The following is a 57,671-nucleotide window of genomic DNA, read 5'->3' on the forward strand; positions in this document are numbered from 1 at the left end:
AAGGATTTTTAAAATGAGTCCATTACATCACCATTATGAATTGAGTGGCTGGTCTGAATGGAGAGTGGTCGTTACCTTCTGGAGTGTAGGTTTATTATTTGCGATTCTTGGAATCTATATTGAGGTGTGGATGTAATTGAAACAGATTAATTCGTATGTTCATAAAAAGATTCTTGTGCTGGGGTTAGCGAAAAGCGGGGTTACGGCAGCCTCTTTATTACATAAGTTAGGAGCATTCGTTACCGTCAATGATAAAAAGCCATTTTCTGAGAATCCGGAAGCTCAGGGACTGCTTGAGCAAGGGATAAAAGTAATTTGTGGAGAGCATCCAGTCGAACTTCTTGATGAAGGTTTTGAACTCATTGTAAAAAATCCAGGTATTCCTTATAGCAATCCAATGATTCAAGGTGCTATTGAAAGGGGAATTCCTGTTATAACTGAGGTGGAGTTGGCTTACGAAATTTCAGAAGCTCCATTTATCGGCATTACAGGAACAAATGGCAAAACTACGACAACGACACTAGTTTTTGAAATGTTAAAGCGAGGAAATAAAAATCCATTAATAGCTGGAAATATCGGGACAGTTGCCTCTGGTGTAGCACAGGAAGCAACAAATGATAATTGGATTGTTATTGAATTATCCTCCTTTCAATTAATGGGGATTAACACATTTAATCCAAAGATTGCCATTATCACAAATATTTATGATGCCCATCTAGATTATCATGGTACTAAAAAAGAATATATAGAAGCCAAGGCAAACATCACTAAAAATCAAACGGATTGTGAATATTTGATTTATAATGCAGATCAGCATGAAACAAGAGAAATTGCCCGAAGATCCAAAGCTATTACGATCCCTTTTTCTACAACAAATGAATTAGAAAAAGGTGCCTACATAAAAAATGGATGGATTTACTTTAATGAAGAACAGATAATAGAGATTGAGAAAATAGCATTACCTGGCCGCCACAACCTAGAAAATATCCTTTCAGCCATGGCTGCAGCAAAACTTTCTGGTGTAGAAAATGAGGCGATACAGGAAGTACTTCAAACATTTAGTGGTGTAAGACACCGTTTACAATATGTAGCCGAAGTAAACGGAAGGAAATTTTATAATGACTCGAAAGCCACTAATACTTTAGCAACGATAAATGCACTTCAAGCTTTTAACAGACCTGTTATTTTACTAGCAGGTGGTTTAGATCGTGGAAATGATTTTGATGAGCTTATACCATATTTAAAGAATGTAAAGGCGTTAGTTACTTTTGGCCAAACCGCTAATAAATTAAAATCTGTAGGGGAACAAGCAGGAATAAAAATGATTAGGCATGTCGATAATGTTGACATGGCTGTACCTGTTGCATATAGTTTCTCTGAACCAGGAGATGTTATTTTGTTATCTCCTGCATGCGCAAGCTGGGATCAATACAAATCTTTTGAAGTCAGAGGAGACATTTTTATCGATGCGGTGCATAAGCTTAATTAGGGGCTTGTACATGAAAAGCGGAAGCACCCAAACAAGGGAGCAGAAGCCGGCGATTAAACTAATTTCACCTTAGCCCCAAAACTCGTAGTTGAGGTGTATAGTGGTGCCGACAAAGAGAACGACTCCTGATTTTATTCTAATGATTGTAACATTCACACTGCTGGCTGTAGGATTAATCATGGTGTATAGTGCAAGTGCAATATGGGCTGAATATAAATTTTCGGATTCATTTTTCTTCGCCAAAAGACAGACTCTGTTTGCAGGAGTCGGTATAGTAGCTATGTTTTTTATTATGAATATTAACTATTGGACCTGGCGTAGATGGTCAAAAGTCCTTTTAATTGTTTGTTTTGTGTTGTTAATTTTGGTATTAATACCTGGTATTGGAAATGTCAGAAACGGTTCTCGGAGCTGGATTGGAGTGGGAGCCTTTTCTATTCAGCCTTCTGAATTTATGAAACTTGCAATGATTGCTTTCTTGGCTAAGTTTCTCTCAGAACGACAAAAACTGATTACATCCTTTACAAAGGGACTTGTTCCATCTTTAGGTCTTGCCTTTTTGGCATTTGCAATGATTATGTTGCAGCCTGACCTCGGTACGGGTACGGTAATGATGGGAACTTGTGTTGTGATGATTTTCATTGCTGGTGCACGAGTAAGTCATTTTGTGTTTTTAGGATTATTGGGTGTAGCCGGGTTTATCGGGCTAATTGCTTCTGCTCCATATCGAATCAAACGTATCACATCGTTTTTGGATCCTTGGTCAGATCCGCTAGGAAGTGGATTTCAAATTATTCAATCATTATATGCCATTGGACCTGGTGGTTTATTTGGACTAGGACTCGGTGAAAGCAGACAAAAGTTTTTCTATTTACCTGAACCACAAACTGATTTTATTTTTGCAATTCTCTCTGAAGAGCTTGGATTTATTGGTGGCTCATTTATCATTCTATTGTTTGCATTGTTGCTATGGCGGGGAATTCGCATTGCCTTAGGGGCACCTGATTTATTTGGCAGTTTTCTAGCAGTAGGAATCATCGCCATGGTAGCGATCCAGGTAATGATTAATATCGGAGTAGTAACAGGGCTAATGCCTGTTACGGGAATTACCCTTCCATTCCTAAGTTATGGTGGATCCTCTTTAACATTAATGTTAATGGCGATTGGCGTTCTCCTCAACATTAGTCGTTATTCAAGATATTGATGTAAGCCCTGTTTTCTAACAGGGTCTTTTTGTAAGATAAGAAAGTATAAATGACTTTAAAAAGAGTCTATCGTAAGCGCCCTAACGGCGAGATGCCTTAAGATAAGTCAACATTGAATTGCCTTCTACTCTTCATATTATTCCATTTTCTGATATGAAGAGTTACTTAAGGAAGGTTGAGGCAGCAATTGTATTCACACCAAAAGTGATCGCTTTTGGGAGAAGGCCTTAAGCCGCTGAGTATGGTGCTTGCGATTTTTTGATAGAGGAGAAGTAAAACACTCGTCATCAACTATAATGATTACAAATACATAACATTCTTTTATCATTAGCTTACTTCATAACATTTTTGTAGTAGAATGTGTGTAGCAACTTTAATGAGGTGAAAAGAATGAGGATCGTTGTTAGCGGCGGAGGGACAGGCGGGCATATATATCCGGCACTTGCACTGATACGAGAAATATATAAAAAAAATAAAAATGCCTCTTTTTTATACATAGGAACAAAAAATGGTTTAGAAAGTAATATTGTCCCACGTGAAAATATTTCGTTTCAATCCATTCATATTACAGGATTTAAAAGAAAATTTACTTTAGATAATTTTAAAACGATCTTTCGCTTCATCAAAGGTGTAAGGGATAGCAAAAGAATTCTAAAAGACTTCAAACCTGATATTGTCATCGGAACTGGAGGTTATGTTTGCGGTCCTGTTGTTTATGCTGCTTCAAAACTAGGAATTCCCACCATTATTCATGAACAAAACAGTATACCAGGACTTACCAATAAATTTTTAAGCCGTTATGTGAATAAGATTGCGATTTGTTTTCCAGAGGCGAAAGAGTTTTTTCCGAAAGAAAAAGTAGTTTTTACAGGGAATCCAAGAGCCTCAGAGGTAGCAGAAAAAGATGGTATAAAAGGAAGGCTTTCGGTGGGACTGAGTACAGTTATGCCCGCCGTTTTAATCTTTGGTGGCAGCCGTGGTGCAAGACCAATCAATGAAGCAGTTGTTAAATCACTTTCCGAGTTGGCAGGGAAACCATACCAAGTCCTGTACGTTACAGGTGATATACATTATGAAGATGTCAAGAAAGAAGCAGAACTAATCGGCAGTCCTAAAAATGTAATTATAAAGCCATTTATTCATAATATGCCCGAGGTTCTTGCTGGGGTTGATTTAGTTGTTTCCAGAGCGGGAGCGACGACACTAGCGGAGATTACTTCCTTAGGGATACCAAGTATATTAATTCCTAGTCCTTATGTAACTAATAATCATCAAGAAAAAAATGCAAAATCACTTAGTGAACATGGAGCTGCTCATGTTTTATTAGAAAAAGATTTGACTAGTATAAGTTTAATCTCCAATATTGACCGAATTCTATTAAACAAAGAAACATTAAAAGACATGAAAGAAAAATCGTTAAAAATTGGTGTTCCTGACGCAGCTGAACGTTTTTATAAATTGGTTTGCGAACTAATTCGGGAAAATCAAAGGTAGCCCAAATAAATATTTTGCATAAACTAAATTATGTATGTTTGAAAGTTAGGTGGAGTATATGAAAGAATTATTGACAAATCTTCAAGAATTAAACATTGGAAAAATAAAAGAAAATGAATTGCTTGCCCATCATACCACAATCAAAATTGGTGGGCCGGCAGATATATTTATCGAGCCATCATCCATTGAAAATTTAATAAAACTAATGGATTTTATAAATAAACATAAGCTCAAATGGCGGGCAATCGGTAGAGGCTCCAATTTATTAGTATCCGATAAAGGGATTGAAGGAATTGTTATTAAGCTAGGAAAAGGACTTGATCATCTTGAGATAAACGGATCAGAAATTAGAGTAGGTGGCGGGCATTCGCTTGTGAGCTTATCTACATTAATAAGTAAAAAGGGTCTCTCTGGTCTTGAATTTGCTAGCGGAATACCAGGATCAGTGGGTGGCGCTGTTTATATGAATGCTGGAGCACATGGTTCTGACATCAGTAAAATTTTGAAAAAAGCTCATATTCTTTTTGAGGATGGGACAATGGAGTGGTTATCAAATGAAGAAATGGAATTTTCTTATCGAACATCCATCCTTCAAAACAAACGTCCGGGTATTGTTGTTGAAGCCATCTTCCAATTAACTGAGGGAGATAGAACAACAATTGTAAATCAAATGCAAAAAAATAAGGACTATCGTAAAGAAACGCAGCCTTGGAATTATCCATGTGCCGGAAGTATTTTTAGAAACCCATTGCCAAATTATGCAGGTAAATTAATTGAAAATGCTGGACTAAAGGGTTTTAGTATTGGAGGAGCAAAAATTTCAGAAATGCACGGGAATTTTATTGTTAACGCAGGTAATGCTACTGCAGAAGATGTATTAGCTTTAATCCAGCATGTGAAAGACACCATCTACAATTTGTACCAGATTAAAATGGAAACCGAGGTCGAAATAATCGGGAGAAAATAAAATAAACGGCTCACTGTGCATGGAACGAGAGAAAGTATAATTCTGTAATACTTTACCTTGAATTTCTATTAATAAATGTCTTACGAATGTCAAATATTGTGTTATAATTTTTTTAACTTAAACTTGGAAAGTCTCAAGAAGGAGAATGACGGCATGATTTTTCGTGCCGTTGTTTCTCTTTTCATGGTCGAGAGAATAATTATTTTGGACAAATTATAGATTGGTATATTTTGCACCACTTTACTTAGGTGGAGGAATTTGTAATGGATAAAGGGAAAATTGTAGCATTAGAGGACCGTATTCCTAAGTTAAAGGAGCAAAGAAGGAAGAAAGCAAATAAACGGCTTATCATCCTATTATCCTTATTTTTTACTATGATTGCTGCAGTAGCATATACTCAATCTCCGTTAAGCCATATTAAAACTATTTCAATAAAAGGGAATGTTGTCTATACGACTGATGAAATTATTAAAGCAAGTGGGCTTTCAATTGGGTCGAATATATGGGATGTGAGAAAAAAGAAAGTTTCATCCAAGCTTAAGAAATTATCTGAGATTAAAGATGCAAATGTAAAGATCAAATGGCCAAACACAGTGGCCATCGAAGTAAAAGAGCATCGAAGAATTGCTTATTTAAAGAGGGAAAATAAATATATTCCTGTGATGGAGAATGGAAAAATTTTATCGAATAAAAAAACGGAAATAATTCCTAATACTTCCCCGATTTTAATTCAATTTAAAGAGGGAAAGGTTCTCGATGAAATGATAAAAGGATTAGATACCCTCCCTACTGAAATCCTTAACTCCATCTCTGAAATTCATTATACTCCGAAAAAAACCGATAAATATCATATATCCCTATACATGAATGATGGTTTTGAGGTGAGTGCTACGTTAAGATCTTTTTCTGAAAAAATGATTCACTATCCTTCTATTGTCAGCCAATTAGATCCAAATAAAAAAGGCATTATTGATTTGGAAGTAGGCTCATTTTTTAAGGCTTTTGAAAAGGAAGTGGAGGATCAAGAAGTTGAAAATAATAAAGGTGAAGGGTAGCCACGTTATTTTATCACTTGTTTGCCTAGTTCTTGGGTTTATTATTTCTTTTTCCTTTCATATAACTCAGTTGAAAATGAATAATGAAAAACCAAACCTTTCTGATACTCAATATGAAAAAACTCTTTCTTTACGTAATCAGTTAATTGCTCAAGAAGAAATTAACTTAAAACTCCAAAAAGAATTAAAGAAAAAACAAGAAATGGTTCAAGAAAATGAAAGAGAACTTGCGAAACAAGCCCAAATCTATTCAAATATTGCTGAGGATACAGAAAAATTGCGGATGTTCTTAGGAAAGGTAAAGGTAAAAGGAAAAGGGATAAAAATCACACTTTCTGATGGTGCCTATGATCCGAATGAAGAAAATATTAATAATTATCTTGTTCACGAGCATCATGTATTTAAAGTCATCAATGAGTTGTACATATCTGGAGCAGCCGCAGTTGCGATAAATGGGCAGAGGTTAACAAGTCAATCCTACATTGTATGTAATGGACCAGTGATAACAGTTGATGGAGTTCAGCACCCTGCCCCATTTGTGATAACTGCTATTGGGGATCAAGAAGTACTGGAATCAGCTATTAATCTAACAGGTGGAGTGAAGGACCAGTTGGTTAACGATAATCTCATTTTCACAATGGAAAAGGAAAATGAGATTATACTACCCCCTGTTTTGGGAAGCTAATGACTAGTTTAATGTCCACATCTTGATGAATGGATAAGGTTAGGTGATAAAGTGGACAGGCTAAAATCAAGACTAAGTTTTACTTTGATTGCAGTGATCTTAGGTTTTATGCTTGCAATTCAATTCCAAACCGTAAAAAAGCCTGAAGAAAGAGACACAAGAGATATTTGGCAGTTGCGAGAAGCATTATTAAAAGAAAAAGAGATACAAGCCAACTTAATTGCGGAAATCCGTTCAAATGAAGAAAAATTAGCTGCCTATGAATCTAGTCGTGAGCAAAGTAAAGAAAAGACCTTAAGAGATACCCTTCAGGAATTGAAGATTGAAGTGGGGTTGACCGAAATTACAGGAGCAGGAATAACGCTAGTCATTGAACCAGTTTTGGAGGACCCTGGGATTGGAAGTGAAACAAAACATACGGTGCCGTCAGAATTGCTGAGACGTTTATTGAATGAATTAAACATGTATCAAGCAAAGTATGTATCCATTGATGGACAAAGAATCATTAATACAACAGTAATAAGGGAGATACAATCTGAAACGAAAATTGATGGGCACTCAATCAAAAGTCTCCCTATTGAAGTAAAAGTTGTTGTTAATGATATGGAAGGTGCAGAAAAGTTATATAATAATTTGCAAGTTTCAAAATCAAGGGATGAGTTCTTTATTGAGGGTTTTAGATTAAATGTTTTAACACCATCTCCTTCTATAACTGTGCCTGCCTATGAAAATCCAATAAGAATTCGGTTTATGGAGCCGGTGAAAGAAGGGGGAGGTTCATAGTGTGGCTACCAATATTAGGACTCATTGTTGGTATAATTATAGGACTATTGACAGAAATTCGAATTCCTGCCGAATATTCTAATTATTTGTCAATTGCTGTACTAGCAGCCCTTGATACATTATTCGGGGGAATTAGGGCTAATTTGCAAAATATTTATGATGAAAAAGTATTTGTTTCTGGATTCTTTTTTAATATAATTCTAGCTGCAAGTTTAGCTTTTCTCGGTGTACATATTGGTGTAGACTTGTACTTAGCGGCAGTTTTTGCATTTGGTGTAAGGTTGTTTCAAAATATTGCTGTAATACGGCGAATATTATTGACAAAATGGGCATCAAACAAAGAAAAATTAGAAAAAAGTTGAAAATTTTTAAAGGGAATCATTTAGTTATGACGAATAATTTTATAAGATATTAATAGGGATATTTTAATTGAACAAAAATCAATTGTTGTTCGACATATAGGAAAACTAAAGGAGGTGCCAAAGAATGAACAGCAATGAAATATTTGTTAGCCTTGACATCGGTACATCCAGTGTAAAAGTAATCATTGGTGAAATGGTCAATGACTCGGGAAAAGGCACATTAAATATAATTGGAGTAGGTAATGTAAAATCTGAAGGTTTACGTAAAGGGTCGATTGTCGATATGGACGACACCGTTCATTCTATTAAAAGGGCGATTGAACAGGCAGAGAGAATGGTAGGGATGGAGATACGTGAAGTAGTAGTTGGAATCCCTGGCCATAATATTATGCTACAGCCATGCCATGGAATTGTGGCCGTATCTGGTCACAATCGGGAGATAACAAATGAAGATGTGACCCGAGTGATTGAGGCCGCTTATGCGGGTTCGATTCCGCCAGAACGAGTAAATATGGGTGTGATCCAAAAACAATTTATTTTGGATGGTAAAGATGAAATCAATGATCCTCGTGGAATGATTGGTGTCCGTTTAGAAATGGATGGCACACTTGTAACAGGATCAAATACAGTGTTGGCTAATATTATTCGTTGTGTAGAACGCGCCGGATTAAATTTCTCCGATATTATTCTTCAGCCATTGGCAGCTGGAGATTATGCTCTCTCAAAGGATGAAAAGAATTTAGGAGTTGCATTAGTTGATATCGGTGGAGGATCTACAACTGTTGCAGTATTTGAAGAGGGATATTTAAAGGCAACGAGTGTGATCCCTGTTGGCGGCGATCTTATTACGAACGACTTATCGAAAGTCCTGCATACTTCTACTGAGGATGCTGAACATATTAAATTGAAATATGGACATGCTTTCTATGATCATGCTTCAGAGGATGAATATTTCAGTGTTCCGATTATTGGAAGCGACCAGCATCAACAATTCAATCAGTTATATGTATCAGAAATAATAGAAGCTAGAATGGAAGAAATATTTGAATTAATAGCGAAGGAATTAAAACGTTTAGGCGTGATTGACCTCCCAGGCGGCTTCGTTTTGACAGGTGGAACTGCCAACATGCAAGGTGTTTTGGAGCTTGCACAGGATTTATTTAAAAACCCCGTACGTATTGCCCGTCCGGATTATATTGGTGTAAGAGAACCTCAATATACAACAGCGGTTGGCTTGATTAAATATGCATATAAGAATGCTAGATTACCAGGTGGTATTCCAAAATCCCAATCAGCTGTTTCTGAGCCAATCGAAAAGAAAGTTCCAAAACAACAGCAGCAAAAAACAAAAGTAGAAAAGAATCCAGAAGAAAAAATGTCATCAAAGGTAAAAAAATTCCTTGGATACTTTTTCGAATAAGCGGCAGGGCCGAATAGGAATATCGACGAATTAGGAGGATTTTTCATGTTAGAATTTGATACAAATTTAGATTCTCTTGCAACCATTAAAGTAATCGGGGTTGGCGGAGGCGGCAATAACGCAGTAAACCGAATGATCGAGCATGGGGTTCAAGGTGTTGAATTTATCGCTGTAAATACAGATGCACAAGCATTAAACCTTTCAAAAGCTGAAGTCAAAATGCAAATTGGAGCTAAGCTTACTAGAGGGTTAGGAGCGGGTGCGAATCCAGAAGTAGGTAAAAAAGCAGCGGAAGAAAGCAAGGAACAAATAGAGGAAGCATTACGTGGGGCGGACATGGTATTTGTAACAGCCGGAATGGGCGGTGGTACAGGTACTGGAGCTGCACCAGTCATTGCACAAATTGCACGGGATTTGGGTGCCTTAACTGTTGGTGTGGTGACACGTCCATTTACATTTGAGGGAAAAAAACGTTCCACTCAAGCTTCCGGTGGAATCAGTGCAATGAAAGAAGCTGTTGATACACTCATCGTAATCCCTAATGATCGACTTCTTGAAATTGTAGACAAGAGTACTCCTATGCTTGAGGCGTTCCGTGAAGCGGATAATGTGCTGCGTCAAGGTGTTCAGGGTATTTCAGACTTAATTGCTACCCCAGGTTTAATTAACTTAGACTTTGCTGACGTAAAAACGATTATGTCAAATAAAGGATCAGCATTAATGGGAATTGGTGTTGCATCTGGTGAAAATCGTGCTGCTGAAGCGGCAAAGAAAGCTATTAATTCACCACTATTAGAAACTTCTATTGATGGTGCTCAAGGGGTTCTAATGAATATTACTGGCGGCTCCAACTTGAGTTTATATGAGGTACAAGAAGCTGCCGATATTGTGGCAACTGCAACCGATCAGGAAGTAAATATGATTTTTGGTTCTGTTATCAATGAAAATCTAAAAGATGAGATTATCGTAACAGTTATTGCTACGGGCTTTAATGAGGATGTCATTCAGCCGAAAACAACTCGCCCGACATTTGGACAAATTAAATCTCCAATTGGAAATGTCAAGAGAGAAGTGAAGCGGGAAGAGACTCCTCAAGTACAACAAGAACCGGTTCGAAACAATACTAGCACCACTTTCCAAGAGGATACATTAGATATCCCTACGTTCCTACGCAACCGAAATAGAAGACGATAAAATAATATAAAAGCGAATTACATAAAACATGGTCAAAATAGACCATGTTTTTTTATTTATAAGAATAGAAAGGATATTTACCTTTAAAGAAGGGGAAAGATCAAGCGCCCCGATAAGGAGTCAATTTCACACCTTTTCCATTAATGCATCGTTCCTATTTCTCAGTTAGAGCGCATTACAAAAGAGTTACGGTAGATTAAATACGTTGGACCAAAAGTTGGAAGGATGTGATACGAGGGGAGGCCATTATACTAACGCAATATTAGAATGGAAAATTTTTGACAAATTCTATTGTAAATAGAGAAAATTTCTGTTTTTTTGATTACAGAAAGTGACACACTTCAGCCGATCAACTAAGGTATACTTTTCCGTAACAGAAAGTAGAACCATGAAGAGCCTTATTATAAAGGGGGAAACTAGTTGACGGTTTATTTAGATGTAATTTGGGCTCTAAATTTTTTATTTGATAGTCTACTTCTCTACTTAACCGGTATATTTCTAAAAAGGGACATACGGATTTGGCGTATTCTAATAGGGGGATTTATTGGTTCGCTAATTATTTTATTATCATTTACTTCATTTCAAGTTTATTTTGGGCATCCGATTTCAAAGCTATTATTTTCCGTGTTAATGATATTAACTGTTTTCGGATTTAAGCGAGTTTCGTTTTTTATCAAAGCTTTAATGACTTTTTATGTCTCGACTTTCATCATTGGTGGTGCATTAATCGGTATTCACTATTTTATTCAATATGACTCTGTTTTAACGACAAAAGTACTTATGGCAAGTGTAAGAGGATTTGGTGATCCAATTAGTTGGGGGTTCGTACTGATCGGATTTCCAATTGCATGGCATTTTTCTAGGAAAAATATAGAAAGTATGGAAATGACAAAGATTAAGTATGACCAGTTAGTAGAAGTAAGTATTGAAATTGAAAATGAACTTCTTACATTTAAGGGCTTAATTGATAGCGGAAATCAGTTATATGATCCAATTTCAAAGCTTCCAGTTATGATTGTTTCTATAAAAAATCAAATAGATGCTGTTTCTGAACCTATACAAAAATTGGCATCTTCTCCTGAACCTCTTATTAATGGAAACATCCAATTTCCTAATGAATGGGAATCCAGGATGAGGGTTATTCCTTATAAAGTTGTTGGTCATAATCACCAGCTGATCATCGCGATAAAACCAGACCGTATCATCATTAAACATGATGGAATTGGGTATCTGTGTGAAAAAGGGCTTATATCCTTCACTATGCAACAGCTCTCTGCTGATGATACATATGAGTGTATTGTTCATCCGAAGATGTTGACAGGACAAAGGTTGCAAGGAGAATCAGTGAAGGTAAGCTAATAATACTATACTCATAAAAGCAAAATTTTAGAAGGAGGAATACAAATGAAAAAATGGAAACTTCGCTTATCCTACTATTGGTATAAACTATTAATGAAGTTAGGTCTTAAAACCGATGAAGTATTTTATATTGGTGGAAGCGAAGCCCTGCCACCTCCTTTAAGCAAAGAAGAAGAAGAAATGCTCCTACAAAAACTTCCTGCTGGTGATAAAGCGGCAAGATCAATATTAATTGAAAGAAACTTGCGGCTTGTCGTGTATATTGCACGTAAGTTTGAGAATACAGGAATCAATATTGAGGATTTAATTAGCATTGGCACTATTGGTTTAATTAAGGCTGTTAACACCTTTAATCCCGAAAAAAAGATCAAATTGGCTACATATGCATCTAGATGTATTGAAAATGAGATACTTATGTACTTAAGGCGAAATAATAAAATTAGATCAGAAGTCTCATTTGATGAGCCGCTAAACATTGATTGGGATGGAAATGAACTTTTGCTGTCTGATGTGTTAGGGACAGAAGATGATATTATTACAAAGGATTTAGAAGCCAATGTAGATCGGAAGCTATTAACAAAAGCACTCCATCAGCTTACGGATCGAGAGAAACAAATTATGGAGCTACGTTTCGGTCTATCAAACGGTGAGGAAAAAACGCAAAAGGATGTTGCTGATATGCTAGGGATATCACAGTCCTATATTTCTAGATTAGAAAAACGAATAATCAAAAGATTAAGAAAAGAGTTTAATAAAATGGTTTAGAAGAAAAAAGAAAATTTTTTCCACAAAAAAACCATTGATTTTATTGTTATCATCGCATTTCTGATAATATGCACCTATCTCTGAAAAAAAGGATAGGTGCATATTTTTCCTTCCCAAGGAGATACTGTTTTTTGTACAGCAGCTCTCTCGAGGAGGGAAAAGAATTGACTCGAAATAAAGTTGAAATATGCGGTGTAGACACATCAAAACTTCCTGTTCTTAAGAACGAAGAAATGAGAGTACTTTTTAAGCAAATGCAAGAAGGAGACCTTAATGCAAGAGAAAAGTTGGTAAATGGGAATTTACGCCTTGTATTGAGTGTCATTCAACGGTTTAATAACAGGGGCGAGTTTGTTGATGACTTGTTTCAGGTTGGCTGTATTGGACTGATGAAATCGATTGATAATTTTGATTTAAGTCAGAATGTAAAGTTTTCAACTTATGCGGTGCCTATGATTATAGGTGAAATTAGAAGGTATTTACGTGACAATAATCCTATTCGTGTATCCCGCTCCCTAAGAGACATTGCTTATAAAGCTTTGCAAGTAAGGGAAAAATTGATGAGTGAAACTTCACGTGAACCTACTGCTGAGGAAATTGCCAAAGTTTTGGAAGTACCTCATGAAGAAATTGTGTTTGCGCTGGATGCCATACAAGATCCTGTATCCCTATTTGAGCCTATTTATAATGATGGTGGAGATCCTATTTATGTAATGGATCAATTGAGCGATGAAAAAAATAAAGATGTACATTGGATCGAAGAAATCGCTTTAAAAGAGGGGATGCGAAGATTGAATGAGCGCGAAAAATTAATTTTAAGGAAACGGTTTTTCCAAGGGAAAACCCAAATGGAGGTTGCCGATGAAATTGGTATCTCCCAAGCACAAGTTTCCCGACTCGAAAAAGCAGCAATTAGACAAATGAATAAAAATATACAAAGTTAACAGCTGTCCAATTGGACAGCTTATTTTTATTTCAAGGATGTAACTAAGGTAAATACACAACATCGCTAACTAGCGCTTGCTTTTTTCTAATGGATTTCCCCTTATACTATTTAGTTGGATACGTACATATATTTTTTATAGAACATGTTACAGGGAGTGGTATCTGTGGTCACAATCTCTGAGTTTCAAATTAAAGATGTCGTTAATGTATTTGATGGAAAAAGGTTAGGTAACATTGGGGATATTGAGATTAATTTAACAACTGGAAAAATCGAAGCAATCGTCATTTCAGGAACCAGTAAAGTTCTTGGCTTTTTTGGGAAAGATGAAGAGATTATCATTCCATGGAAAAACATCATCAAAATTGGGCAAGATGTTATTTTGGTTAGATACAAAGGCGTGGAAGATCAACATATAGAAGAGTGATAAAATGTTCTAAATTCAATTCTTCCGATGAACATTTTATTTTTTCATGGTAAACTAAAGAAAAAAATAAGAGGTAGAGTAATGGAACCTTTTGTAAAGAAAAATCAATCTTATTTTTCTATTGAAAGCTGGATGAGCCAATTCCCTGGACTGATTGCCGGTATGACTACCAAATTAGGAGGTGTTAGTAAAGCGGAGTTGGCATCTTTAAATATGGGCTTTCATGTTGGGGATGATATGGAAGCAGTATGTACAAATCGCGAAAGAGTTTCAACGCTTCTGCAATTCCCATTAAATCATTGGGTAGGAGCTGAGCAAACACACGATACAGTGATTAGAAAAATATCTAAACATGAACGTGGTAGAGGAGCCAGTTCATATGAAACTTCCTTTAAAGGTACTGATGGGTTTTATACAAGTGAAACGGGAATTCTTTTAACGCTTTGCTATGCTGACTGTGTTCCTCTTTATTTTATCGCACCTGAAAATAACATGATTGGAGTGGCACATGCTGGCTGGAAAGGAACGGTTTCCCAAATAGGCAGAAAAATGATTGACTTGTGGGTAGAAGAGGGAATACGACCTGATCAGATTTTTGTCGTAATAGGACCATCAATCTGCGAAAAATGTTATATTGTGGATAATCTTGTCATAAAGTTAGTTGAAAATATACTAGAAGATGTCGACGTAAAACCATATAATTTAATTAATGAGAATCAATATTCATTGGATTTACGCATGTTAAACCGACTGATACTTCTAAAGGCTGGTGTACCTGATAAAAATATAAGTGTAACTAATTTTTGTACCAGCTGTCATCACGATGTATTTTTTTCTCATCGTCGGGATCAGGGGAAGACTGGAAGAATGTTAAGTTATATTGGCTGGAAGGAGTATTAGATTCTGTTATGAAAGTTGCAACAAAGTTTGAACAGATAAAAAAGCAGATAAATGAGGCATGCCGGAAAGTTGGAAGAGATCCGCATGATATTACAGTTATAGCAGTTACGAAATATGTAAGTACAGAAAGGGCAATAGAAGCGTTAGAAGCCGGAATAGAACATCTTGGGGAAAATAGGGACACTGGTCTCATAGAGAAGTGGAATATTTTAAAAGACAAGCCTTGCTGGCATTTTATCGGAACACTTCAAACACGAAAGGTGAAAAATATTATTGATAAAGTGGATTATATTCATTCACTTGATCGCCTTTCATTGGCTGAAGAAATCAACAAAAGAGCTAATCATAAAATAAAATGTTTCGTACAAGTGAATGTTTCAAAAGAGGAGTCCAAACACGGATTAGATCCTGAAAATGTAGTGGATTTCATTCAATCTCTTCGTCCGTTTGAAAACATTATTGTTGAAGGATTGATGACTATGGCTCCGTTTACGGATGATGAGAAGGTTCTTCGAAAATGCTTTAAAGAATTAAGAGAACTTCGCAATCAAGTTCAAGCTTGTCAGTTGGATTTCGCTCCATGTACAGAACTATCGATGGGAATGTCCAATGATTTTATGATAGCCATCGAGGAAGGAGCCACGATGGTAAGAATAGGAACAGCACTTGTTGGTGAAGATGGTTAGGAGAGAGTAAAATGACGATCAAATCTAAAATAAAAACGTTTTTCATGTTAGAAGATGAATATGAAGATAATGAAGCTGAAAAAGAGCCTGTAGAATTGGTAAAACCCAAAAAAACACCTGTAAAGCCTCAAAATGTAGTTAATTTGCAAACTGTGCAAAGGGTTTCAAACACCAATAAGCCTTCTAAAGTTGTGTTAGTAGAACCACATTCAACTTCAGAGGCTACTGAAATTGCTGATCATATAAAAAATCGTCGAGCTGTTGTAGTAAATTTACAGAGGATTGATAGTGAATCAGGCAGGCAAATCGTTGATTTTTTAGGCGGGGTTGTTTATGCACTTAATGGTGAAATTTCAAAAATAGGGACAAGTACTTTTTTATGCACCCCGGATAATGTTGAGATTTCAGGCAATATCTCGGACATGTTTCCTGAGCGGGAACAATTAAACACGAGGTGGTAGTAGAAATGGGCTTTGTTATTGGTATCTTACAGCAATTATTATATATTTATTCTTGGGCATTAATTATTTATATTTTAATGTCCTGGTTTCCAAATGCTAGAGAATCGACGGTTGGACAGTTTTTGGCAAGGATTTGCGAACCATATTTAGAACCATTTAGAAGATTTATACCTCCAATTGGAATGATTGATATTTCACCAATTGTAGCTTTTCTTGTGCTCAATTTCGCTAGCAGAGGGCTTGGTAGCTTGGCCGTTTGGCTTTCATAAAAATTGATTAGATAGGAACATCTTTATGAATATTTATCAACATTTCCGCCCAGAAGAGCGAGAGTTTATAGACTTAGTATTACAATGGAAAAGTTTTGTCGAATTCAATTATGCACCAAAATTAACCGATTTTTTGGATCCTAGAGAGCAACATATTTTAAAATTAATTATTGGTGAACATGGTGAAGTAAAATATCATTTTTTTGGCGGATACGATCAAGCGGAGAGAAAGAGAGCTTTATTATATCCAGAATATTTCACACCAACTGAAGATGAATTTCAAATCAGTTTATTTGAAATTCATTATCCAAAGAAATTTGTAAAAATTGAACACCCACAAGTGTTAGGTACACTCATGTCATTAGGATTGAAACGTGGGAAATTTGGCGACATCTTGATTAATGATGAACAAATTCAATTTTTTACAGCTAAAGAAGTGAGCTTCTATGTTAGTAGTAATATCGAAACAATTGGACGCACTGGCGTAAAATTATCCGAGCAGCCATTTGAAAATGTGATTGCGTCAAATGAGAAATGGGAGGAAAATGATTTAACAGTATCTTCTTTACGTTTGGATACTGTTATTTCAGGTGTTTATCATATATCTCGTCAAAAAGCACAGGATTTAATTCAACATCATCTTGTTAAGGTAAATTGGACCTTGACAGAAAACACTTCTTTTCTTTGTGAAATAGGTGATATGATTTCTGTTCGAGGATTTGGTAGAGTCAAATTAATTAGAATTGACGGAAAAACAAAAAAAGAGAAGTGGCGAATAATCGTAGCGAAACAAAAATGATTGAAATTTTTGCAGGAAATTTGATGAACTTGTCGAATTATACCTAATACATATTGCAGTACAGTTTGTATGGAGGTGGCTTTATGCCGTTAACGCCGTTAGATATTCATAATAAAGAATTTAATAAAGGTTTTAGAGGATATGATGAGGATGAAGTAAATGAATTTCTTGATCAGGTAATCAAGGACTATGAATTAGTACTTCGCGAAAAAAAAGAATTAGAAGAACGTTTAGAAGAAATGCAAGAACGTTTAAATCACTTTTCAAATATCGAAGAGACATTAAACAAATCAATCGTCATTGCCCAAGAAGCTGGTGAAGAAGTAAAGCGTAATGCACAGAAAGAAGCAAAATTAATCATTAAAGAAGCGGAAAAAAATGCTGATCGAATTGTGAATGAATCTTTATCAAAAGCTAGAAAAATTGCTTTGGAAATTGAAGATTTAAAGAAACAATCAAAGATTTTTCGCACTCGTTTTAAAATGTTAATTGAAGCTCAGCTCGATATGTTAAATACCGATGATTGGGATCACTTATTAGAATATGAAGTAGATGCAAGTGATTTAATATTGCAGAAAGAAGAAGATTCACTAGCTTGACGAATTGAGTCTAGTAGCATATAATTTCATAACAAGTTATATAGAGCGGAATTGACGATGAAAGGGACAGTACAATTTTCAAAAGAGTTTTAAGCAGCGAGCCAGGGATGGTGGAAGCCTGGTAAAGCTCGAAAATTGGAAAATCACCCTTGAGTTCTGAGGTCGAACTTCTAAAGAAAAGTAGACTGATGCGTGTAATTCACGTTACGAATGATAAAGAGGATGGAATGAAGTTCCATCTATCAGGGTGGTACCGCGGGAAAAACCTTCTCGTCCCTATATTGGGATGAGAAGGTTTTTAATTTGAATGAAAGTCATTCTGTTCAATAAAGATAATGGAGGAAAAGAAGAAAATGGAATACAAGGACACACTATTGATGCCGCAGACAGATTTTCCGATGCGCGGCAATCTTCCAAAAAGAGAACCAGAAATCCAGGCAAAATGGGATGAAATGAACATTTATCAAAAAGTACAGGAGCGGACAAAACAGCGTCCTATTTTCGTCCTTCACGATGGACCACCTTATGCCAATGGTGATATCCATATTGGGCATGCTTTAAATAAAATTTTAAAAGATTTTATTGTTCGCTATAAATCCATGAGTGGCTATCATGCACCTTATGTACCCGGCTGGGATACTCACGGACTACCAATTGAACAAGCGCTAACCAACAAGGGAGTCAAACGTAAAGAAATGTCTGTTGCTGAATTCCGTAAGCTTTGTGCGGAATATGCTCTTGAACAAATTGATAACCAAAGAACCCAATTTAAGCGACTTGGTGTTCGTGGAGATTGGCAAAACCCTTATATTACACTTAAGTCAGAGTATGAGGCACAGCAGATTAAGGTCTTCGGAGAAATGGCGAAGAAAGGTTATATTTACAAAGGACTTAAACCCGTTTATTGGTCTCCATCTAGTGAATCTGCACTTGCGGAAGCTGAAATTGAATATAAAGATAAACGCTCACCATCTATTTATGTTGGTTTTAAAGTGAAAGATGGAAAAAATGTACTAGATCAAGATACTCAAATTGTAATCTGGACAACGACTCCTTGGACCATTCCGGCAAACCTTGGTATCTCTGTACATCCAGACCTTACTTATGTGGTTGTTTCAACCAATAATCAAAAATATGTTGTAGCCGAAGCTTTACTAGAAGCAGTGAAAAAAGAAGTCGGCTGGGAAGAAACAACGATTGTTAAAAAACTTAAAGGTACTGATTTAGAGTATGTGGTTGCGGCTCATCCTTTATATGACCGTGATTCTCTTGTAATGCTGGGAGAACATGTAACGACTGATGCCGGTACTGGATGTGTTCATACAGCTCCTGGTCACGGGGAGGATGACTTCCTTGTAGGTCAAAAATATGGTTTAGATGTCTTAAATCCAGTGGATGATAAAGGATATATGACAAGTGAAGCACCAGGGTTTGAAGGGTTATTCTATGATGATGCAAATAAACCTATTACACAGGCATTGGAAGAAGCAGGTGCACTGCTAAAGTTATCCTTTATTACCCACTCCTATCCACATGACTGGAGAACAAAAAAACCGGTTATTTTTAGAGCAACAGCTCAATGGTTTGCATCGATTAAAGACTTCAGAAATGAACTGTTAGATGCTATTAAGGAAACAAAATTTGTACCTGCATGGGGAGAAACCCGCCTGTATAACATGGTTCGTGATCGCGGGGATTGGTGTATTTCTCGCCAGCGTGTTTGGGGAGTTCCGATTCCTGTATTTTATGCGGAAAATGGAGAAGCAATTATTACTGATGAAACAATTAACCATGTTTCTGACCTATTCCGTCAATATGGTTCAAATGTATGGTTTGAACGGGAAGCTAAGGAACTATTACCGGAAGGCTTTACCCATCCTGGAAGTCCGAATGGAATATTTACAAAAGAAACAGATATTATGGATGTATGGTTTGATTCTGGTTCCTCTCATCAAGCTGTTTTACATGAAAGAAGCGATCTTGTCCGACCTGCCGATCTTTACTTGGAAGGTTCTGACCAATACCGCGGCTGGTTTAACTCTTCACTTTCAACAGCTGTAGCAGTGACTGGAAAGGCACCGTACAAAGGTGTTTTAAGTCATGGTTTTGTTCTTGATGGCGAGGGTCGAAAAATGAGTAAATCTTTAGGTAATGTCGTCGTCCCTGCAAAGGTTATGAATCAATTAGGAGCAGATATTTTACGCCTATGGGTTGCATCAGTTGATTATCAAGCAGATGTTCGTGTTTCTGATGCCATTCTTAAACAAGTGGCTGAAGTATATCGGAAAATCCGTAATACCTTCCGTTTCTTATTAGGTAACTTGGCAGACTTTGATCCAACTAAAGATAAGGTCTCTTACGAAAATTTACGTGAAGTCGATCAATTCATGCTTGTTAAACTGAACAAACTTATCAAAACTGTACGTAATGCTTATGAAAAATATGAGTTTGCCGGCATTTATCATGCAGTAAATAATTTCTGTACTTTGGATTTAAGTGCATTCTATTTAGATTTTGCAAAAGATGTTCTATATATTGAAGCTGTTGACCATCCGGAACGCCGTGCAATTCAAACAGTTTTATACGAATCTTTACTTGCACTGACAAAATTAGTTTCACCTATTCTTCCTCATACAGCTGATGAGGTATGGAACTATATTCCTCATGTGGAAGAAGAAAGTGTGCAATTAACCGATTTCCCTGAATACAAAGAGCTTGAAGGTGCTCAGCATTTAGAAGAAAAATGGACAGCATTTATGAAACTTCGGGATGATGTGTTAAAAGCTCTTGAAGAAGCAAGAAATGCGAAATTAATCGGAAAATCTTTAACTGCAAAGGTAACACTATATGTGAATGAAAATACGAAAGCACTTTTAGATTCCATTAAAGAGAATTTACAACAACTCTTTATCGTTTCTGGCTTTGAAGTAGCAGGATTTTATAATGAAGCACCTGAAAATGCGACTAAATTAGATACAGCTGCGATTGTAGTTACGAAAGCCGAAGGGGAAACTTGCGAACGATGCTGGGTAGTTACTCCAGATGTTGGCCATGATAAAGATCATCCAACACTTTGTCCTCGCTGTGCCAGTGTGGTAAAAGAAAATTATAGTCATTTAGCTTAATTTCAAGCCCTGTACCTATGTACAGGGCTATGATATTTTTCGCATGGCAATAGTTGAGATTGATGTAAAATGTTGACCTGAGTCACCTACAGGGCTAAGGGCATAATAAAATCAATATCTCTAGCGGAGGGAGTAACACTATGAATGCCATGCAGGAAAAGCTGTTTCTTGAACTCCGTCAAAACAAAAAAGAAATTGAACAATCATTGGCAAATAAAAACGAAAAGGACTGGTTGACTGATATATTAAAGGAGGAGTTACGGGATATAGAAGTAGCATTGAGAAAGCTTAAAGAAGGAAATTTTGGTCAATGTGAAATTTCTGGAGAATTACTTCCCGAAAAATTATTAACCATGATTCCTACACTAAGGTCGAAGAGAGATTTTGCTTTCTTAGAGCACTTTTGGAAAAAGTCGATACCACTATCTTAAATAATTGTTCGTTGTCGCATAGCGGTTAAGTATGCTAAAATGCTAGGAGTAAATAATGACTTATGTGGGGGTATTTTTTAGTGTTTTATTACTTAACCGCGCTTTTCATTATCATTTTAGATCAACTTACAAAATGGTTTATTGTTAATAATATGTATATTGGTGAAAGTATTCCAGTCATTGAAGATTTTTTATACATAACATCTCATCGGAATCGTGGTGCTGCGTGGGGTATCCTCCAGGGTCAAATGTGGTTCTTTTATGTGATAACAGTCATTGTCATAATTGGTCTTATTTATTATCTTCATAGAGCAGCGAAGGGTAAAATGCTGTTGGGTATTTCATTAGCTTTCATGCTTGGAGGAGCCATAGGTAATTTTATTGATCGTGTTTTTCGTAAAGAAGTCGTGGATTTTATACATACGTATATTTTTAGCTATAATTTCCCGGTATTTAATATTGCCGATTCTGCATTAGTAATAGGAGTTGGCTTATTGATGATTCAAATGATACGTGAAGAAAGACAATCGAAGGAGAAAACATATGGAGAAAATGGAACACACCATTCTTGAGACACAAAAAGGAGATCGAATAGATAAAGTTATATCCGGGTTAAATAATGAATGGTCTAGAACTCAAGTTCAACAATGGATTAAAAATGGACAAGTTCTTGTGAATGGACAAGAGGTAAAGACAAATTATAAATGCAATGTAGGAGATCAAATTGAGATTCAAATTCCTGAACCAGTAGAACTTGAAGTGGTTCCGGAAGAAATGGATTTAGATATATATTATGAGGATAAAGATGTCCTTGTTGTAAATAAGCCAAAGGGGATGGTAGTTCACCCGGCCCCTGGTCACATGACAGGAACCCTTGTGAATGGATTAATGGCTCATTGCAAGGATTTATCCGGCATAAATGGGGTACTTCGACCGGGCATCGTGCACCGGATAGATAAGGATACATCTGGTCTTTTGATGGTAGCAAAAAACGATTTAGCACATGAAAGTCTTGTTAATCAATTAGTGGAAAAATCGGTAACAAGAAAATATAAAGCCATTGTTCATGGTGTAATTCCCCATGATTTTGGAACGATTGATGCTCCTCTCGGAAGAGATCCAAAGGATCGACAAAGTATGGCCGTAGTGGATAATGGAAAACATGCGGTAACCCATTTTCAAGTGCTGGAACGTTTCAAAAACTTTACGTTTGTTGAGTGTCAATTAGAAACAGGTAGAACTCATCAAATTCGTGTCCATATGAAATACATTGGTTATCCGCTTGCGGGGGATCCAAAATATGGACCGAAAAAAACTTTAGATCTAAACGGCCAGGCATTACATGCGGGTGTTCTTGGATTTACACATCCGAGAACTGGTGAATATCTGGAATTTGAGGCACCTCTCCCAAAATATTTTGAGCAGCTAATTATTCAACTACGAAATAATCATTGACATGGTGAAGAAATTAATGTATGCTAACAATAGTTAAATAAGCCTTTAATTCAGTCCCGTGAGGCTGAGAAGGAACGGTTAATAATTTATTGTATATTTAAAATACAATTTTGTTACTATGAACTGTTACCCTCTCGCCAATATCGGTGAGAGGTTTTTTATTACTAAGAAGCAGGTGAAGAGGATGAACCAAAAAGCACTTGTTCTTGATGAGCAGGCCATTAACAGGGCATTGACAAGGATTGCTCATCAAATTATTGAGAAAAATAAAGGAATTGAGGATTGCGTATTGGTGGGTATCCGTACAAGAGGCATTCATATTGCCAAACGGTTAGCTACCAAGATTGAACAAATAGAAGGAAGCCCCATTCCTGTAGGGGAATTAGATATAACACTTTACCGAGATGATTTAACAAAGAAAACAGATAATCAAGAACCTCTTGTTAAAGGATCGGATATATCATTTAACATAAGTAATAAGAAAGTTATTCTTGTTGACGATGTATTATATACAGGAAGAACAGTTAGAGCAGGACTTGATGCATTAATGGATTTAGGTCGTCCATCCGCTATTCAGCTGGCAGTATTAGTTGACAGAGGACATCGCGAACTTCCAATTAGAGCAGATTACGTTGGAAAAAATATTCCGACTTCAAGTTCGGAAAAAATTGTGGTCGAATTAGTGGAAGTTGACCAAGTTGATCAAGTTAGCATTTATGAAAAATAAATACCAGCCCTTTTAAATGCAGTCCAGTGAGGCTGACAAAGGGGAATTGAGCCGATTGCTATTTTATCGGTATTTCCATACCCTCTTTGTACCATCATGGACAAAAGAGGGTTTTTTATTTAGAAAATGAAAAAAATACAAATACATTTCTACCAGGAGAGAGAGCAATGAATACCAAACCTATCCTAGCTGTTAATGAGACACCTAAATTTTCACAATGGCTTACTTTAAGTATACAACATCTTTTTGCAATGTTTGGCGCTACCATCCTTGTACCATATCTCGTTGGTTTGGATCCGGCAATCGCTTTAATTTCAAGTGGACTTGGAACATTAGCCTTTTTACTCATATGCAAATGGCAAGTTCCAGCGTATCTAGGCTCTTCATTTGCCTTTATTGCTCCAGTTATTGCTGCAAAAACGGCAGGTGGGCCTGGTGCAGCAATGGTTGGAACATTTTTGGCAGGACTTGTCTACGGGACCGTTGCATTAGTTATTAGTAAAGTAGGACATCGCTGGATAATGAATTTACTTCCTCCCGTGGTTGTTGGACCAGTCATCATCGTAATTGGCTTAGCAATTGCTCCAACCGCGGTTGGAATGGCTATGAATAATCCAGATGGACAATATAGTACGCTTCATTTTTCTGTTGCATTGGTTACACTAGCCGCTACAATCCTTTTCTCGATTTATGCCAAAAAAATTCTTAGCATTATTCCGATTCTCGCTGGTATAGTAGTCGGGTATATTTACGCCTTAGTCATCGGGATCATTGATTTTAAACCAGTCCTAGAAGCCCAATGGTTTGAAATGCCGAAATTTATCATTCCATTTGTCAGCTATGAAGTAAAATTCACATGGAATATTTTTTGGTTAATGGTTCCGGTCGCAGTGGTAACACTTTCCGAGCATATCGGGCACCAGCTTGTTTTAAGTAAGGTGGTTGGACGGGATTATATTAAAGAGCCCGGACTTCATCGTTCGATTCTTGGGGATGGAACTGCGACGATGATTTCTGCCCTTATTGGAGGTCCTCCGAAGACAACATACGGTGAAAATATTGGTGTATTGGCAATCACCCGTGTGTACAGTGTCCATGTTCTTGCTGGTGCTGCAGTTTTAGCAATAATCTTTGGATTTGTTGGGAAAATTACGGCATTAATTAATACTATACCTACACCGGTTATGGGTGGCGTGTCCATCCTATTATTTGGAATTATTGCCTCCTCTGGATTAAGGATGTTGGTAGATAGCAAAATAGATTTTGCAGATAAACGCAATCTGGTCATCTCATCTGTGATTTTAATCCTTGGAGTTGGTGGAGCGATTTTAAAACTTCCTATAAAAGATATTGAAATTCATGGAATGGCACTGTCTGCTATATTCGGGGTTTTATTAAATCTAATCCTTCCAGGCAGACAGAAAGTCAATGAAAATATGTTTGAAACTGACGAAAATCGAAAAACAGCATAATCCATATGAAATACCTTTTAAATGAAGTCCAGAGAGGCTTACAAGGGTGTATAAATCGGATTGGCTTTGAATGAAGCCAAAAGCGGAGATTGGTAAGATTTGTTACACCCTGATCTTTTTGGATCAGGGTTTTTTTTATCCAAACGGAGAGGCGGGACAATAGATGTTGCAACACTTATTAACGACAAATGAGTTGAAAGTGGAAGAGATCTATCAAATTTTACAGGATGCTCAGCGTTTTGCAGATGGTATGACTTGGCGTCCAAATGGAAAGCTGTTTTCTGCCAACTTATTTTACGAAAATAGCACCAGGACGAAATGTAGTTTTGAAATAGCTGAGAGAAAATTAGGATTACATGTTATTCCTTTTGAAGTCCAAACTTCAAGTGTTCAAAAAGGGGAGACGCTCTACGATACGGTTAAAACCTTGGAAGCTATCGGTGTCCATACAATTGTTATCCGCCATAGTCAGGACCGTTATTTTGATGATTTGGTTGGAAAGGTTAACGTGCCAATTATTAATGGCGGTGATGGTTGTGGGCATCATCCAACACAATCCCTTCTTGATCTATTGACGATTTATCAAGAGTTTGGACGATTTAAAGGATTGAAAATCGCTATTATTGGCGACATAAGACATAGCAGGGTAGCTCGATCCAATGCAGATGCACTAACAAGATTAGGAGCAGAAGTAATGTTCTCAGGCCCTGAGGAATGGTTTGATAGCCATAGTCTACATTCCTCACGTTTTTTACCAATTGATTACGCTATACCTCAAGCAGATGTTGTCATGCTACTTCGAGTGCAGCATGAACGACATCAAAAGAAAGGAAGCTTTACGGCATCAGAATACCATCAAAAATTTGGTCTTACAATCGAAAGAGAAAAGAAAATGAAACCTGGAAGCATTATTATGCATCCTGCGCCAGTCAATCGAAACGTTGAAATTGCTGATAGTCTTGTAGAATGCAGCCGTTCAAGAATTTTTAAGCAAATGAAAAATGGTGTATTTGTCAGGATGGCTGTATTGAAGAGATCTTTAGAAAGTTTAAATGGAGGGTATATCAATGAAAATGCTTATTCAGAACGCCAATTACATAGCATCTAACGGTGAAAAAAAATATGCTGATATTTTAATAGAAAACGGAATGATTACAAAAATTGGTGACCAAATTGATTCAAGTGCAGATCGAAAAATTGATGCTAAAGGATTGCTTGTTTCACCTGGGTTTATCGACCTTCATGTCCATCTTCGTGAACCTGGTGGTGAGAAAAAAGAAACCATTGCTACTGGTACATTAGCAGCTGCAAGAGGAGGTTTTACTACCGTTGCTGCTATGCCGAATACAAGACCAGTACCTGACACCCAAGGGAACATGGAGGACTTGCAAAATAGAATAAATCAATCAGCAAAGGTTCGAGTATTACCGTATGCTTCCATTACGACTAGATTACTCGGTGAGGAATTAACGGACTTTGAAGCATTAAAAAAGGCAGGTGCATTCGCCTTTACAGATGATGGTGTTGGAGTGCAATCGGCTAATATGATGCTAGAAGCGATGAAGAGAGCAGCAGCACTTAACATGGCAATCGTTGCACATTGTGAAGATAATACTTTGATAAATAATGGTTGTGTTCATGAAGGATCTTTTGCGAGAATACATGGTTTAAACGGGATTCCTTCAGTATGTGAATCCACTCAAATAGCTAGGGATGTCCTATTAGCTGAAGCAGCCGGCTGTCATTATCATGTATGTCACGTAAGTACAAAAGAGTCAGTCAGAGTGATTAGAGATGCGAAACGAGCTGGTATTAAAGTTACTGCAGAAGTAACACCGCATCATTTGCTCTTAACTCAAGATGATATCCCGGGACTTGATGCGAATTATAAGATGAATCCGCCGCTTCGTGATGCTGCCGATAAGGCTGCTTTGATCGAGGGATTGCTGGATGGAACGATTGATTTTATTGCAACTGATCATGCACCCCATACGATGGAAGAAAAAAATGAAGGAATGCAATTAGCACCGTTTGGAATTGTCGGTCTAGAAACAGCATTTCCACTCCTTTATACAAACTTTGTTTTAACGAAAATGATCTCTTTGGAACAGTTAATCGCATTATTATCGAAGAAACCGGCAGAAAGTTTTTCTCTTCCATATGGTGAAATCAAAGTTGGAGCACCAGCCGATCTTGTTCTCTTAAACCTAAATGAGGAAAGAGAAATAAATCCAGATGAATTTTTATCAAAAGGAAAAAACACCCCATTTGCAGGCTGGAAGTGTAAAGGTTGGCCTGTGATGACAATTGCTGAAGGTCAAATAGTTTGGGAAAAAGGATGTGTGACAGCATGAAAGCTCAGTTAATTTTAGAAGATGGAACAATTTTTATTGGAGATGGTTTTGGAAGCCATATCGATACCATTGGTGAAGTCGTATTTAATACAGGTATGACAGGGTATCAAGAGATTCTTTCTGATCCTTCTTATTGTGGTCAAATTGTAATGTTAACATATCCATTAATAGGAAACTATGGGATTAATCGAGATGATTTTGAATCAATCAATCCATCAATCAAAGGAATGATTGTTAAAGAGGTTTCTGACTTCCCTTCTAACTGGCGAAGTGAATTTACCATCGATGAATATTTTAAAATGAAAAAAATTCCCGGTATTTCGGGAATTGATACTCGTAAATTGACAAGAATCATCCGACAATATGGAACATTAAAGGGAGCCATTTGCAGCATTAATAATGATCCGGATGATGTATTAAGAAAATTGAGGCAAACAAAACTACCGAACGATCAGGTACGAACAGTTTCAACGAAAAATCCGTATCCAAGCCCTGGTCGAGGTAATAGAATTGTTGTCGTTGACTTTGGAATGAAACATGGTATATTGCGCGAATTAAATAATCGAGGTTGTGATATCATCGTTGTTCCATATCATACAACTGCAGATGAAATCTTAAAACTACGTCCTGACGGAATCATGCTTACAAATGGACCGGGTGATCCAAAGGATGTTCCTGAAGGAATCCAAATGATTAAAGAAGTCCTTGGAATAATTCCGATATTTGGTATCTGCCTTGGACACCAACTATTTGCACTTGCATGCGGTGCTGACACGGTAAAGATGAAGTTTGGTCATCGTGGTTCAAATCACCCTGTTAAGGATTTAACAACAGGTAAGGTTCTTATTACTTCACAAAATCATGGCTATACAGTAGATCCAAAATCAATAAAAAATACTAGATTAGAGATTACTCATATTGCTCTTAATGATGGAAGCATTGAGGGATTAAAACATTTAGATTACCCAGCCTTTACAGTCCAATACCATCCGGAGGCATCCCCTGGTCCGGAAGATGCAAACTGCTTATTTGATCAATTTCTTGCAATGATAGAAGCAAACAAACGGGAGGTTACATCAAATGCCTAAACGTAAAGATATACACTCCATATTAGTTATTGGCTCTGGCCCAATTGTTATTGGGCAGGCGGCAGAATTTGATTATGCTGGTACACAAGCTTGTATCGCGTTGAAAGAAGAAGGATACCGGGTGATTCTAGTAAACTCTAACCCAGCAACTATTATGACAGATACGGAAATTGCGGATGCTGTTTATATCGAACCACTGACAGTAGAATTTGTCAGCCGAATTATTCGCAAGGAACGTCCAGACGCACTATTAGCTACTCTTGGAGGACAGACAGGTCTTAATCTTGCTGTGGAATTGGCAGAATTAGGTATACTTGAAGAATATGGTGTTGAAATACTCGGAACAAAGCTATCTGCCATTAAACAAGCAGAAGATCGCGAATTATTTAGAAGTTTAATGAATACGTTAAACGAACCGGTGCCAGAAAGCGAGATTGTCCATGAATTGGAAGAGGCAATAGCTTTTGTTGAGAAAATTGGTTTTCCAATTATTGTACGTCCTGCGTATACATTAGGAGGTACTGGTGGAGGTATATGCCACAATATGGAAGAACTTAAGGAAATTGTGACGAGCGGATTAAATAATAGTCCTGTTCATCAATGCTTGCTCGAAAAAAGCATAGCTGGCTATAAGGAAATTGAATATGAAGTCATGCGCGATGCGGGTGATAACGCAATTGTTGTATGTAATATGGAGAACATTGACCCGGTTGGTATCCATACAGGTGATTCTATTGTTGTAGCTCCTAGCCAGACGCTAAGTGATCGCGAATATCAAATGTTAAGAAATGTGTCATTAAAAATTATCCGTGCCCTCGGGATTGAAGGAGGTTGCAATGTTCAGCTAGCTTTAGATCCTAATAGCTTCAAATACTATATTATCGAAGTGAATCCAAGAGTAAGCCGTTCTTCAGCCCTAGCATCTAAAGCAACTGGCTATCCAATTGCCAAGCTTGCTGCCAAAATTGCAGTTGGCCTAACACTAGATGAAATGATGAATCCAGTAACTGGAAAAACATATGCCAGCTTTGAACCGGCACTTGATTATGTTGTGACAAAAATCCCAAGATGGCCATTTGATAAATTTGAATCTGGTAACCGTTCACTCGGTACACAAATGAAAGCAACAGGCGAAGTGATGGCGATTGGGCGAAATTTTGAGGAATCTTTATTAAAAGCTATTCGTTCATTGGAAGCAGGTGTTTATCATTTTGAATTAAATGATGCCTCTGAAATCGATGATGAATTACTTGAAAAGAGAATTCGAAAAGCTGGTGATGAACGACTCTTCTATATTGCGGAAGCCATTAAACGCGGGATTTCAATTGAAGTGATTCATGAGTGGAGTAAAATTGATCGTTTCTTCCTCAAAAAAATGGAGGGTATCATTGAATTAGAAGCTAAAATTTCCGAGAACCCATTTGATTCAGATATTTTGAGGGAAGCAAAACAAAAGGGATTCACAGATAAAAAGATTGCTGAACTATGGGGGAAGTGTGAATCAGAAATTTATAGTTTTAGAAAAATGAAGGGGATTATTCCTGTCTATAAAATGGTTGATACTTGTGCCGCCGAGTTTGAATCGGAAACACCTTATTACTATGGTACTTATGAAGAAGAAAATGAGTCGGTTATAACCGGTAAAGAGAGTGTCATTGTTCTAGGATCTGGTCCAATTCGCATTGGTCAAGGAATAGAGTTTGACTATGCTACTGTTCACTCGGTTAAAGCCATCAAAGAAGCAGGTTATGAAGCAATTATTATTAACAATAACCCTGAAACAGTTTCTACTGATTTTAGTATATCTGATAAACTCTACTTCGAACCGCTAACGATTGAAGATGTCATGCATATTATCGAATTAGAAAAACCTATCGGAGTGGTGGTTCAATTTGGTGGTCAGACGGCTATTAATCTTGCAGCAGGACTTGCAGAACATGGAGTGAGAATCCTAGGTACAAGTCTTGAAGATTTGGATCGAGCAGAAGACCGCGATAAATTTGAATATACATTAAATCAATTGGGTATCCCTCAGCCGCTTGGAAAGACAGCACTTTCTGTTGAGGAAGCTCTGAAGATTGCAAAGGAAATTGGTTATCCTGTCCTCATTCGTCCTTCTTATGTACTGGGCGGCCGAGCCATGGAGATTGTTTATCATGAAGATGAACTTCTTAGATATATGGAAAATGCGGTCAAGATTCATCCGGAACACCCTGTCCTAATTGATCGTTATCTTACAGGTAAAGAAATTGAAGTGGATGCAATATCGGATGGGAAAAATGTCTTGATCCCAGGGATTATGGAGCATATTGAACGTGCTGGTGTCCATTCGGGAGATTCTATTGCAGTCTACCCACCACAAACACTTTCTACAGAAATTAAACAAAAGATCGTTGAATATACAGAGAAATTAGCACTCGGTCTTAATATTGTTGGCCTTCTGAATATTCAATATGTGGTTGCAGACGGGGAAGTATTTGTATTAGAAGTAAATCCGCGTTCAAGCCGAACAGTGCCGTTTTTAAGTAAAATCACAAATATTCCAATGGCAAAACTTGCGACAAAAGCTATTCTTGGTATATCTCTTCCGGAACAAGGATATTCAACCGGAATTGTTCCTGAAAAGAATGGGGTCTTTGTAAAAGTACCTGTATTCTCATTCGCGAAATTAAGAAGTGTTGACATTTCACTCGGACCGGAAATGAAATCCACTGGCGAGGTAATGGGAAAAGATATCACTTTGGAAAAGGCTCTATATAAAGGCTTAATTGCTTCCGGAATGACCATACAAAAGTTTGGTACAGTCTTGTTCACTGTTGCAGATAAGGATAAAGCAGAAGCGTTAGAACTAGCTAAGAAATTTTCTTCAAATGGATATCGAATCATGGCGACAAAAGGAACCGCTGAAGTACTAAAAGCAGCAGGACTTCAAGTCAATGTTGTAGGAAAGATTGGTTCCGAAGGGACTACATTACTTGATGTGATCCATCGCGGTGAAGTGCAGTTAATCGTCAATACGTTAACCAAAGGGAAACAACCTCAGCGTGACGGTTTTAGAATCCGACGCGAAGCAGTTGAGAATGGGGTTCCATGTTTAACATCACTGGATACAGCTAATGCACTCTTAAAAATTATCGAATCGATGAATTTTTCTGTGGAAGCAATAGAGTCGGCGCATAGGGAGGCAGTTTTTGCATGATTACTAAAGAAATGTGCCAAATAGTCAGCCATAAAGAAATAGCGGCAGACATTTTTGAACTAACTGTTAAAGCCAATTTCGTAGGCCAAATAAAAGCGCCAGGGCAGTTTGTGCATATTCGGGTCTCGAATGGTTGGGACCCACTTTTACGAAGACCAATTAGTATTTCTTCTTTTGATAAAAAGAAAAACCAATTCACAATGATTTACAGAAAGGAAGGAAAGGGAACACAGCTTCTTTCCCAGCTAGATACCGGAGAGGTCGTTGATATTCTTGGGCCATTAGGAAATGGATTCCCAGTTGGTGAAGTGGATAAAGGACAAATTGCATTGCTAGTAGGGGGCGGAATTGGAGTGCCCCCCCTTTATGAACTCTCTAAACAGTTGACAGAAAAAGGTGTAATCGTAAAACATGTCTTCGGATTTCAATCTGAGTCTGATGTATTTTATGAAAAGGAATTTTCTAATTATGGAGAAACAATCGTAACGACAGTTGATGGTTCGTATGGTGTTAAGGGCTTAGTGACGGATGTTATAAAGAGTTTATCGTTTGATTGTATATTTACATGTGGTCCTACTCCAATGTTAAGAGCCATTAAGCAAGAGTATTCAAATAAAAAAGTCTTTCTATCAATAGAGGAACGGATGGGCTGTGGAATAGGTGCATGTTTTGCCTGTGTATGTAAAACTGGAAATGATCCTTCAGGAAATTCTTATAAAAAGATTTGTAGTGATGGACCTGTTTTCCGAGCTGAAGAGGTGTTAATATGAACCGTCTAAATGTAGAATTACCTGGTTTAAAGTTAAAAAATCCGATTATGCCAGCCTCAGGATGTTTCGGATTTGGTAGAGAATACAGCCAGTTGTATGATTTAAACCTTCTAGGTGCGATCATGATAAAAGCAACTACGGTAGAAACGCGATTTGGTAATCCTACCCCACGGGTAGCAGAGACACATGCAGGAATGTTAAATGCAATTGGTCTGCAAAATCCGGGTTTGGATAAAGTGATATCTGAGGAGTTGCCATGGCTATCACAATATAATGTTCCAATAATTGCCAATGTTGCTGGTTCAGTAGAAGAAGAATATGTCGAGGTAGCAAGAGAAATCTCCAAATCTCCTAATGTCCATGCCCTTGAATTAAATATTAGTTGTCCGAATGTAAAAACGGGAGGGATCGCTTTTGGGACGATTCCTGAGGTGGCTAAGCAATTAACCCGCAAAGTGAAGGAAGTTTCAGAGGTTCCGGTATATGTGAAGCTATCGCCAAATGTAACCAATATAGTAGAAATGGCTAAGGCTGTCGAAGCAGGAGGCGCTGATGGCTTATCGATGATTAATACATTAGTTGGTATGAAGATTGATATAAAAACTGGAAAACCTATCTTGGCCAATCGAACGGGAGGTCTTTCCGGTCCTGCAATTAAACCAATTGCTATTCGCATGATTTATGAAGTAAGCCAGGTGACTAACCTGCCTATCATAGGTATGGGTGGCATACAATCAGCAGAAGATGTCATTGAATTCTTTTACGCGGGAGCGAGTGCCGTTGCAGTAGGGACAGCAAATTTTGTAGATCCGTTTGTTTGTCCTTCCATTATTGAACAGTTGCCTGAACTATTGGAGAAATTAGGATTTGACCATATAAGTGAATGTACAGGAAGGAGCTGGAAACAAAATGGACAACTCGCTTATCATCGCTCTTGATTTTGCAAATAAAAAAGAGGTTGAACAATTCCTACAACCGTTTGGTGATAGGCAGCTTTTTGTAAAGGTTGGTATGGAGCTCTATTACCAGGAAGGTCCTTCTATTATTCATTTGTTAAAAGAAAAAGGCCATCGAATTTTTCTTGATTTAAAACTACATGACATTCCAAATACAGTAAAAAATGCCATGAAAGGACTTGCTCGCCTCGATTGTGATTTAGTTAATGTACATGCTGCAGGAGGAAAAGAAATGATGCAGGCAGCATTGGAAGGTTTGGAAGCAGGAACCTCTATGGGGCGAAAACGTCCTTATTGTATTGCCGTTACCCAGTTAACAAGCACATCTGAAGAGCAAATGAATAAAGAACAGTTGATTCCTGTAGGTCTTTTAGATTCTGTCGTCCATTACTCGGTGCTGACAAAAGAAGCTGGTTTGGATGGAGTGGTATGTTCGGCATGGGAAGCTGAAAGGATTCGTGAAAAAGTAGGCCAGCCATTTTTAACAGTTACACCGGGGATACGAATGAAAGAGGATCAAGCTGGTGATCAGAAGAGGATTGCCACTCCTAATTTTGCTAGAAATGCGGGGGTAAGTGCAATTGTTGTTGGGCGATCCATTACACGATCAGCTGATCCAGTTCAAACGTATCAAAAATGGATAGAAATATGGAAGGGAGTACATTCATGAAAAAGATCATTGCAGAAAAATTATTAGAGATAAATGCTGTTGCTTTACAGCCGAAAGAACCTTTTACTTGGACATCAGGTCTTCGTTCTCCTATTTATTGTGACAATCGATTGACTTTGTCATACCCAACCGTTCGAAGGGCAATAGCGCAAGGATTGCAAAAAGTAATAGTTGAAAACTATCCTAATGTTGAAGTAATAGCTGGGACAGCAACTGCAGGCATCCCTCATGCAGCTTGGGTAAGCGAATTAATGGATTTGCCTATGTGTTATGTTCGGTCAAAAGCAAAGGGCCATGGTAAAGGAAATCAAATTGAAGGCAAGGTAAATGGAGGACAAAAGGTTGTTGTTGTTGAAGATTTAATTTCAACCGGTGGAAGTGTAATAACAGCAGTCAAAGCTTTAAGGGATGCGGGTTGTGAAGTAATAGGTGTTGTATCCATATTTACATATGGCTTGGAAAGGGGAAAACAAGAATTTGCTAAAGAAGGAATTAAGAGTGTATCATTAACTGATTTTGCGACCCTTGTAGAAACAGCCATTGAAAAAGGATATATTAGTAAAAATGACCAAGAAAGTCTACTAGCCTGGAGTAAGAATCCAACTGAATGGAGCAGGCAGTACGAATAGTTGCATAGAAAAAAGCCCAAAGCCCCAAATAGTGGGGCTTCATTAATTTTTCTTTAATTTTAGTACGAGTTCTTCGTCAGGTGTAACATAAACAGTTTGCTGATGATCATAAATGACAAATCCAGGTTTTGCACCACTCGGTTTTTTTACATGCCGGACTTTGGTGAAATCAACAGGAACAGAGCTTGAATGTCTTGCCTTGCTAAAATATGCGGCAAGTTTTGCTGCTTCTAGTATTGTTTCCTCCGATGGATTTTTACTGCGTATTACAACATGGGAACCTGGTATATCTTTCGTATGAAGCCAAATTTCATCTCTTGCGGCTAGTTTGTTAGTTAAATAATCATTCTGCTTATTATTTTTCCCGACAATAATCTCAGTTCCATCTGAAGCTTGAAAGAAATCAAGCAAAGGTTTTGTGTTTTGAATCTTTCTTCCATTCCGCTTTTGCCGTTCTCGAAGATAGCCTCCCTCGATAAGCTCCTCCCGAATCTCTTGTAAATCTTTCGGAGAAGCCGTTTGTACCTGATGGAGTAGATTATCAAAATAAGCAACTTCTTCTTGAGCTTTTTTGATTTGTTCTAAGGTAATAGTTACTGCATTTTTAGCTTTTTGGTATTTAGAAAAATATTTCTGAGCATTTTCAGAAGGAGTCTTTCTCGGATCCAATGGGATTACAACCATACCACCGGCTTCATCATAATAGTCAAGTACTTCAATTTCCTTCATCCCTTTTTTTACTGCGAATAGGTTGGCCGTCAATAATTCTCCGTAATGTTTAAACTGATCTGCTTTTTCTGCTTCTTTTAATGTAGCCTCAAGCTTTTTGATCTTCTTTACATTTTTTTCTTTTTCATTAGTGATGAATCGTTCTATATCTTGACCTTGCTGTTTCACGCGGTCTCTCTCGGCTTTTTTGTAGTAAAAGCGGTCTAGCATGTCACTAAGTGAGGTGAATTCCTTCACTTCACCTTTTAGATGCTCCAGAGGAAACAAGTAAAAAGCTTCTTTTTCATCATTAGTTATTATGGACGGGGACAAATCACCCGTTTTAATTTTATTCACAAGGTTAATAAACGTTTTTGGTACCGTGGTCCGGTTCGCTAGACCACTTTGATATAGGACTTCCTTTGCAAAAATCGGTGAAACCCCTGCAAAATGATTAACTAACTGTTGATCCAACTTTCCAGCATTAAAATCAATGGATCGTAATACATCCTCTTCATTTGCCAAGAAAGGATTTTTTTTATTTTGTTCTGGAGGGAAGACATACTGTTGACCAGGGAGTATTGCCCTATGAGTGTTAACTGCAAAAGAAATATGTTTAATACTGTCTAAAATAAGATTTCGTGTTTTATCAATTAAAATGATGTTGCTATGTCGGCCCATAATTTCAATGATTAGCTGTTTGTAACTTACATCCCCAATTTCATTACGGCCCTTTATCTCAAAAATAATCATTCTGTCATTTCCGATTTGATAAAGATCTTCCAAAATAGAGCCTTCAATGTGTTTTCTAAGCAACATACAAAACATTGGAGGTTCACTAGGATTTTCAAAAGATTCATTAGTTAGTTGAACTCGGGCATAGCTTGGGTGAGCCGATAATAAGAGTTTGTGATTGGTTCCACCTGCACGAATGGTCAAAATGATCTCATTTTTATATGGCTGATAAACTTTATTAATTCGACCGCCTTTTAATTGTTGTTTAAGCTCATCCGCCATCGATTTAGTAAATAATCCGTCAAATGACATGGAAAACATCCTTTTCTTCCAACATATTTTTCATTTTAAGTATACTCTAGGTGTGAATTTTATGCAGAATTTTTACATCCACTTTATTATTTTATACCCCCATAAAAATGATAATAGCATTTTTTTGGACGACCCTGAATAAGCTTTCTTAGAGTATGTCTGAATGATTAAAGGGGGAAGTGAGATGGTCGGATGAAGTTCCATGAGATGGAGATTAAACAAGTTGAAAAGGCTCTAGAAACCGACTTTTCGAGTGGATTGACACAGGAAGAAGTAGAAAAACGAATAAAACAGCACGGATTAAATGAATTAGAGGAAGGTGAAAAACAGTCTGCCCTTCTCCTCTTTTTCAGTCAATTTAAAGATTTTATGGTTTTAGTTTTGCTAGCCGCCACATTGATATCCGGCTTGTTAGGAGAATATATTGATGCGATTGCTATCATAGCCATTGTTATTATTAATGGATTTCTTGGATTTTTCCAAGAACATCGTGCGGAAAAGTCACTTCAGGCATTGAAAGAATTGTCTGCTCCGCAAGTAACAGTTTTGCGTGAAGGACAATGGATGAAGATCCCTTCAAAGGAAATTGTCCTAGGCGATATATTGAAGTTTGCTAGTGGAGATCGAATTGGTGCTGATGTAAGGATTATTGAATCAAAAAGCTTAGAGGTTGAAGAATCGGCATTAACTGGTGAATCTGTGCCTGTTGCTAAACATACAGATCGTTTGACAATTCCTAATCCTGGGATTGGTGATATGGAAAATACTGCTTTTATGGGTACGATGGTTACTCGGGGAAGTGGTGTAGGTATTGTTATTGCAACAGGGATGAAAACAGCAATGGGTCAAATCGCTGGATTACTTCAAAGTGCTCAATCTCAGGAGACCCCACTACAGCGCCGCTTAGAGCAATTAGGGAAAATTTTAATTACCGTTGCCTTGTTGTTAACCGTATTAGTGGTTGTTGTCGGTGTATTGAACGGTCATGATATTTATACCATGTTTTTAGCTGGTGTTTCACTTGCAGTAGCTGCAATTCCGGAAGGACTCCCTGCCATAGTAACAGTGGCTCTTTCTCTAGGTGTTCAAAAAATGATTAAACAGAATGCCATTGTTCGTAAACTGCCTGCAGTTGAAACACTTGGTTGTGCTTCTGTTATTTGTTCTGACAAGACTGGAACGATGACACAAAACAAAATGACTGTTACACACCTTTGGAGCGGTGGTCAAACTTGGACTGTTGATGGAGTGGGATATGAGCCTCGGGGCGATTTTTACCGGAATAACCAAAAAGTACAATTAAGCGATGAAAAAGCTTTACAGCAAATGCTCATATTCGGGATGCTTTGTAATCATTCTGAGTTAAAACGCAAGGATGATGAATATATCCTAGATGGTGATCCAACGGAAGGGGCACTTTTAGTTAGTGCAATGAAGGCCGGTTTCCATCGTCCAAAACTTCTTGAAGATTTTACAATATTAAATGAATTTCCTTTCGATTCCGCTAGAAAAATGATGAGTATGCACGTTAAAGATAAGCACGGCCGGCATTTTATTGTTACAAAAGGAGCACCAGATGTTATTTTGGGCTTGAGTGAATCCATTCTATGGGATGGGAAAACTCGACTTTTAAATATGGAAACAAAATCGATGGTACAGAACGCAATCGATCATCTAGCTTCACAGGCTCTTCGTACGATTGCCATTGCTTATAAACCAATTTCAGCTAATACCATCATTTTAAGTGAGAAAGAAGCAGAAAGTAAATTAACCTTTATTGGTATTCAAGGGATGATTGATCCTCCAAGACCTGAGGTTCAAGATGCTGTGAGAGAGTGTAAGGAAGCTGGAATAAAAACAGTAATGATAACCGGGGACCACGTGATTACGGCTAAAGCTATTGCCGCTCAGCTAGGAATTCTCTCAAAAAATAGCAAAGTTCTAGATGGGAAGACTCTATCACAAATGACTGTAAAAGATTTAGAAAAAGTCGTCGAAGATGTATCTGTCTTTGCAAGGGTTTCACCTGAACATAAGTTGAAAATCGTTAAAGCCTTACAAAATAAAGGTCATATCGTAGCGATGACCGGAGATGGTGTCAATGATGCACCTGCAATCAAAGCGGCCGATATCGGTGTTGCCATGGGGATTACTGGGACAGATGTTGCAAAGGAAGCTTCATCACTTGTTTTATTGGATGATAATTTTGCAACGATTAAAGCTGCTATTAAAGAAGGAAGAAATATTTATGAAAATATTCGCAAGTTTGTTCGCTACCTATTGGCTTCTAACGTAGGAGAAATATTAGTAATGTTGTTTGCCATGATATTAAGCCTTCCATTGCCATTAGTTCCGATCCAAATACTTTGGGTAAATCTTGTCACAGATGGTCTGCCAGCAATGGCATTAGGATTGGACCGTCCGGAGGAAAATGTGATGAAACGCGGTCCGCGAAGTCCGAATGAAGGAGTTTTTTCCCGCGGTCTTGGTTGGAAGGTCATTTCACGAGGGTTCTTAATCGGACTTGTCACCTTACTTGCATTTATGCACATTTATCATAACGATCCTTCACAACTTCAATATGCTCAAACTGTTGCTTTTGCAACATTGGTGATGGCGCAATTGATTCATGTATTTGATTGCCGTAGTGAAAAATCGGTGTTATCAAGAAATCCATTTGGGAACCAATATCTTGTATGGGCAGTTATTTCGTCTTTATTAATGGTACTGGTTGTCATTTATTATCCACCACTTCAGCCTATTTTCCATACCCTCCCAATAGCTGCAAAAGACTGGTTATTGATTATTGGCTTGTCTTCTATACCAACTTTTTTACTGGCTGGCTCATTTTTATTAAGAAAAACAAAATAAATTGTGTTATAATCCAAAAGGTAATAGAATCCACTCTATTACCTTTTGGACTTTTATTATTCCAAGAATGGATGTGCTATAAGTTATGGTCATGAGTATGACAGGCTTTGGCAGGGGGAAAGCAGAATCTTCTTTCTTTACTGTTAATGTAGAGGTGAAAACAGTAAATCATCGATTTTGTGAAATTAATATTCGTATGCCAAGACAGCTGTTAAAAATAGAAGATAAAATAAAAAAGAAACTCAACGAGCATATCCGCAGAGGAAGAGCGGAAGTTTATATTAATATTGAAGGGGAAGGAGCCATTACCCGCAAACTTCATGTGGATTGGAATCTAATAGAGGATTATTTTCAATTCATTACAGAATTAAAAGAAAAATTTTCCATTAATGGTACCGTCACATTAGCGGATATATTAAACCGTCAGGATCTAATACATATTGAAGAGTGTGAATCAGGCAATGAAGAGCTAGAGGAATTGGTCATTACAGCTGTAAATGATGCTGTTCTCAAATTAGTTGAGATGCGGAAACTTGAAGGGGAAGTATTAAAAAAAGAATTGCTCGATATTATTGCTCGCGTAGAAACCCATTTAATGGAACTGCAAACCCATGCTCCGATGGTCGTGCAAATGTTTAAAGACCGGGTAATCAAAAGAATGCAAGAGTTTGTAAATGGACAGTTGGATGAAACGCGAATATTAACTGAGGTGGCTATCTTTTCTGAAAAAGCTGATATTAATGAAGAAATTACAAGGTTGAGAAGCCATATTGGGCAATTTATTCAAGCCTTAAATGAAAAGGATCCAATAGGTAGAAAACTTGACTTTCTTATTCAAGAAATGAATAGAGAAACCAATACAATTGGATCGAAAGCAAATGATTCTACGATTGCAAAAAAAGTAGTGGAAATTAAAAGCTTGCTTGAGAAACTGAAGGAACAGGTTCAAAATATAGAATAGTATTGGTTTAGAAAAGGGGACACACGGTCAAACTAAACTATTGATGATTGGGTGAATGATCATGGCAATTAAATTAATCAATATTGGGTTTGGGAATATTGTTTCAGCAAATCGAATTATTTCAATTGTAAGCCCTGAATCTGCGCCGATCAAAAGAATCATTCAAGATGCCCGAGACAGGGGATCTTTAATAGATGCTACATATGGAAGGAGAACGCGCGCAGTTATTGTTATGGACAGCGATCATGTAATTTTATCCGCTGTGCAGCCGGAAACAGTCGCCCATCGGTTAACGGGCCGTGAGGAAACAAATGAGGAAGGGTAGGATTTTATCAATATGCAAGAAAAGGGATTGTTAATTGTACTTTCTGGACCATCTGGGGTTGGGAAAGGAACGGTTCGTAAAGCCATTTTTTCACAACCAGATACTTCCTTTGAATACTCCATTTCAGTAACTACCCGTAAACCCCGAGAAGGTGAAGTAGATGGAGTAGATTATTTTTTTAAAACAAGAGAAGAATTTGAAGAAATGATTGAACAGGGGAAATTATTGGAGTATGCTGAGTTTGTTGGAAACTATTATGGGACCCCTGTAGATTATGTTCAGGAAACATTGAATAAAGGTAAAGATGTATTTTTAGAGATTGAAGTAAAGGGTGCACGTCAAGTCCGTGAGAAATTTCCGGAAGGGTTATTTATTTTCCTAATGCCTCCAAGTTTATCCGAATTAAAAAATCGGATTGTTACACGGGGGACTGAAACGGAAGATATTATCCATAATCGATTGCAAACAGCTCGCGAAGAAATTGAAATGATGGAACTTTACGATTATGTTGTTGAGAACGATCAGGTTGAGAATGCCTGCGAACGAATTAAAGCCATTGTAAAAGCAGAGCATTGCCGCAGGGAAAGAGTTGAACATCGATATAAAAAGTTGTTGGAGGTTGAATAAAATGCTATATCCATCTATTGATTCACTGCTTGATAAGATTGATTCAAAATATTCACTTGTCTCAGTTGCCGCAAAGCGTGCCCGTGCCATGTCTGAAGCGGGTGATGAAAGATTACCAAAATATGTTTCTCATAAATATGTAGGTAAAGCACTTGAAGAAATTTATAGTGGAGAACTTACTTACCGTATTGCTAATAAATTAGAAACCCCAGCGGAATAAAACAAGACATGGACAAAAGGTCTGACAAATTGTGTCAGCCTTTTTATTTTTGTACATAAATAATGTCGGAAACAGGTGAAAATTCTAAGTGGTTTTAGCATAATAGAGAAAAGAACTGTATTAAAGATTCGGGGGAAGAAATTATGATGACTGATAAAAAAATATTATTATGTGTAACTGGCGGAATTGCCGTTTATAAAGCAGCTGCCTTAACAAGTAAGCTTGTTCAGGCAGGAGCCAATGTGAAAGTGATAATTAGTGAATCAGCGGCTAAATTTGTTACCCCGTTGACTTTTCAAGCCTTATCCCGAAATGAAGTATATATGGATACTTTTGATGAAAAAAATCCAAAAGTTATTGCCCATATTGACCTTGCAGATTGGGCAGATCTTATTCTCGTTGCTCCAGCAACAGCAAATACAATAGCCAAATTAGCAGGTGGAATTGCCGATAATATGATAACAACGACCTTGCTTGCAACAAAGGCTCCTGTTTGGATTGCCCCAGCCATGAATGTTCATATGTATGATCATCCTGCAGTGAAAAAGAATATATCCATTTTAGCGGAATATGGGTACCAATTTATTGAGCCTAGTGAGGGATATTTGGCATGTGGGTATGTAGGAAAAGGACGATTAGAAGAGCCAGAAAAAATTGTAGAGTTGATCCAGTCTTTCTTTGCAGCGAGTTCAAATAAACGATTAGCAGGAAAAACTGTTTTGGTAACAGCAGGACCTACGAGAGAAAAAATTGACCCAGTCCGGTTTATTTCTAATCATTCGAGCGGAAAAATGGGTTATGCTCTTGCTGCGGAAGCAAAAAAACAAGGGGCAAATGTTATTTTAGTCTCTGGTCCTGTTGGGATCACACCTCCGGTCGGTGTGGATCTTATAAAGGTGGAAAGTGCGGAAGACATGTTTAACGCAGTAATAGAAAATTTTGAATCGTCCGATGTTATCATTAAGACTGCAGCTGTAGCTGATTATCGACCTAAATATGTCTATGACCAAAAGGTTAAAAAACAAGACGGGGATACGATGATTGAACTTGAAAGAACAAAAGATATCTTATTTGAACTTGGAAAAAGAAAGAAAAATCAATTATTAGTTGGATTTGCTGCTGAAACAAATAATGTTGTAGATTATGCTAAGAAAAAACTGATTAAGAAAAATGCCGATATGATTATAGCTAATAATGTGAAGGTTGAAGGTGCTGGATTTGGAACAGATACCAACATTGTTACCATTGTAAAAAAAGACGGTTCTATCACTGAACTGCCACTAATGAGCAAGTCAGAGGTGGCAGAAAAAATTATTGAGGAAGTAAGTTTATTGCTTAAAGGTTTGGAGAACAGATGAAGATTGCCAGTGTAATTGTTGATGTACCTGCAAAACAAACCGATAAAGCATTTGATTATCTAGTTCCAAAACAATGGGAAGATATGATTCAGCCAGGTATGAGAGTCATTGTTCCTTTTGGACCACGAAAGATTCAAGGTTTTGTGATAGAGGTAAAATCCACTACTGAGGTAAAGAAACTAAGAGAATTGGTTGAGCCAATGGATCTTGAGCCAGTACTCAATGACGAATTAATAAAGCTTGGTGATTGGCTAGCTGAAAATACCCTTAGTTTTAAAATTTTTGCCTTCCAAGTAATGCTGCCTGCAGCGTTAAAAGCGAAATATGAGAAAAAAGTAAAAATGGCCGAAGGTGTCTATCTTTCGGACTTGCCATTAAACCTTCATCCGTATTTTAAAAATGGTGGAATGTTAGATTGGGATGACGCAATAAAAAACGGAATTGTACCTCATCTCCAAAGAGAAGCGGCTAAAGGGTTATTAGAAGTTGTTTATCTTGTAAAAGAACGAGTCAAGAAAAAACAAATGAAATATATTATTCCCCTTGTTAGTAAGGAAGACTTATTGGTTGAAATCCAACGTCTTCCTGCTAATGCTCAAAAACAAAAACAAGTACTAGAGTATTTTATCAACCATCCTCATGAGGTTGAGATGAGAAAATTAATTGCAGAATTAAATGTTTCTTTATCTACAATTAAAGCACTTTCCAATAAAAATCTATTAGCAGAAACAGTAAAGGAGATTTATAGGGATCCGTTTAAAGATCATCATTTTGAAAGAAGGGGACCTCTTCCATTAACAAAGGCTCAGGAAAAGGCCATAACCCCTATTTTACATGCCATTCAAACCCGTGAGCATGAAGTATTTTTACTATATGGTGTGACAGGCAGTGGCAAAACAGAAATATACTTACAATCTATTCAAGAAGTCATTAATAACGGAAAAGAGGCTATTGTTTTAGTCCCAGAAATCTCACTTACGCCGCAAATGGTAAACCGATTTAAAGGAAGATTCGGAGAAATGGTTGCTGTATTGCACAGCGGTTTGTCAGCAGGGGAAAAATATGATGAGTGGAGAAAGATCCAACGGAAAGAAGTCAAAGTCGTTGTTGGTGCGAGATCTGCCATATTTGCCCCTTTTGAAAATATTGGAATCATCATCATTGATGAAGAACATGAAACAAGTTATAAGCAAGAGGAAATGCCGCGTTATCATGCTAGGGATGTTGCCATCAAAAGAGCTCAAACCTATAACTGTCCTGTTGTTTTGGGCAGTGCCACCCCATCTTTAGAGTCATTTGCTAGGGCGAAAAAAAAGGTATACCAGTTATTATCCCTGCCAGTTCGTATGAATAATAAAGCATTGCCAACAGTTGAAATTGTTGATATGCGGGAAGAACTACGAGCAGGAAACCGTTCCATGTTTTCTAGAAAGCTTTTTGAGTTATTGAAAGATCGGTTAGAAAAAAAGCAGCAATCAGTATTATTTTTAAATAAACGAGGGCATTCTTCGTTTGTCATGTGTCGGGATTGCGGATATGTAGTCAATTGTCCGAAGTGTGATATATCACTAACGTATCATCGTGCAGGTGTGCAGATGAAGTGTCATTATTGTGGTTATGAAAGTGTTGTGCCAAGGGCTTGCCCTGAATGCAATAGTGAATATATTCGCTTCTTTGGGACAGGGACACAAAAAGTGGAGGAGGAATTAGGAAAAATTCTTCCTGAGGCAAAAGTCATTCGGATGGATGTGGATACAACAAGTAGAAAAGGTTCACATGAAAGATTACTAAAGGAGTTTCAAGACGGAAAAGCTGATATATTATTAGGAACACAGATGATTGCGAAAGGGCTTGATTTTCCAAATATAACATTGGTTGGGGTGCTGTCAGCTGATACAATGCTACATTTGCCCGATTTTCGTTCTTCTGAAAAAACGTTTCAATTGTTGACTCAAGTCAGTGGGCGAGCCGGTCGCCATCAGTTGCCTGGTGAAGTAATTATTCAAACCTATACACCTGAACATTATAGTATCCAATTGGCTGGGCGACAGGATTATACCCAATTCTTTCAACAGGAAATGATGGTGAGAAGGGCACACCATTACCCACCATATTACTTTCTCACTTTAATAACTGTCAGCCATGAACAGCTGTTAACCGCTGTATCGACTACGGAGAAAATAGTGAAATATGTTCGATCTAAGTTATCAAGTGAAGCAGTTATTTTGGGACCATCTGTATCGCCGATCGCAAAGATTAATAATAGATATCGATATCAATGTCTGATAAAATACAAGCGGGAACCGAACCTTACAAAAACGTTAAAAATGATACTAGATCAGTATCAAAAGGAAGCATCAAAAGATGGACTTCTAGTATCCGTGGATGTGAATCCGTTTATCTTAATGTAAATTAGTGAAAAATGAATAGTATATATGTTTTTTTATGAGATGGAGGAACAAAATTGGCTGTTAGAAAAATTGTACATTATCCAGCAGAGATTCTCGAAAAGAAATGTAAAGAAGTGGAAGTTTTTAATAAAAAACTTGCCAGATTACTTGATGATATGTATGACACGATGATAGAACATGATGGAGTAGGCCTTGCAGCCCCTCAAATTGGACTGGATTTAAGAGTGGCGATTGTAGATATTGATGATGAATCAGGCACAATCGAAATGATTAATCCCCAGATTTTAAAACAGTCGGGTGAACAAACAGGACCAGAGGGTTGTCTAAGCTTTCCTGGTTTATATGGGGAAGTCACAAGGCCAAACTATGTGATGATTGAAGCATTTGATCGTAAAGGAAGAAAATATAGATTAGAAGCTGAGGGATTCCTTGCAAGAGCAATTCAGCATGAAATAGATCATTTGGACGGAATTTTATTTACATCAAAGGTTACGAGATACTATGAGGAAGATGAGTTAAAAGGAGAAGAGGAGTAAATGACGAAAATTGTATTTATGGGTACACCTGATTTCTCTGTACCAATTTTAAGACAAATCATTGCTGATGGATATGAAGTAATCGGGGTAGTTACCCAGCCAGATCGCCCTGTAGGGAGAAAAAAAGTTTTAACACCTCCACCGGTTAAAGTGGAAGCCTTGAAGCATGGCATCCCTGTTTATCAACCTGAGAAAATTCGAAATCCAGAGGAACTTAGCAAAATCCTAGAATTAAAGCCGGATTTAATTGTCACTGCTGCATTTGGACAAATTTTACCAAAAGAATTACTAGAAGCACCAAAATATGGATGTATAAATGTTCATGCATCTCTTCTTCCAGAACTTCGAGGTGGTGCACCGATACATTATGCAATTTTACAAGGGAAAAAGAAAACCGGTATTACGATCATGTACATGGTGGAGAAACTAGACGCTGGGGATATGTTAACAAAAGTGGAAGTTCCGATTACCGAAGAGGATACTGTAGGGACACTGCATGATAAGCTAAGTATTGCTGGGGCAAAACTTCTATCAGAAACATTGCCTTTATTAATAGAAGGGAAACTTTCAGCAACTCCGCAAAATGATTTGGAAGCTACCTTTGCCCCTAATATTAAGCGCGAACAGGAAAAAATCAATTGGTCCAAAACCGGTACAGAAATTTATAACCAAATTCGCGGATTAAATCCATGGCCAGTTGCATTTACAACCTTGAATGGCCAAGTAATCAAAATTTGGAAGGCTGAAAAAGTCAAAGTTTCCAAATCTCATGAACCTGGATCGATCATTAATATTGAACATGATGGGATAACAGTTAGTAGTGGAGATGAAGTAGCCATCAAAATTTTAGAACTCCAGCCTTCTGGTAAAACCAAAATGAGTAGTGAACAATTCTTAAGAGGAGCAGGCTCAAAATTATCAATAGGAATGAAACTAGGAGACTAACATGACTACAACAAAAGCAAAAAATGTACGTGAAACCGCATTAGAACTCCTGATTACAATTGAAAAAAATCAATCCTACAGTAATTTGCTGTTAAATCATGCCATTAAGAAAAACGAAATACCACAAAAAGATGTGGGATTATTAACAGAATTAATTTATGGAACATTACAGCGTAGAAAGGCTTTAGACTTTTATTTAAAGCCTTTTCTCAAAAATAGCAAAAAAATTGAAAAGTGGGTTCTCTACTTACTTAGGCTGACACTTTATCAAATGGTTTACCTTGATAAAATACCTGACAGAGCAGCAATTCATGAAGCGGTAGAAATTGCAAAAAAACGCGGACATAAGGGGATTGCAGGTTTAGTAAATGGGGTATTAAGAAATCTGCAACGCAATGGTCTACCATCTTTGGAACAGGTGAGGGACCCTATTGAAAAACTAGCTATTGAAACGAGTCATCCGGAATGGTTAGTAAAAAGATGGGTCGAGCAATTTGGGTTTGAAAAAACAAAAGCCATGTGTGAGGTCAATCTAACTGCTCCTCTACAAACAGCAAGAGTCAATTTAACAAAAATTTCACGCGACGAATGCGTGACACTTCTTGAAAAGGAAGGTTTCCAAATTGAAAAAAGTCCTGTTATTCCTGAGGCAATTAAGGTTTTAAAAGGAAATTTAGCGTTTTCTAAAGCATTTAAGGAAGGACTTTTAACGATACAGGACGAAAGCTCTATGTTGGTGGCCCATGCTCTTGGCATTGAACAAAACGAATTGATTTTAGATGCTTGTGCAGCCCCTGGAGGTAAAACAACCCATATTGCTGAAATACTTAACGATACTGGGGAAGTTATATCTCTTGATCTCCATGAACACAAAGTAAAATTAATCAATGAAAATGCCTCACGTTTAGGACTGAGTAATGTAAAACCAATGGTAATGGACTCTAGACAGGCAGTTTGTCATTTTAAAAAGGAATCTTTTGATAAAGTGTTGCTTGATGCTCCATGTTCAGGACTTGGCGTGATGAGAAGAAAACCGGATATGAAGTATACCAAGAAGGAACAAGATGTGTATCAGTTAAGTCAAATTCAGCAGGATCTTTTAAGTGCTGTAGCGCCTCTTGTTAAAAAAGGAGGTACGCTTGTCTACAGCACATGTACAGTAGATAAAGAGGAAAATGAACAAAATGTACGGCGATTTTTACAGGACCATCCAGAATTTGAAGGGTATTACTCTTTTATAAAGCGGATGCCTGAAGCAGTACAGCCACTTATTAATGGATTTGATTTGCAAATCTTCCCTCAGGACTTTGGCTCAGACGGATTTTATATAGCAGTATTAAAAAGGAAGGTGTAAAGTTTGGAACAATCAATGACAACCGGGACGAATACAGCATTGGAAAAAAAGAAGTCTATTTACTCTCTTGAATTACACGAATTAAAAGAGTGGCTTAAAGAACAAGGAGAAAAGCCATTTCGCGCTGATCAAATCTTTGACTGGCTTTATAAAAAAAGAGTAGGCTCATTTGAAGAAATGAGCAATTTATCCAAAAGCTTGAGAGAGAAGCTTACGGCTCAATTTCAAATTACTACATTGAATACGGTGGTTCAGCAATCATCTTCTGATGGCACGATAAAATTCTTGTTTGAGCTACAAGATGGTTATTCCATTGAAACGGTTCTTATGCGTCATGATTATGGAAATTCTGTATGTGTTACAACACAGGTTGGCTGCCGGATTGGATGTACATTTTGTGCCTCAACACTTGGAGGATTAAAACGTCATTTGGAGGCCGGGGAAATCGTGGCCCAAGTTGTAAAAGTCCAAAAGGCGCTGGATGAAACAAATGAGCGGGTAAGTTCAGTAGTCATCATGGGAATTGGTGAACCTTTTGATAATTATGATAACATGCTTTCGTTTTTAAAAATTATTAATCATGATAAAGGACTTAATATTGGCGCTCGTCATATTACAGTTTCTACAAGTGGTATTATTCCAAAAATTTATCAATTTGCTGACGAAAATATGCAAATTAATTTTGCAATTTCCTTACATGCACCGAATACAGAACTTAGAACTAGATTAATGCCAATTAATAAAGCATATAAACTAGATGACTTAATGAAAGCTGTAAGGTATTATATCGATAAGACTGGACGTCGTGTTAGCTTTGAATATGGACTCTTTGGTGGCGTTAATGATTCAGTAGCACATGCGGAGGAATTAGCAGATCTAATCAAGGGGCTAAAATGCCATGTGAATCTTATTCCGGTTAATTATGTACCAGAAAGGGATTATGTACGAACGCCAAGAGATCAAATTTTTGCTTTTGAAAAGACACTTAAGAAACGCGGGATTAATGTAACTATTCGCCGTGAGCACGGTCATGATATCGATGCAGCTTGTGGACAGCTTCGTGCAAAGGAGCGAAAAGAGGAGACGATGTAATAGTATGAAAGCGGTATATCAAACAGACCGAGGGAAAGTTCGCGCTCATAATGAAGATGCAGGGGGCTTCTTTCTAAATCAAGATGGAAGCCTATTGGCTGTTGTTGCAGATGGAATGGGTGGACATCGTGCAGGAGATGTCGCCAGTGAAATGAGTGTTTCTAAGTTAAAAATAGAATGGGAAGCCTCAACTGGTATCAAGACGGCCGATGATGCTGAAAAATGGTTAAAAGCTCAAGTAACGGCAGTAAATGAACTTTTGTTTGAACATTCGAAATCACATGTGGAATGTGAAGGCATGGGAACGACACTTGTCGCAGCCATTACAACCAATCATTTTGCAACGATCGTGAATATCGGTGACAGTCGCGGGTATTTACTAAATGAATCAGGGTTCAAACAAATCACGGAAGATCATTCCTTAGTCAATGAATTAGTTCGAAGTGGGCAAATTTCTAGAGAGGACGCAGAAAATCATCCAAGAAAAAATGTATTACTCCGTGCTTTAGGAACGGAAAAAACAGTGGAAATGGATATTAAAACCGTTATTTTTGAAGAAGGAGATATCCTATTATTATGTTCAGACGGACTTTCTAATAAAGTTCCTGAAGAAGAGTTGAAAGAGATTTTATTAAAAGAAGAGGGGCTTGAACAAAGGGCAGAGACATTGATCTCACTTGCAAATGAAAATGGGGGAGAAGATAACATTACTTTGACTATTGTAGAGTTTTCTAAGCCCAGTGAGGGTGGTAATGAATGATGATTGGAAAAAGATTAAGTGGCCGCTATAAAATAATAGATATGATTGGCGGCGGTGGGATGGCCAATGTCTACTTAGCCCATGATATGATTCTTGATCGTGATGTGGCTGTCAAAATGCTGCGCATGGACTTTGCTAATGATGAAGAATTTATTAGAAGGTTTCGAAGAGAGGCACAGTCAGCAACAAGTCTTGCCCACCCTAATATCGTTAATATTTATGATGTTGGTGAAGAAAACGATCTTTACTATATTGTCATGGAATATGTTGATGGACAAACATTGAAACAATACATACAACAAAATTCACCTCTCAGGGTGGAAAAGGCACTTGAGATCATGAAGGAGCTTGCCTCCGCCATTTCCCATGCTCATCAAAATCATATTATCCACCGTGATATAAAACCGCAGAACATTCTCATTGATCATAATGGGAATGTAAAAATTACTGATTTTGGTATAGCCATGGCTTTAAGTGCAACAACCATTACTCAAACAAATTCCGTTTTAGGTTCCGTTCATTACCTATCTCCGGAGCAGGCCAGAGGAGGTATGGCTACCCGAAAATCGGATATTTATTCACTTGGTATTGTGATGTTTGAGTTACTAACCGGTAGGCTTCCATTTTCAGGTGAATCTGCGGTATCTATCGCGCTAAAACATCTTCAATCGGAAACACCTTCTGTTAGAAGATGGAATCCCAATATACCACAGAGTGTAGAAAACATCGTTTTAAAAGCAACAGCAAAAGATCCATTCCATCGCTACAATAGCGTAGAAGAAATGGAAGAAGATTTATCAACAGCTCTTGACCCAGAGAGAATCAATGAACCAAAGTTCGTGATTCCAGTAGATGATGAAGCAACAAAGGCTATACCGGTTATTACAGATGACAAACCATTACAAAATCTTGATCAAACCATTGTACACACTAGTGAAAAAATTAGTGAAGTACCTGAAAATAATGAGAAAAAAGAAAAGAATATCAAGAAAAAAAGGAAAAAATGGCCCATTGTTTTGGCATCTATATTTTTAATTGTGCTAATAGGTCTCTCTGCACTGTTATTACCTGAATTTTTCTCAGCAAAAGAAATTAAAATTCCTGATGTTTCAGGGATGAATGAAGGAGACGCGGTTTCAAAGTTAAAACTTGAAGGTCTAAACATTGGTAAAAAAATAGAAATAAACGATGAGAATATTGATAAAGGCCTGGTTATTAAAACCGATCCTAAAGCCGGTACAACTGTGAAGGAAAATGCGAAGATTACCCTTTATATTAGTTTAGGAAAAGAAGAATTCGAACTATCCGATTATACAGGGCAACAATATGAGGAGGTACTTCGTATATTAGAAAAGGAAAACTTCAAGAATATAGAAGTTACGGAGAAACATGATGAGAGTGCGCCTGGAACGATATTAAGCCAAAGTCCTTCCCCAGGGGAAAAGGTAATTCCGGAAGAAACGGTTTTAGAATTTGAGGTTAGTAAAGGGCCGGAAAAAATTATTCTTAGAGACTTAACTCAATACAATTTAAAGGGTGCTCAAGACTATGCTTTTTCGGAGGGATTGGAATTATCTGTATCGCAAGAGGTATTTCATGATACCATCCCACAAGGCATGATTATTTCTCAATCGCCTGAACCGGGAACAGAGCTCAATAAGGGTGACAAAGTAACAGTTGTAATATCAAAGGGAAAAGAAGAAAAACCACCTAAAGAAATTACGAAAGAAATAACAATTGATTACGAGCCACCTGTACCTGGTGAACCGGGACAACAGCAAGAGGTTATTATTTATATCGACGATTTGAATCACAGTATGACAGAACCGGCAGAAACGTTTGTTATAACAGAAACAACAAGAAAACAAATTAAGCTGATAATTCCTTATGGAAAGAAAGCCGGATACAAGGTGATTAGAGATTCCAAAGTAATTGCTGAAGAAGTCATTAATTATGATGATACGGAGTAAACCTTTGTGCGAAATAAAACTCAAGGAGGGTTGCTATGCCTGAAGGGAAAATTGTTAAAGCATTAAGTGGTTTTTATTATGTACTTCATAATGATCAATTAATCCAATGTCGTGGTAGAGGAGTGTTTAGAAAAAATAAAATTACACCACTTGTTGGGGATGAGGTAGTGTTTCAAGCAGAAAATGAACAGGAGGGCTATATATTAGAAATAAAGGATCGGAAAAATGAACTTGTTCGTCCTCCTATTGCTAATGTCGATCAAGCAATTCTCGTGTTTTCGGCAGTAAAACCTGATTTTAGTACAGCCCTATTAGACCGCTTTCTTGTTTTAGTTGAATTTAACCATATCGAACCCATTATTTGCATTTCCAAAATGGACTTAGCAAATGAAGAACAAATGGAAATGATAATGAAGTATGCTGAACAATATCGCACAGCAGGATATAAAGTTATGTTAACCTCTTCTGAAACAGAAACAGGGATTGAACAGTTAATTCCACTTTTAGAAAATAAAATTTCTGTTTTTGCAGGACAGTCAGGTGTGGGTAAATCTTCATTACTGAATGTCCTACGACCTGATCTTGATTTAAAAACAAATGATATTTCCTCTCATTTGGGCAGAGGAAAGCACACTACAAGGCATGTGGAATTAATTTCTATCGGAAATGGATTAGTAGCAGATACACCGGGCTTTAGTTCATTAGATTTTATCAATATAAATGCGGAGGATTTAACTGCTTGTTTTCCGGAATTGTTAAAGGCAAGTGAAAATTGTAAATTCCGTGGCTGTCTTCATATACATGAACCAAAATGCGGAGTAAAACAAGGGGTGGAGTCAGGCGTGATTCCCTCCTATCGTTATGAACATTATGTGAATTTCCTGCAGGAAATTAAAGATAGAAAGCCGAGGTATTAAACAATTATGGTTAAAATTGCACCATCTATACTATCAGCTGATTTTTCAAAATTAGGGGAAGAAATTTTAGCAGTTGAAAAAGTAGGGGCGGATTATATCCATGTGGACGTGATGGATGGACATTTTGTGCCAAATATAACGATTGGCCCTTTAATTGTTGAGTCCATTCGCCCCATTACAAAACTACCTTTAGATGTTCATTTAATGATTGAAAATCCAGACCAATATATTGAAGCTTTTGCGAAAGCAGGAGCGGATTATATTACTGTTCATGTAGAAGCATGTCGCCATCTTCATCGAACGATTCAAATAATAAAATCATTTGGTGTCAAAGCAGGGGTAGTATTAAACCCAGCAACCCCGGTGGAATCCATTCAGCATATCATTGGGGAAGTCGATATGGTTCTCTTAATGACCGTAAATCCTGGTTTTGGAGGACAGAAATTTATCCCTGAAGTTCTTCCGAAAATTAAGAAGGTGAAAGAATTAGCAGAGAGTAAAGGTATAACAATTGAAATCGAAGTGGATGGCGGTGTAAATCCTGAGACGGCAAAACAATGTATCGAAGCAGGTGCTACTGTTTTAGTTGCTGGTTCAGCGATTTACAATCAAGAGGATTATCATAAGGCCATTTCATTAATTAGAGGATAATTAGCTGGGGTAATGACCCGGCTTTTTGCCTATAAAGAAGGAGTTTTACATATGATCATTCATATTCTTGCAGGGGGACCTAAGGACCTTTTACCTGATTTAAGTGAATATACCGCTCAGAATGTTGTTTGGGTTGGTGTTGACCGAGGAGTATTTAACTTATTACAAAATAATATAAAACCTGTCATCGCATTTGGAGATTTTGATTCTATTACAAAGGAAGAAATGGCATTTATTGAGCGTATGGGAACAGAAATAAAACGGTATAAACCCGAAAAAGATGAGACAGACATGGAACTTGCCCTAAATTGGGCACTAGCTCAAAATCCAAAAATGATTAGAATCTTTGGTGCAACTGGGGGAAGACTTGATCATCTTTTAGCCAATATTCAACTGCTCGTACCACCTCTAAAAGAAAACAAAGAAATTGAAATTAATTTAATCGATCGCCACAATATTGTATTTGTAAAAGGACCGGGAAAATATAAGATTCATAAATTAAAAGAGAAAAAATACGTATCATTTGTTCCTCTTACACTTTCTGTCTCAAATCTCACGCTTAAGGGCTTTAAATATCCTTTAGAAAATCGGCATATTCCACTAGGATCCACACTATGTATAAGTAATGAACTTATTAGTGATCATGGTACTTTTTCATTTTCTGATGGCATATTAATAGTGATAAGAAGTGATGATTAATTGGACTTTCTAATTGGTACTGATTTCGTTTCCTCGAATATTATGGTAAGGGCTAGAAATTCGTTTGAATGAATAAGATTAGAGATGTGAGATTTGTGAGGAGGGACAGTATGAAATTTTATACGATTAAACTGCCAAAGTTTTTAGGCGGAATTGTCCGTGCGATGATTGGTGTGTTTAAGAAGAACGAATAAATAGTAAATGTTCTAAAATGCTCCTATTTATCTCATAAGTTAAGAGCAATTAATAAAAAACACAATCCTTCTTGTGAAGACAGTTAGGAAAAAGCCTATAATGTCTCATAGGAGGGATTTTTTTATGACAAAAAATCGTTCTCATATAAAATATCGATTCAAATGAATATAAATTAATGTTCTAAAAAAGAATAATGGTCAGGAACCATTTGATTAAGAAAGTTAGAGAAAAAAAAGAGCACCACTAATGGATGCTCTAATTTTTTACACGCGTTCAACTTTACCAGATTTTAAAGCTCTTGCTGAAACCCATACACGCTTTGGTTTTCCATCAACAAGAATACGTACTTTTTGTAGGTTAGCACCCCATGTACGCTTATTTGCGTTCATAGCGTGAGAACGTGCGTTACCAGTGGAAGTTTTCTTTCCAGTTATAACACATTTACGTGGCATAATGATTTCCCTCCTTAACTATCAAAAGCTATACCAATCTTTACAATTTTTTCATTTGATTATAGAAAAATGGCATAGCCAAATTTTCTAGTCTTAAGATACTTTAATAATTTATCACACAACTTATATGATTGCAATAGTTGTGTTTCAAGAAAAAATCCTTGACATCAATAGTATATAAATGCTCTTATAGTAAAGGCAAGTATGACTTCCTTTATTTGAATTGCTATAGTAAAATTGAGTGTAGTCAAGGAGCAATCAAATAACAGGGGGAACGACTCATGTCCATCGAATTACAAACCAAGTACGGTCAAATTGATATTTCAAATGAAGTAATCGCCACCATAGCTGGAGGTGCAGCGGTCGAATGTTATGGGATTGTCGGCATGGCCTCTAAGAATCAAATCAAAGATGGAATCACTGAAATCCTAAGAAAAGAAAATTTTACCCGTGGAGTTATCGTCCGCCAGGAAAATGAAGCAATACATATTGATATGTACATTATTGTCAGCTATGGAACGAAAATTTCCGAAATTGCCCACAACGTGCAATCGAAAGTAAAATACACCCTTGATAAAACAGTCGGACTTGCCGTTGATTCGGTTAATATTTACGTTCAGGGAGTTCGTGTAACGACCCCGTAGTGAGGAGGAAAGTTTGTGTCAATTACAGCTTTAGATGGAAAACGTTTTGCCGAGATGGTCATCCAAGGTGCCAATCATTTGGCAGCAAATGCAAAGATGGTTGATGCGCTAAACGTTTTTCCGGTACCGGATGGTGATACTGGAACAAATATGAACTTATCCATGACTTCCGGGGCAAAAGAAGTAAAAAAGAATGTTCAAGAACATATAGGAAAAGTGGGGGTTTCCCTTTCTAAAGGCTTGTTAATGGGAGCGCGCGGAAATTCCGGTGTCATCCTTTCACAATTGTTCCGTGGATTTTCAAAATCTATTGAAAGCAAAGGGAAAGTGGATGCCAAAGAATTTGCGGCTGCACTTGAAGCGGGAGTAGAAACAGCATATAAAGCCGTTATGAAACCAGTAGAGGGAACCATCTTAACAGTTGCAAAAGACGCAGCGAAAAGAGGTGTTCAAGTAGCAAACCAAACAAATGATATTGTTTTGGTTATGGAAGAAGTATTAAAGGAAGCAAAAGCTTCATTAAACAGGACACCAGAATTACTCCCTGTATTAAAGGAAGTCGGAGTTGTTGATAGTGGAGGCCAAGGACTTGTTTGTGTTTACGAAGGTTTTCTTGCTGAACTAAAAGGCGAAAAACTACCAGATTCACCAGATACTCTCCCTTCGATGGATGAATTAGTAAGTGCGGAGCATCATAAAAGTGCACAAAGTCATATGAATACAGAGGATATTGTCTTTGGTTATTGCACGGAATTTATGGTGAAGTTCGAAGAAGATAAATTGAAAAAGTATCCGTTTAATGAAAAAGAATTTCGTAATGACTTAAGTCAATTTGGAGACTCTTTATTGGTTATTTCGGATGATGATGTTGTAAAGGTACATATTCATTCAGAACAACCTGGAGAGGTTTTGACCTACGGACAACGCTATGGTAGCTTAATTAATATTAAAATTGAAAATATGCGACAGCAGCATACCAATATTGTGGGTGAAACCAAAACGCCTTTAGTGACAGATCATTCTAGAACATCCAGTGAGAAACAGGAATATGGGATTGTGACTGTTTCAATGGGTTCAGGGATAGCTGAATTATTTAAAAGTATCGGCGCCCATGAAGTCATTGAAGGTGGACAAACGATGAATCCAAGTACCGAGGACATAGTCAATGCGATAAAAAAAGTCAATGCGAAGAAAGTGTTTATTTTACCAAATAATAAAAATATCATTATGGCGGCTGAGCAGGCAGCAGAAGTATCCGAAGATGAAGTTTATGTAATACCGTCAAAATCAGTACCACAAGGACTTTCTGCCCTACTTGCATTCAATCCTTCTACTGATGTTCAGTCAAATGAAGCAGCAATGAGGGATGCATTAAGTCATGTAAAAACAGGACAAGTTACCTTTGCCGTTCGTGACACACAAATTGATGGACTTGAAATTGAAAAAGATGATTTCATGGGTATTGCAGAAGGAAAAATTGTGGTAAAAAACAAAGATAAAGGAAAAGTAGCTGAAGAACTTCTTACGAAATTATTGGATGAAGAATCTGAAATCCTGACAATTCTATATGGTGAAGATGTTTCTTGGGAAGAAGTTACCAAATTAACTGAATTTGTTGAAGAAAAATATGCCGATGTTGAAATTGAAGTTCATAGTGGAAATCAACCAATATATTCTTATATCTTTTCAATTGAATAGGGAACGGCTAAAATAGAAGGGGAGTCTTCGGACATCCCTTCTTTTTTCGTGTTCCTTTTTCACATAAGAAGGCGCAACAAAAAAATATCACGACGTGATCGACATGATAGGCTGATGAGTTGGGTGTATGCGCTTTTATGGGACAATGGAACATACAAAATAGTATACTGTAAGTAAACAATAGAAATCCGGCAAAGGGAGAGATTGCTTTGAAATATAGAAGTGTATTCGATATTATAGGTCCTGTCATGATCGGCCCATCTAGTTCTCATACTGCAGGGGCTGCAAGAATTGGCCGTGTAGCAAGAAGTTTATTTGGAAGAGAGCCGAAATGGGCCAATATCTCATTTTATGGTTCTTTTGCTCAAACTTATAAAGGACATGGGACAGATGTTGCAATTGTAGGGGGACTACTTGATTTTGATACGGATGACGAAAGAATCATTCATGCCATTGAAATAGCGAAAGAACGCGGAATTAAAATCCGTTTTA

Annotated in this window: 57 protein-coding genes and 1 other annotated feature (2 of these 58 cut by a window edge); of the genes, 55 read left to right on the forward strand and 2 right to left on the reverse strand. The window is 37.3% G+C overall.

The window, feature by feature from the left end; genetic code table 11:
• From mraY to pyrE, 35 genes are all read left to right on the forward strand, one after another.
• On the forward strand, positions 1-136 hold the end of the coding sequence (mraY, locus tag G4Z05_RS01675; protein WP_163250181.1) for a phospho-N-acetylmuramoyl-pentapeptide-transferase. Its footprint begins 839 nt before the window's first position; only the last 136 of its 975 coding nucleotides appear in the window; its start codon lies off the left edge, out of view; it ends in the stop codon at positions 134-136.
• Positions 137-1,489, forward strand: a complete 1,353-nt coding sequence (gene murD, locus G4Z05_RS01680; protein WP_163250182.1) for a UDP-N-acetylmuramoyl-L-alanine--D-glutamate ligase — start codon at positions 137-139, stop codon at positions 1,487-1,489.
• A 103-nt stretch (positions 1,490-1,592) separates the two neighbouring features.
• Positions 1,593-2,693, forward strand: coding sequence for a stage V sporulation protein E (gene spoVE, locus G4Z05_RS01685; protein WP_038540880.1), 1,101 nt, complete (start codon positions 1,593-1,595; stop codon positions 2,691-2,693).
• Positions 2,694-3,084: 391 nt separating this feature from the next.
• Entirely contained in the window at positions 3,085-4,188 is a 1,104-nt protein-coding gene (gene murG, locus G4Z05_RS01690) for an undecaprenyldiphospho-muramoylpentapeptide beta-N-acetylglucosaminyltransferase (RefSeq protein WP_163250183.1), read from the forward strand.
• A gap of 58 nt (positions 4,189-4,246) precedes the next feature.
• Positions 4,247-5,155 (forward strand): UDP-N-acetylmuramate dehydrogenase, encoded by a 909-nt coding sequence (gene murB, locus G4Z05_RS01695; RefSeq protein ID WP_038540886.1) that lies wholly within the window; start codon positions 4,247-4,249, stop codon positions 5,153-5,155.
• 263 nt (positions 5,156-5,418) lie between these two features.
• Complete coding sequence (locus G4Z05_RS01700; RefSeq protein WP_163250184.1) at positions 5,419-6,210, forward strand: cell division protein FtsQ/DivIB; 792 nt, start codon at positions 5,419-5,421, stop codon at positions 6,208-6,210.
• A complete protein-coding gene (locus G4Z05_RS01705) occupies positions 6,185-6,895 on the forward strand; it encodes a DUF881 domain-containing protein (protein WP_205597396.1) in 711 nt (236 codons plus the stop codon). The genes G4Z05_RS01700 and G4Z05_RS01705 overlap by 26 nt, the downstream gene beginning before the upstream one ends.
• A 51-nt stretch (positions 6,896-6,946) precedes the next feature.
• Positions 6,947-7,678 (forward strand): DUF881 domain-containing protein, encoded by a 732-nt coding sequence (locus G4Z05_RS01710; RefSeq protein ID WP_163250185.1) that lies wholly within the window; start codon positions 6,947-6,949, stop codon positions 7,676-7,678.
• Positions 7,678-8,040, forward strand: a complete 363-nt coding sequence (locus G4Z05_RS01715; protein WP_038540898.1) for a small basic family protein — start codon at positions 7,678-7,680, stop codon at positions 8,038-8,040. The genes G4Z05_RS01710 and G4Z05_RS01715 overlap by 1 nt, the downstream gene beginning before the upstream one ends.
• A gap of 124 nt (positions 8,041-8,164) precedes the next feature.
• Positions 8,165-9,460 (forward strand): cell division protein FtsA, encoded by a 1,296-nt coding sequence (gene ftsA, locus G4Z05_RS01720; RefSeq protein WP_163250186.1) that lies wholly within the window; start codon positions 8,165-8,167, stop codon positions 9,458-9,460.
• 45 nt (positions 9,461-9,505) lie between these two features.
• Positions 9,506-10,654, forward strand: a complete 1,149-nt coding sequence (gene ftsZ, locus G4Z05_RS01725; protein ID WP_038540903.1) for a cell division protein FtsZ — start codon at positions 9,506-9,508, stop codon at positions 10,652-10,654.
• A gap of 420 nt (positions 10,655-11,074) precedes the next feature.
• Complete coding sequence (spoIIGA, locus tag G4Z05_RS01730) at positions 11,075-12,013, forward strand: sigma-E processing peptidase SpoIIGA (RefSeq protein ID WP_163250187.1); 939 nt, start codon at positions 11,075-11,077, stop codon at positions 12,011-12,013.
• Positions 12,014-12,058: 45 nt separating this feature from the next.
• Positions 12,059-12,778 (forward strand): RNA polymerase sporulation sigma factor SigE, encoded by a 720-nt coding sequence (gene sigE, locus G4Z05_RS01735; RefSeq protein WP_163250188.1) that lies wholly within the window; start codon positions 12,059-12,061, stop codon positions 12,776-12,778.
• Positions 12,779-12,942: 164 nt separating this feature from the next.
• On the forward strand, positions 12,943-13,722 hold the full coding sequence (gene sigG / locus G4Z05_RS01740) for an RNA polymerase sporulation sigma factor SigG (RefSeq protein ID WP_163182882.1): 780 nt from the start codon (positions 12,943-12,945) through the stop codon (positions 13,720-13,722).
• Between the two features lie 165 nt (positions 13,723-13,887).
• On the forward strand, positions 13,888-14,148 hold the full coding sequence (locus G4Z05_RS01745; protein ID WP_038540921.1) for a YlmC/YmxH family sporulation protein: 261 nt from the start codon (positions 13,888-13,890) through the stop codon (positions 14,146-14,148).
• Positions 14,149-14,229: 81 nt separating this feature from the next.
• Positions 14,230-15,048 (forward strand): peptidoglycan editing factor PgeF, encoded by an 819-nt coding sequence (gene pgeF, locus G4Z05_RS01750; RefSeq protein WP_163250189.1) that lies wholly within the window; start codon positions 14,230-14,232, stop codon positions 15,046-15,048.
• 8 nt (positions 15,049-15,056) lie between these two features.
• Positions 15,057-15,734: a YggS family pyridoxal phosphate-dependent enzyme gene (locus tag G4Z05_RS01755; protein WP_163250190.1), complete on the forward strand. Its 678-nt coding sequence runs from the start codon at positions 15,057-15,059 to the stop codon at positions 15,732-15,734.
• Between the two features lie 11 nt (positions 15,735-15,745).
• Entirely contained in the window at positions 15,746-16,195 is a 450-nt protein-coding gene (locus G4Z05_RS01760) for a cell division protein SepF (protein ID WP_163250191.1), read from the forward strand.
• Between the two features lie 5 nt (positions 16,196-16,200).
• Positions 16,201-16,464, forward strand: a complete 264-nt coding sequence (locus G4Z05_RS01765) for a YggT family protein (RefSeq protein WP_163250192.1) — start codon at positions 16,201-16,203, stop codon at positions 16,462-16,464.
• 25 nt (positions 16,465-16,489) lie between these two features.
• Entirely contained in the window at positions 16,490-17,263 is a 774-nt protein-coding gene (locus tag G4Z05_RS01770; RefSeq protein ID WP_163250193.1) for a YlmH family RNA-binding protein, read from the forward strand.
• Positions 17,264-17,346: 83 nt separating this feature from the next.
• Entirely contained in the window at positions 17,347-17,862 is a 516-nt protein-coding gene (locus G4Z05_RS01775; RefSeq protein WP_163250194.1) for a DivIVA domain-containing protein, read from the forward strand.
• A gap of 48 nt (positions 17,863-17,910) precedes the next feature.
• Positions 17,911-18,143: a binding site (T-box leader), on the forward strand.
• Between the two features lie 72 nt (positions 18,144-18,215).
• Positions 18,216-20,987, forward strand: coding sequence for an isoleucine--tRNA ligase (gene ileS, locus G4Z05_RS01780; protein ID WP_163250195.1), 2,772 nt, complete (start codon positions 18,216-18,218; stop codon positions 20,985-20,987).
• A gap of 140 nt (positions 20,988-21,127) precedes the next feature.
• The gene (locus G4Z05_RS01785; RefSeq protein WP_163250196.1) at positions 21,128-21,418 is read left to right on the forward strand and encodes a hypothetical protein; all 291 of its coding nucleotides are present in this window, start codon (positions 21,128-21,130) and stop codon (positions 21,416-21,418) included.
• 80 nt (positions 21,419-21,498) lie between these two features.
• Positions 21,499-21,990 (forward strand): signal peptidase II, encoded by a 492-nt coding sequence (lspA, locus tag G4Z05_RS01790; RefSeq protein ID WP_163250197.1) that lies wholly within the window; start codon positions 21,499-21,501, stop codon positions 21,988-21,990.
• Positions 21,962-22,873 carry an RluA family pseudouridine synthase gene (locus tag G4Z05_RS01795; RefSeq protein ID WP_163250198.1) on the forward strand — a complete coding sequence of 304 codons (912 nt, stop codon included), beginning with the start codon at positions 21,962-21,964 and terminating at the stop codon, positions 22,871-22,873. The genes lspA and G4Z05_RS01795 overlap by 29 nt, the downstream gene beginning before the upstream one ends.
• Positions 22,874-23,057: 184 nt before the next feature.
• Entirely contained in the window at positions 23,058-23,600 is a 543-nt protein-coding gene (pyrR, locus tag G4Z05_RS01800) for a bifunctional pyr operon transcriptional regulator/uracil phosphoribosyltransferase PyrR (protein WP_163250199.1), read from the forward strand.
• Positions 23,601-23,767: 167 nt separating this feature from the next.
• Positions 23,768-25,072: a solute carrier family 23 protein gene (locus G4Z05_RS01805; RefSeq protein ID WP_163250200.1), complete on the forward strand. Its 1,305-nt coding sequence runs from the start codon at positions 23,768-23,770 to the stop codon at positions 25,070-25,072.
• Positions 25,073-25,238: 166 nt separating this feature from the next.
• Positions 25,239-26,180 carry an aspartate carbamoyltransferase catalytic subunit gene (locus G4Z05_RS01810; protein WP_163250329.1) on the forward strand — a complete coding sequence of 314 codons (942 nt, stop codon included), beginning with the start codon at positions 25,239-25,241 and terminating at the stop codon, positions 26,178-26,180.
• Entirely contained in the window at positions 26,140-27,426 is a 1,287-nt protein-coding gene (locus tag G4Z05_RS01815; protein ID WP_163250201.1) for a dihydroorotase, read from the forward strand. Before G4Z05_RS01810 ends, G4Z05_RS01815 begins: the two co-directional genes overlap by 41 nt.
• Complete coding sequence (locus G4Z05_RS01820; RefSeq protein ID WP_163250202.1) at positions 27,423-28,514, forward strand: carbamoyl phosphate synthase small subunit; 1,092 nt, start codon at positions 27,423-27,425, stop codon at positions 28,512-28,514. The genes G4Z05_RS01815 and G4Z05_RS01820 overlap by 4 nt, the downstream gene beginning before the upstream one ends.
• Positions 28,507-31,713 (forward strand): carbamoyl-phosphate synthase large subunit, encoded by a 3,207-nt coding sequence (gene carB / locus G4Z05_RS01825; RefSeq protein ID WP_163250203.1) that lies wholly within the window; start codon positions 28,507-28,509, stop codon positions 31,711-31,713. The genes G4Z05_RS01820 and carB overlap by 8 nt, the downstream gene beginning before the upstream one ends.
• On the forward strand, positions 31,710-32,483 hold the full coding sequence (locus tag G4Z05_RS01830) for a dihydroorotate dehydrogenase electron transfer subunit (protein WP_163250204.1): 774 nt from the start codon (positions 31,710-31,712) through the stop codon (positions 32,481-32,483). The genes carB and G4Z05_RS01830 overlap by 4 nt, the downstream gene beginning before the upstream one ends.
• Positions 32,480-33,421: a dihydroorotate dehydrogenase gene (locus G4Z05_RS01835; protein WP_163250205.1), complete on the forward strand. Its 942-nt coding sequence runs from the start codon at positions 32,480-32,482 to the stop codon at positions 33,419-33,421. The genes G4Z05_RS01830 and G4Z05_RS01835 overlap by 4 nt, the downstream gene beginning before the upstream one ends.
• Complete coding sequence (pyrF, locus tag G4Z05_RS01840) at positions 33,393-34,109, forward strand: orotidine-5'-phosphate decarboxylase (RefSeq protein WP_163250206.1); 717 nt, start codon at positions 33,393-33,395, stop codon at positions 34,107-34,109. Before G4Z05_RS01835 ends, pyrF begins: the two co-directional genes overlap by 29 nt.
• Complete coding sequence (gene pyrE / locus G4Z05_RS01845; RefSeq protein WP_163250207.1) at positions 34,106-34,738, forward strand: orotate phosphoribosyltransferase; 633 nt, start codon at positions 34,106-34,108, stop codon at positions 34,736-34,738. The genes pyrF and pyrE overlap by 4 nt, the downstream gene beginning before the upstream one ends.
• A 42-nt stretch (positions 34,739-34,780) precedes the next feature.
• On the opposite strand, the gene G4Z05_RS01850 is transcribed toward pyrE, so the two are convergent.
• A complete protein-coding gene (locus tag G4Z05_RS01850) occupies positions 34,781-36,493 on the reverse strand; it encodes an Rqc2 family fibronectin-binding protein (protein ID WP_163250208.1) in 1,713 nt (570 codons plus the stop codon).
• Between the two features lie 192 nt (positions 36,494-36,685).
• Here G4Z05_RS01850 and G4Z05_RS01855 point away from each other — a divergent pair, with 192 nt between their 5' ends.
• From G4Z05_RS01855 to spoVM, 17 genes are all read left to right on the forward strand, one after another.
• Positions 36,686-39,364 carry a calcium-translocating P-type ATPase, SERCA-type gene (locus G4Z05_RS01855; RefSeq protein ID WP_163250209.1) on the forward strand — a complete coding sequence of 893 codons (2,679 nt, stop codon included), beginning with the start codon at positions 36,686-36,688 and terminating at the stop codon, positions 39,362-39,364.
• An 85-nt stretch (positions 39,365-39,449) separates the two neighbouring features.
• Positions 39,450-40,325, forward strand: a complete 876-nt coding sequence (locus G4Z05_RS01860) for a YicC/YloC family endoribonuclease (protein ID WP_163250210.1) — start codon at positions 39,450-39,452, stop codon at positions 40,323-40,325.
• Between the two features lie 61 nt (positions 40,326-40,386).
• Positions 40,387-40,650 (forward strand): extracellular matrix/biofilm regulator RemA, encoded by a 264-nt coding sequence (remA, locus tag G4Z05_RS01865; RefSeq protein WP_038540987.1) that lies wholly within the window; start codon positions 40,387-40,389, stop codon positions 40,648-40,650.
• 12 nt (positions 40,651-40,662) lie between these two features.
• Positions 40,663-41,277: a guanylate kinase gene (gmk, locus tag G4Z05_RS01870; protein ID WP_163250211.1), complete on the forward strand. Its 615-nt coding sequence runs from the start codon at positions 40,663-40,665 to the stop codon at positions 41,275-41,277.
• A 1-nt stretch (position 41,278) separates the two neighbouring features.
• A complete protein-coding gene (gene rpoZ / locus G4Z05_RS01875) occupies positions 41,279-41,497 on the forward strand; it encodes a DNA-directed RNA polymerase subunit omega (protein WP_163250212.1) in 219 nt (72 codons plus the stop codon).
• Between the two features lie 143 nt (positions 41,498-41,640).
• On the forward strand, positions 41,641-42,855 hold the full coding sequence (gene coaBC, locus G4Z05_RS01880) for a bifunctional phosphopantothenoylcysteine decarboxylase/phosphopantothenate--cysteine ligase CoaBC (RefSeq protein ID WP_163250213.1): 1,215 nt from the start codon (positions 41,641-41,643) through the stop codon (positions 42,853-42,855).
• Positions 42,852-45,266, forward strand: a complete 2,415-nt coding sequence (gene priA, locus G4Z05_RS01885; RefSeq protein ID WP_163250214.1) for a primosomal protein N' — start codon at positions 42,852-42,854, stop codon at positions 45,264-45,266. Before coaBC ends, priA begins: the two co-directional genes overlap by 4 nt.
• Positions 45,267-45,319: 53 nt before the next feature.
• Entirely contained in the window at positions 45,320-45,802 is a 483-nt protein-coding gene (gene def / locus G4Z05_RS01890; RefSeq protein WP_163250215.1) for a peptide deformylase, read from the forward strand.
• Positions 45,803-46,747, forward strand: coding sequence for a methionyl-tRNA formyltransferase (fmt, locus tag G4Z05_RS01895; protein ID WP_163250216.1), 945 nt, complete (start codon positions 45,803-45,805; stop codon positions 46,745-46,747).
• Between the two features lies 1 nt (position 46,748).
• On the forward strand, positions 46,749-48,101 hold the full coding sequence (gene rsmB, locus G4Z05_RS01900) for a 16S rRNA (cytosine(967)-C(5))-methyltransferase RsmB (protein WP_163250217.1): 1,353 nt from the start codon (positions 46,749-46,751) through the stop codon (positions 48,099-48,101).
• 15 nt (positions 48,102-48,116) lie between these two features.
• Positions 48,117-49,193, forward strand: a complete 1,077-nt coding sequence (gene rlmN / locus G4Z05_RS01905) for a dual-specificity RNA methyltransferase RlmN (RefSeq protein WP_163250330.1) — start codon at positions 48,117-48,119, stop codon at positions 49,191-49,193.
• A 4-nt stretch (positions 49,194-49,197) separates the two neighbouring features.
• Positions 49,198-49,953 carry a Stp1/IreP family PP2C-type Ser/Thr phosphatase gene (locus G4Z05_RS01910; RefSeq protein WP_163250218.1) on the forward strand — a complete coding sequence of 252 codons (756 nt, stop codon included), beginning with the start codon at positions 49,198-49,200 and terminating at the stop codon, positions 49,951-49,953.
• Positions 49,950-51,923, forward strand: a complete 1,974-nt coding sequence (pknB, locus tag G4Z05_RS01915) for a Stk1 family PASTA domain-containing Ser/Thr kinase (protein ID WP_163250219.1) — start codon at positions 49,950-49,952, stop codon at positions 51,921-51,923. Before G4Z05_RS01910 ends, pknB begins: the two co-directional genes overlap by 4 nt.
• 35 nt (positions 51,924-51,958) lie before the next feature.
• Positions 51,959-52,840, forward strand: coding sequence for a ribosome small subunit-dependent GTPase A (gene rsgA / locus G4Z05_RS01920; protein WP_163250220.1), 882 nt, complete (start codon positions 51,959-51,961; stop codon positions 52,838-52,840).
• A 6-nt stretch (positions 52,841-52,846) separates the two neighbouring features.
• Entirely contained in the window at positions 52,847-53,491 is a 645-nt protein-coding gene (gene rpe, locus G4Z05_RS01925) for a ribulose-phosphate 3-epimerase (protein ID WP_163250221.1), read from the forward strand.
• A gap of 51 nt (positions 53,492-53,542) precedes the next feature.
• The gene (locus G4Z05_RS01930) at positions 53,543-54,190 is read left to right on the forward strand and encodes a thiamine diphosphokinase (protein ID WP_163250222.1); all 648 of its coding nucleotides are present in this window, start codon (positions 53,543-53,545) and stop codon (positions 54,188-54,190) included.
• A gap of 110 nt (positions 54,191-54,300) precedes the next feature.
• Positions 54,301-54,384 carry a stage V sporulation protein SpoVM gene (gene spoVM / locus G4Z05_RS01935; RefSeq protein ID WP_038541024.1) on the forward strand — a complete coding sequence of 28 codons (84 nt, stop codon included), beginning with the start codon at positions 54,301-54,303 and terminating at the stop codon, positions 54,382-54,384.
• Positions 54,385-54,648: 264 nt separating this feature from the next.
• Here the strand turns inward: spoVM and rpmB are convergent, their stop codons facing one another.
• Positions 54,649-54,837 carry a 50S ribosomal protein L28 gene (gene rpmB, locus G4Z05_RS01940; protein ID WP_038541027.1) on the reverse strand — a complete coding sequence of 63 codons (189 nt, stop codon included), beginning with the start codon at positions 54,835-54,837 and terminating at the stop codon, positions 54,649-54,651.
• A 281-nt stretch (positions 54,838-55,118) separates the two neighbouring features.
• Here rpmB and G4Z05_RS01945 point away from each other — a divergent pair, with 281 nt between their 5' ends.
• From G4Z05_RS01945 to sdaAB, 3 genes are all read left to right on the forward strand, one after another.
• Positions 55,119-55,481: an Asp23/Gls24 family envelope stress response protein gene (locus tag G4Z05_RS01945; protein ID WP_163250223.1), complete on the forward strand. Its 363-nt coding sequence runs from the start codon at positions 55,119-55,121 to the stop codon at positions 55,479-55,481.
• Between the two features lie 15 nt (positions 55,482-55,496).
• Positions 55,497-57,179 (forward strand): DAK2 domain-containing protein, encoded by a 1,683-nt coding sequence (locus tag G4Z05_RS01950; RefSeq protein ID WP_163250224.1) that lies wholly within the window; start codon positions 55,497-55,499, stop codon positions 57,177-57,179.
• Between the two features lie 209 nt (positions 57,180-57,388).
• Positions 57,389-57,671 carry the start of an L-serine ammonia-lyase, iron-sulfur-dependent subunit beta gene (gene sdaAB, locus G4Z05_RS01955; RefSeq protein WP_163250225.1) on the forward strand. It continues 380 nt past the right edge of the window, so the window shows 283 of its 663 coding nt (coding positions 1-283); it begins with the start codon at positions 57,389-57,391; its stop codon lies beyond the right edge, outside the window.

The sequence above is a fragment of the Neobacillus thermocopriae genome (genome assembly GCF_010975035.1).
GTDB lineage: Bacteria > Bacillota > Bacilli > Bacillales > Cytobacillaceae > Neobacillus > Neobacillus thermocopriae.

Excerpts from the sequence above, each read along its gene's own strand:
- murG (WP_163250183.1), top strand. The coding sequence starts at position 3,085 with ATGAGGATCGTTGTTAGCGGCGGAGGGACAGGCGGGCATATATATCCG.
- murB (WP_038540886.1), top strand. The coding sequence starts at position 4,247 with ATGAAAGAATTATTGACAAATCTTCAAGAATTAAACATTGGAAAAATA.
- G4Z05_RS01700 (WP_163250184.1), top strand. The coding sequence starts at position 5,419 with ATGGATAAAGGGAAAATTGTAGCATTAGAGGACCGTATTCCTAAGTTA.
- ftsA (WP_163250186.1), top strand. The coding sequence starts at position 8,165 with ATGAACAGCAATGAAATATTTGTTAGCCTTGACATCGGTACATCCAGT.
- ftsZ (WP_038540903.1), top strand. The coding sequence starts at position 9,506 with ATGTTAGAATTTGATACAAATTTAGATTCTCTTGCAACCATTAAAGTA.
- sigE (WP_163250188.1), top strand. The coding sequence starts at position 12,059 with ATGAAAAAATGGAAACTTCGCTTATCCTACTATTGGTATAAACTATTA.
- pgeF (WP_163250189.1), top strand. The coding sequence starts at position 14,230 with ATGGAACCTTTTGTAAAGAAAAATCAATCTTATTTTTCTATTGAAAGC.
- G4Z05_RS01755 (WP_163250190.1), top strand. The coding sequence starts at position 15,057 with ATGAAAGTTGCAACAAAGTTTGAACAGATAAAAAAGCAGATAAATGAG.
- G4Z05_RS01760 (WP_163250191.1), top strand. The coding sequence starts at position 15,746 with ATGACGATCAAATCTAAAATAAAAACGTTTTTCATGTTAGAAGATGAA.
- G4Z05_RS01765 (WP_163250192.1), top strand. The coding sequence starts at position 16,201 with ATGGGCTTTGTTATTGGTATCTTACAGCAATTATTATATATTTATTCT.
- G4Z05_RS01770 (WP_163250193.1), top strand. The coding sequence starts at position 16,490 with ATGAATATTTATCAACATTTCCGCCCAGAAGAGCGAGAGTTTATAGAC.
- G4Z05_RS01775 (WP_163250194.1), top strand. The coding sequence starts at position 17,347 with ATGCCGTTAACGCCGTTAGATATTCATAATAAAGAATTTAATAAAGGT.
- ileS (WP_163250195.1), top strand. The coding sequence starts at position 18,216 with ATGGAATACAAGGACACACTATTGATGCCGCAGACAGATTTTCCGATG.
- G4Z05_RS01785 (WP_163250196.1), top strand. The coding sequence starts at position 21,128 with ATGAATGCCATGCAGGAAAAGCTGTTTCTTGAACTCCGTCAAAACAAA.
- G4Z05_RS01795 (WP_163250198.1), top strand. The coding sequence starts at position 21,962 with ATGGAGAAAATGGAACACACCATTCTTGAGACACAAAAAGGAGATCGA.
- pyrR (WP_163250199.1), top strand. The coding sequence starts at position 23,058 with ATGAACCAAAAAGCACTTGTTCTTGATGAGCAGGCCATTAACAGGGCA.
- G4Z05_RS01805 (WP_163250200.1), top strand. The coding sequence starts at position 23,768 with ATGAATACCAAACCTATCCTAGCTGTTAATGAGACACCTAAATTTTCA.
- G4Z05_RS01815 (WP_163250201.1), top strand. The coding sequence starts at position 26,140 with ATGAAAATGCTTATTCAGAACGCCAATTACATAGCATCTAACGGTGAA.
- G4Z05_RS01820 (WP_163250202.1), top strand. The coding sequence starts at position 27,423 with ATGAAAGCTCAGTTAATTTTAGAAGATGGAACAATTTTTATTGGAGAT.
- carB (WP_163250203.1), top strand. The coding sequence starts at position 28,507 with ATGCCTAAACGTAAAGATATACACTCCATATTAGTTATTGGCTCTGGC.
- G4Z05_RS01830 (WP_163250204.1), top strand. The coding sequence starts at position 31,710 with ATGATTACTAAAGAAATGTGCCAAATAGTCAGCCATAAAGAAATAGCG.
- G4Z05_RS01835 (WP_163250205.1), top strand. The coding sequence starts at position 32,480 with ATGAACCGTCTAAATGTAGAATTACCTGGTTTAAAGTTAAAAAATCCG.
- pyrF (WP_163250206.1), top strand. The coding sequence starts at position 33,393 with ATGGACAACTCGCTTATCATCGCTCTTGATTTTGCAAATAAAAAAGAG.
- pyrE (WP_163250207.1), top strand. The coding sequence starts at position 34,106 with ATGAAAAAGATCATTGCAGAAAAATTATTAGAGATAAATGCTGTTGCT.
- G4Z05_RS01850 (WP_163250208.1), bottom strand. The coding sequence starts at position 36,493 with ATGTCATTTGACGGATTATTTACTAAATCGATGGCGGATGAGCTTAAA.
- G4Z05_RS01855 (WP_163250209.1), top strand. The coding sequence starts at position 36,686 with ATGAAGTTCCATGAGATGGAGATTAAACAAGTTGAAAAGGCTCTAGAA.
- G4Z05_RS01860 (WP_163250210.1), top strand. The coding sequence starts at position 39,450 with ATGGTCATGAGTATGACAGGCTTTGGCAGGGGGAAAGCAGAATCTTCT.
- remA (WP_038540987.1), top strand. The coding sequence starts at position 40,387 with ATGGCAATTAAATTAATCAATATTGGGTTTGGGAATATTGTTTCAGCA.
- gmk (WP_163250211.1), top strand. The coding sequence starts at position 40,663 with ATGCAAGAAAAGGGATTGTTAATTGTACTTTCTGGACCATCTGGGGTT.
- rpoZ (WP_163250212.1), top strand. The coding sequence starts at position 41,279 with ATGCTATATCCATCTATTGATTCACTGCTTGATAAGATTGATTCAAAA.
- coaBC (WP_163250213.1), top strand. The coding sequence starts at position 41,641 with ATGATGACTGATAAAAAAATATTATTATGTGTAACTGGCGGAATTGCC.
- priA (WP_163250214.1), top strand. The coding sequence starts at position 42,852 with ATGAAGATTGCCAGTGTAATTGTTGATGTACCTGCAAAACAAACCGAT.
- fmt (WP_163250216.1), top strand. The coding sequence starts at position 45,803 with ATGACGAAAATTGTATTTATGGGTACACCTGATTTCTCTGTACCAATT.
- rsmB (WP_163250217.1), top strand. The coding sequence starts at position 46,749 with ATGACTACAACAAAAGCAAAAAATGTACGTGAAACCGCATTAGAACTC.
- rlmN (WP_163250330.1), top strand. The coding sequence starts at position 48,117 with ATGACAACCGGGACGAATACAGCATTGGAAAAAAAGAAGTCTATTTAC.
- G4Z05_RS01910 (WP_163250218.1), top strand. The coding sequence starts at position 49,198 with ATGAAAGCGGTATATCAAACAGACCGAGGGAAAGTTCGCGCTCATAAT.
- pknB (WP_163250219.1), top strand. The coding sequence starts at position 49,950 with ATGATGATTGGAAAAAGATTAAGTGGCCGCTATAAAATAATAGATATG.
- rsgA (WP_163250220.1), top strand. The coding sequence starts at position 51,959 with ATGCCTGAAGGGAAAATTGTTAAAGCATTAAGTGGTTTTTATTATGTA.
- rpe (WP_163250221.1), top strand. The coding sequence starts at position 52,847 with ATGGTTAAAATTGCACCATCTATACTATCAGCTGATTTTTCAAAATTA.
- G4Z05_RS01930 (WP_163250222.1), top strand. The coding sequence starts at position 53,543 with ATGATCATTCATATTCTTGCAGGGGGACCTAAGGACCTTTTACCTGAT.
- spoVM (WP_038541024.1), top strand. The coding sequence starts at position 54,301 with ATGAAATTTTATACGATTAAACTGCCAAAGTTTTTAGGCGGAATTGTC.
- rpmB (WP_038541027.1), bottom strand. The coding sequence starts at position 54,837 with ATGCCACGTAAATGTGTTATAACTGGAAAGAAAACTTCCACTGGTAAC.
- G4Z05_RS01945 (WP_163250223.1), top strand. The coding sequence starts at position 55,119 with ATGTCCATCGAATTACAAACCAAGTACGGTCAAATTGATATTTCAAAT.